The sequence below is a fragment of the Bradyrhizobium sp. CAR08 genome (assembly GCF_052871955.1).
In genome coordinates this window covers 108,557-159,650 of record NZ_JBIXJX010000004.1, presented here as the reverse complement: position 1 = coordinate 159,650, position 51,094 = coordinate 108,557, and the positions used below count along the sequence as shown (strand labels likewise).

66 protein-coding genes, 9 tRNA genes and 1 pseudogene (2 of these 76 cut by a window edge) are annotated in these 51,094 nt (G+C 61.8%); 37 read left to right on the top strand and 39 right to left on the bottom strand.

All coding sequences use genetic code 11. From position 1 onward, the window contains the following. From ACIPUD_RS10715 to ACIPUD_RS10655, 13 genes are all read left to right on the top strand, one after another. Positions 1–277, top strand: the 3' portion of a protein-coding gene (locus ACIPUD_RS10715) for a hypothetical protein (RefSeq protein WP_446480570.1). It extends 437 nt beyond the left edge of the window; the window shows 277 of its 714 coding nt (coding positions 438–714); the start codon falls outside the window, past its left edge; the stop codon is at positions 275–277. Positions 278–279: 2 nt separating this feature from the next. Continuing rightward, positions 280–3,654, top strand: coding sequence for a host specificity protein J (locus ACIPUD_RS10710; RefSeq protein ID WP_446480569.1), 3,375 nt, complete (start codon positions 280–282; stop codon positions 3,652–3,654). An 11-nt stretch (positions 3,655–3,665) separates the two neighbouring features. Next, positions 3,666–6,206: a hypothetical protein gene (locus ACIPUD_RS10705; protein WP_446480568.1), complete on the top strand. Its 2,541-nt coding sequence runs from the start codon at positions 3,666–3,668 to the stop codon at positions 6,204–6,206. Positions 6,207–6,241: 35 nt separating this feature from the next. Continuing rightward, complete coding sequence (locus tag ACIPUD_RS10700; protein WP_446480567.1) at positions 6,242–7,057, top strand: class I SAM-dependent methyltransferase; 816 nt, start codon at positions 6,242–6,244, stop codon at positions 7,055–7,057. A 662-nt stretch (positions 7,058–7,719) separates the two neighbouring features. Beyond that, positions 7,720–9,126, top strand: coding sequence for a hypothetical protein (locus tag ACIPUD_RS10695; RefSeq protein WP_446480566.1), 1,407 nt, complete (start codon positions 7,720–7,722; stop codon positions 9,124–9,126). A 24-nt stretch (positions 9,127–9,150) separates the two neighbouring features. After that, complete coding sequence (locus ACIPUD_RS10690) at positions 9,151–9,939, top strand: NlpC/P60 family protein (protein WP_446480565.1); 789 nt, start codon at positions 9,151–9,153, stop codon at positions 9,937–9,939. 74 nt (positions 9,940–10,013) lie between these two features. Next, complete coding sequence (locus ACIPUD_RS10685; RefSeq protein ID WP_446480564.1) at positions 10,014–10,703, top strand: hypothetical protein; 690 nt, start codon at positions 10,014–10,016, stop codon at positions 10,701–10,703. Between the two features lie 26 nt (positions 10,704–10,729). Then, on the top strand, positions 10,730–11,155 hold the full coding sequence (locus tag ACIPUD_RS10680; RefSeq protein ID WP_446480563.1) for a hypothetical protein: 426 nt from the start codon (positions 10,730–10,732) through the stop codon (positions 11,153–11,155). 33 nt (positions 11,156–11,188) lie between these two features. After that, entirely contained in the window at positions 11,189–11,416 is a 228-nt protein-coding gene (locus ACIPUD_RS10675) for a hypothetical protein (RefSeq protein WP_446480562.1), read from the top strand. A 9-nt stretch (positions 11,417–11,425) separates the two neighbouring features. After that, complete coding sequence (locus ACIPUD_RS10670; protein ID WP_446480561.1) at positions 11,426–11,917, top strand: hypothetical protein; 492 nt, start codon at positions 11,426–11,428, stop codon at positions 11,915–11,917. Continuing rightward, on the top strand, positions 11,914–12,195 hold the full coding sequence (locus tag ACIPUD_RS10665) for a hypothetical protein (RefSeq protein ID WP_446480560.1): 282 nt from the start codon (positions 11,914–11,916) through the stop codon (positions 12,193–12,195). Before ACIPUD_RS10670 ends, ACIPUD_RS10665 begins: the two co-directional genes overlap by 4 nt. Beyond that, positions 12,195–12,587 (top strand): hypothetical protein, encoded by a 393-nt coding sequence (locus tag ACIPUD_RS10660; protein ID WP_446480559.1) that lies wholly within the window; start codon positions 12,195–12,197, stop codon positions 12,585–12,587. Before ACIPUD_RS10665 ends, ACIPUD_RS10660 begins: the two co-directional genes overlap by 1 nt. A 107-nt stretch (positions 12,588–12,694) precedes the next feature. Next, positions 12,695–13,120: a hypothetical protein gene (locus tag ACIPUD_RS10655; RefSeq protein ID WP_446480558.1), complete on the top strand. Its 426-nt coding sequence runs from the start codon at positions 12,695–12,697 to the stop codon at positions 13,118–13,120. Positions 13,121–13,271: 151 nt separating this feature from the next. Here ACIPUD_RS10655 and ACIPUD_RS10650 read toward each other — a convergent pair whose 3' ends face one another. From ACIPUD_RS10650 to ACIPUD_RS10635, 4 genes are read right to left on the bottom strand one after another with little or no spacing between them, the layout of a single operon-like run. Next, positions 13,272–13,871, bottom strand: a complete 600-nt coding sequence (locus tag ACIPUD_RS10650; protein WP_446480557.1) for an ATP-dependent DNA ligase — start codon at positions 13,869–13,871, stop codon at positions 13,272–13,274. A 38-nt stretch (positions 13,872–13,909) separates the two neighbouring features. After that, positions 13,910–14,251 carry a hypothetical protein gene (locus ACIPUD_RS10645; RefSeq protein ID WP_446480556.1) on the bottom strand — a complete coding sequence of 114 codons (342 nt, stop codon included), beginning with the start codon at positions 14,249–14,251 and terminating at the stop codon, positions 13,910–13,912. A gap of 39 nt (positions 14,252–14,290) precedes the next feature. Continuing rightward, on the bottom strand, positions 14,291–14,557 hold the full coding sequence (locus ACIPUD_RS10640; protein WP_446480555.1) for a hypothetical protein: 267 nt from the start codon (positions 14,555–14,557) through the stop codon (positions 14,291–14,293). Then, a complete protein-coding gene (locus tag ACIPUD_RS10635; RefSeq protein WP_446480554.1) occupies positions 14,554–15,006 on the bottom strand; it encodes a hypothetical protein in 453 nt (150 codons plus the stop codon). Before ACIPUD_RS10635 ends, ACIPUD_RS10640 begins: the two co-directional genes overlap by 4 nt. Positions 15,007–15,159: 153 nt before the next feature. Between ACIPUD_RS10635 and ACIPUD_RS10630 the strand changes: the two genes are divergently transcribed. Continuing rightward, entirely contained in the window at positions 15,160–15,321 is a 162-nt protein-coding gene (locus ACIPUD_RS10630; protein ID WP_446480553.1) for a DUF3309 family protein, read from the top strand. Here ACIPUD_RS10630 and ACIPUD_RS10625 read toward each other — a convergent pair. Continuing rightward, positions 15,318–15,626: a hypothetical protein gene (locus tag ACIPUD_RS10625; RefSeq protein WP_446480552.1), complete on the bottom strand. Its 309-nt coding sequence runs from the start codon at positions 15,624–15,626 to the stop codon at positions 15,318–15,320. The two genes, ACIPUD_RS10630 and ACIPUD_RS10625, sit on opposite strands and share 4 nt — an antisense overlap. A gap of 161 nt (positions 15,627–15,787) precedes the next feature. On the opposite strand from ACIPUD_RS10625, the gene ACIPUD_RS10620 reads away from it, so the two are divergent. From ACIPUD_RS10620 to ACIPUD_RS10610, 3 genes are all read left to right on the top strand, one after another. After that, positions 15,788–15,863, top strand: a tRNA-Val gene (locus tag ACIPUD_RS10620). Positions 15,864–15,907: 44 nt separating this feature from the next. Further along, positions 15,908–16,147 carry a hypothetical protein gene (locus ACIPUD_RS10615; RefSeq protein WP_446480551.1) on the top strand — a complete coding sequence of 80 codons (240 nt, stop codon included), beginning with the start codon at positions 15,908–15,910 and terminating at the stop codon, positions 16,145–16,147. 197 nt (positions 16,148–16,344) lie between these two features. After that, positions 16,345–16,425, top strand: a tRNA-OTHER gene (locus ACIPUD_RS10610). 370 nt (positions 16,426–16,795) lie between these two features. Here ACIPUD_RS10610 and ACIPUD_RS10605 read toward each other — a convergent pair. Both ACIPUD_RS10605 and ACIPUD_RS10600 read right to left on the bottom strand, forming a co-directional pair. Further along, entirely contained in the window at positions 16,796–17,560 is a 765-nt protein-coding gene (locus ACIPUD_RS10605) for a hypothetical protein (RefSeq protein ID WP_446480550.1), read from the bottom strand. Between the two features lie 6 nt (positions 17,561–17,566). After that, positions 17,567–18,661, bottom strand: coding sequence for a hypothetical protein (locus ACIPUD_RS10600; RefSeq protein ID WP_446480549.1), 1,095 nt, complete (start codon positions 18,659–18,661; stop codon positions 17,567–17,569). A 210-nt stretch (positions 18,662–18,871) separates the two neighbouring features. Between ACIPUD_RS10600 and ACIPUD_RS10595 the strand changes: the two genes are divergently transcribed. Further along, a tRNA-Asn gene (locus ACIPUD_RS10595) sits at positions 18,872–18,951 on the top strand. Positions 18,952–18,959: 8 nt separating this feature from the next. Here the strand turns inward: ACIPUD_RS10595 and ACIPUD_RS10590 are convergent. Continuing rightward, a complete protein-coding gene (locus tag ACIPUD_RS10590; RefSeq protein ID WP_446480548.1) occupies positions 18,960–19,307 on the bottom strand; it encodes a hypothetical protein in 348 nt (115 codons plus the stop codon). Positions 19,308–19,398: 91 nt separating this feature from the next. On the opposite strand from ACIPUD_RS10590, the gene ACIPUD_RS10585 reads away from it, so the two are divergent. Next, positions 19,399–19,475, top strand: a tRNA-Pro gene (locus ACIPUD_RS10585). Between the two features lie 116 nt (positions 19,476–19,591). Next, a complete protein-coding gene (locus tag ACIPUD_RS10580; protein ID WP_446480547.1) occupies positions 19,592–21,253 on the top strand; it encodes a hypothetical protein in 1,662 nt (553 codons plus the stop codon). A gap of 93 nt (positions 21,254–21,346) precedes the next feature. On the opposite strand, the gene ACIPUD_RS10575 is transcribed toward ACIPUD_RS10580, so the two are convergent. Both ACIPUD_RS10575 and ACIPUD_RS10570 read right to left on the bottom strand, forming a co-directional pair. Further along, positions 21,347–21,559, bottom strand: a complete 213-nt coding sequence (locus ACIPUD_RS10575) for a hypothetical protein (protein ID WP_446480546.1) — start codon at positions 21,557–21,559, stop codon at positions 21,347–21,349. A gap of 71 nt (positions 21,560–21,630) precedes the next feature. Beyond that, complete coding sequence (locus ACIPUD_RS10570) at positions 21,631–22,023, bottom strand: hypothetical protein (protein ID WP_446480545.1); 393 nt, start codon at positions 22,021–22,023, stop codon at positions 21,631–21,633. 7 nt (positions 22,024–22,030) lie between these two features. On the opposite strand from ACIPUD_RS10570, the gene ACIPUD_RS10565 reads away from it, so the two are divergent. Beyond that, positions 22,031–22,124, top strand: a tRNA-Ser gene (locus ACIPUD_RS10565). Between the two features lie 342 nt (positions 22,125–22,466). On the opposite strand, the gene ACIPUD_RS10560 is transcribed toward ACIPUD_RS10565, so the two are convergent. Together ACIPUD_RS10560 and ACIPUD_RS10555 are read right to left on the bottom strand one after the other, a co-directional pair. Beyond that, positions 22,467–22,667, bottom strand: coding sequence for a hypothetical protein (locus ACIPUD_RS10560; protein WP_446480544.1), 201 nt, complete (start codon positions 22,665–22,667; stop codon positions 22,467–22,469). After that, positions 22,664–22,897, bottom strand: a complete 234-nt coding sequence (locus tag ACIPUD_RS10555; protein ID WP_446480543.1) for a hypothetical protein — start codon at positions 22,895–22,897, stop codon at positions 22,664–22,666. Before ACIPUD_RS10555 ends, ACIPUD_RS10560 begins: the two co-directional genes overlap by 4 nt. Between ACIPUD_RS10555 and ACIPUD_RS10550 the strand changes: the two genes are divergently transcribed. Together ACIPUD_RS10550 and ACIPUD_RS10545 are read left to right on the top strand one after the other, a co-directional pair. Beyond that, positions 22,883–22,957, top strand: a tRNA-Gly gene (locus tag ACIPUD_RS10550). The genes ACIPUD_RS10555 and ACIPUD_RS10550 overlap by 15 nt on opposite strands. Before the next feature lie 210 nt (positions 22,958–23,167). Beyond that, a tRNA-Gln gene (locus tag ACIPUD_RS10545) sits at positions 23,168–23,241 on the top strand. On the opposite strand, the gene ACIPUD_RS10540 is transcribed toward ACIPUD_RS10545, so the two are convergent. Continuing rightward, positions 23,242–23,538: a hypothetical protein gene (locus ACIPUD_RS10540; RefSeq protein ID WP_446480542.1), complete on the bottom strand. Its 297-nt coding sequence runs from the start codon at positions 23,536–23,538 to the stop codon at positions 23,242–23,244. It lies immediately after the preceding tRNA gene. Between the two features lie 12 nt (positions 23,539–23,550). On the opposite strand from ACIPUD_RS10540, the gene ACIPUD_RS10535 reads away from it, so the two are divergent. After that, a tRNA-Met gene (locus ACIPUD_RS10535) sits at positions 23,551–23,619 on the top strand. Between the two features lie 160 nt (positions 23,620–23,779). On the opposite strand, the gene ACIPUD_RS10530 is transcribed toward ACIPUD_RS10535, so the two are convergent. Beyond that, positions 23,780–23,971 carry a hypothetical protein gene (locus ACIPUD_RS10530; protein ID WP_446480541.1) on the bottom strand — a complete coding sequence of 64 codons (192 nt, stop codon included), beginning with the start codon at positions 23,969–23,971 and terminating at the stop codon, positions 23,780–23,782. Positions 23,972–23,981: 10 nt separating this feature from the next. Between ACIPUD_RS10530 and ACIPUD_RS10525 the strand changes: the two genes are divergently transcribed. Beyond that, positions 23,982–24,054, top strand: a tRNA-His gene (locus ACIPUD_RS10525). Between the two features lie 100 nt (positions 24,055–24,154). On the opposite strand, the gene ACIPUD_RS10520 is transcribed toward ACIPUD_RS10525, so the two are convergent. The 15 genes from ACIPUD_RS10520 to ACIPUD_RS10450 all read right to left on the bottom strand — a co-directional run bounded on the left by ACIPUD_RS10520 (position 24,155) and on the right by ACIPUD_RS10450 (position 31,937). Then, a complete protein-coding gene (locus ACIPUD_RS10520) occupies positions 24,155–24,373 on the bottom strand; it encodes a hypothetical protein (protein ID WP_446480540.1) in 219 nt (72 codons plus the stop codon). Between the two features lie 14 nt (positions 24,374–24,387). Next, positions 24,388–24,621 carry a hypothetical protein gene (locus ACIPUD_RS10515; RefSeq protein WP_446480539.1) on the bottom strand — a complete coding sequence of 78 codons (234 nt, stop codon included), beginning with the start codon at positions 24,619–24,621 and terminating at the stop codon, positions 24,388–24,390. A 25-nt stretch (positions 24,622–24,646) separates the two neighbouring features. After that, positions 24,647–24,985 carry a hypothetical protein gene (locus tag ACIPUD_RS10510; RefSeq protein WP_446480538.1) on the bottom strand — a complete coding sequence of 113 codons (339 nt, stop codon included), beginning with the start codon at positions 24,983–24,985 and terminating at the stop codon, positions 24,647–24,649. Between the two features lie 4 nt (positions 24,986–24,989). Next, on the bottom strand, positions 24,990–25,547 hold the full coding sequence (locus ACIPUD_RS10505) for an HD domain-containing protein (RefSeq protein ID WP_446480537.1): 558 nt from the start codon (positions 25,545–25,547) through the stop codon (positions 24,990–24,992). Beyond that, positions 25,544–25,864: a hypothetical protein gene (locus tag ACIPUD_RS10500; RefSeq protein ID WP_446480536.1), complete on the bottom strand. Its 321-nt coding sequence runs from the start codon at positions 25,862–25,864 to the stop codon at positions 25,544–25,546. The genes ACIPUD_RS10505 and ACIPUD_RS10500 overlap by 4 nt, the downstream gene beginning before the upstream one ends. A gap of 2 nt (positions 25,865–25,866) precedes the next feature. Continuing rightward, on the bottom strand, positions 25,867–26,070 hold the full coding sequence (locus ACIPUD_RS10495; RefSeq protein WP_446480535.1) for a hypothetical protein: 204 nt from the start codon (positions 26,068–26,070) through the stop codon (positions 25,867–25,869). Positions 26,071–26,353: 283 nt separating this feature from the next. Then, entirely contained in the window at positions 26,354–26,701 is a 348-nt protein-coding gene (locus ACIPUD_RS10490; protein ID WP_446480534.1) for a hypothetical protein, read from the bottom strand. Further along, positions 26,698–27,996, bottom strand: coding sequence for a hypothetical protein (locus ACIPUD_RS10485; protein WP_446480533.1), 1,299 nt, complete (start codon positions 27,994–27,996; stop codon positions 26,698–26,700). The genes ACIPUD_RS10490 and ACIPUD_RS10485 overlap by 4 nt, the downstream gene beginning before the upstream one ends. A 151-nt stretch (positions 27,997–28,147) precedes the next feature. Beyond that, on the bottom strand, positions 28,148–28,279 hold the full coding sequence (locus ACIPUD_RS10480; protein WP_446480532.1) for a hypothetical protein: 132 nt from the start codon (positions 28,277–28,279) through the stop codon (positions 28,148–28,150). Further along, complete coding sequence (locus ACIPUD_RS10475; RefSeq protein WP_446480531.1) at positions 28,276–28,461, bottom strand: hypothetical protein; 186 nt, start codon at positions 28,459–28,461, stop codon at positions 28,276–28,278. The genes ACIPUD_RS10480 and ACIPUD_RS10475 overlap by 4 nt, the downstream gene beginning before the upstream one ends. Then, positions 28,458–28,769, bottom strand: a complete 312-nt coding sequence (locus ACIPUD_RS10470) for a hypothetical protein (protein WP_446480530.1) — start codon at positions 28,767–28,769, stop codon at positions 28,458–28,460. Before ACIPUD_RS10470 ends, ACIPUD_RS10475 begins: the two co-directional genes overlap by 4 nt. Continuing rightward, complete coding sequence (locus ACIPUD_RS10465; protein WP_446480529.1) at positions 28,766–29,698, bottom strand: hypothetical protein; 933 nt, start codon at positions 29,696–29,698, stop codon at positions 28,766–28,768. Before ACIPUD_RS10465 ends, ACIPUD_RS10470 begins: the two co-directional genes overlap by 4 nt. Before the next feature lie 253 nt (positions 29,699–29,951). Continuing rightward, a complete protein-coding gene (locus tag ACIPUD_RS10460; protein WP_018455284.1) occupies positions 29,952–30,104 on the bottom strand; it encodes a hypothetical protein in 153 nt (50 codons plus the stop codon). Positions 30,105–30,260: 156 nt separating this feature from the next. Continuing rightward, on the bottom strand, positions 30,261–31,226 hold the full coding sequence (locus ACIPUD_RS10455) for a helix-turn-helix domain-containing protein (RefSeq protein ID WP_446480528.1): 966 nt from the start codon (positions 31,224–31,226) through the stop codon (positions 30,261–30,263). A 438-nt stretch (positions 31,227–31,664) separates the two neighbouring features. Next, positions 31,665–31,937 (bottom strand): hypothetical protein, encoded by a 273-nt coding sequence (locus ACIPUD_RS10450; RefSeq protein WP_085351316.1) that lies wholly within the window; start codon positions 31,935–31,937, stop codon positions 31,665–31,667. Positions 31,938–32,249: 312 nt separating this feature from the next. On the opposite strand from ACIPUD_RS10450, the pseudogene ACIPUD_RS10445 reads away from it, so the two are divergent. Continuing rightward, a pseudogene (locus ACIPUD_RS10445) lies at positions 32,250–32,690 on the top strand (host attachment protein); the annotation flags it as partial. A gap of 50 nt (positions 32,691–32,740) precedes the next feature. Here ACIPUD_RS10445 and ACIPUD_RS10440 read toward each other — a convergent pair. Beyond that, entirely contained in the window at positions 32,741–33,004 is a 264-nt protein-coding gene (locus tag ACIPUD_RS10440) for a hypothetical protein (protein ID WP_018455280.1), read from the bottom strand. Between the two features lie 289 nt (positions 33,005–33,293). Between ACIPUD_RS10440 and ACIPUD_RS10435 the strand changes: the two genes are divergently transcribed. From ACIPUD_RS10435 to ACIPUD_RS10425, 3 genes are all read left to right on the top strand, one after another. Then, positions 33,294–33,740, top strand: a complete 447-nt coding sequence (locus tag ACIPUD_RS10435) for a hypothetical protein (protein WP_007603109.1) — start codon at positions 33,294–33,296, stop codon at positions 33,738–33,740. Between the two features lie 102 nt (positions 33,741–33,842). Further along, the gene (locus tag ACIPUD_RS10430) at positions 33,843–34,715 is read left to right on the top strand and encodes a DMT family transporter (RefSeq protein WP_377830103.1); all 873 of its coding nucleotides are present in this window, start codon (positions 33,843–33,845) and stop codon (positions 34,713–34,715) included. A gap of 98 nt (positions 34,716–34,813) precedes the next feature. Continuing rightward, positions 34,814–35,554 carry a hypothetical protein gene (locus ACIPUD_RS10425; RefSeq protein ID WP_085351318.1) on the top strand — a complete coding sequence of 247 codons (741 nt, stop codon included), beginning with the start codon at positions 34,814–34,816 and terminating at the stop codon, positions 35,552–35,554. A gap of 62 nt (positions 35,555–35,616) precedes the next feature. On the opposite strand, the gene ACIPUD_RS10420 is transcribed toward ACIPUD_RS10425, so the two are convergent. Together ACIPUD_RS10420 and ACIPUD_RS10415 are read right to left on the bottom strand one after the other, a co-directional pair. Beyond that, entirely contained in the window at positions 35,617–35,931 is a 315-nt protein-coding gene (locus ACIPUD_RS10420; RefSeq protein WP_018455277.1) for a hypothetical protein, read from the bottom strand. Between the two features lie 66 nt (positions 35,932–35,997). Beyond that, positions 35,998–37,401, bottom strand: a complete 1,404-nt coding sequence (locus ACIPUD_RS10415; protein ID WP_446480742.1) for a cryptochrome/photolyase family protein — start codon at positions 37,399–37,401, stop codon at positions 35,998–36,000. 191 nt (positions 37,402–37,592) lie between these two features. Between ACIPUD_RS10415 and ACIPUD_RS10410 the strand changes: the two genes are divergently transcribed. Next, positions 37,593–39,323, top strand: coding sequence for a methyl-accepting chemotaxis protein (locus ACIPUD_RS10410; protein ID WP_247336117.1), 1,731 nt, complete (start codon positions 37,593–37,595; stop codon positions 39,321–39,323). A 56-nt stretch (positions 39,324–39,379) separates the two neighbouring features. Here the strand turns inward: ACIPUD_RS10410 and ACIPUD_RS10405 are convergent, their stop codons facing one another. Continuing rightward, complete coding sequence (locus ACIPUD_RS10405; RefSeq protein WP_018455274.1) at positions 39,380–40,039, bottom strand: peroxiredoxin; 660 nt, start codon at positions 40,037–40,039, stop codon at positions 39,380–39,382. Between the two features lie 392 nt (positions 40,040–40,431). Between ACIPUD_RS10405 and ACIPUD_RS10400 the strand changes: the two genes are divergently transcribed. Then, positions 40,432–41,004: a hypothetical protein gene (locus ACIPUD_RS10400; RefSeq protein WP_446480527.1), complete on the top strand. Its 573-nt coding sequence runs from the start codon at positions 40,432–40,434 to the stop codon at positions 41,002–41,004. A gap of 57 nt (positions 41,005–41,061) precedes the next feature. On the opposite strand, the gene ACIPUD_RS10395 is transcribed toward ACIPUD_RS10400, so the two are convergent. The 6 genes from ACIPUD_RS10395 to ACIPUD_RS10370 all read right to left on the bottom strand — a co-directional run bounded on the left by ACIPUD_RS10395 (position 41,062) and on the right by ACIPUD_RS10370 (position 47,580). Next, positions 41,062–42,927 (bottom strand): alkaline phosphatase family protein, encoded by a 1,866-nt coding sequence (locus ACIPUD_RS10395; RefSeq protein ID WP_446480526.1) that lies wholly within the window; start codon positions 42,925–42,927, stop codon positions 41,062–41,064. Between the two features lie 509 nt (positions 42,928–43,436). Beyond that, entirely contained in the window at positions 43,437–43,826 is a 390-nt protein-coding gene (locus ACIPUD_RS10390) for a hypothetical protein (protein ID WP_446480525.1), read from the bottom strand. Between the two features lie 18 nt (positions 43,827–43,844). Beyond that, positions 43,845–44,162 (bottom strand): response regulator transcription factor, encoded by a 318-nt coding sequence (locus ACIPUD_RS10385; RefSeq protein ID WP_204511440.1) that lies wholly within the window; start codon positions 44,160–44,162, stop codon positions 43,845–43,847. A 48-nt stretch (positions 44,163–44,210) separates the two neighbouring features. After that, positions 44,211–45,434: an ABC transporter permease gene (locus ACIPUD_RS10380; RefSeq protein WP_018455269.1), complete on the bottom strand. Its 1,224-nt coding sequence runs from the start codon at positions 45,432–45,434 to the stop codon at positions 44,211–44,213. Then, complete coding sequence (locus tag ACIPUD_RS10375; protein WP_085351324.1) at positions 45,431–46,156, bottom strand: ABC transporter ATP-binding protein; 726 nt, start codon at positions 46,154–46,156, stop codon at positions 45,431–45,433. The genes ACIPUD_RS10380 and ACIPUD_RS10375 overlap by 4 nt, the downstream gene beginning before the upstream one ends. After that, complete coding sequence (locus tag ACIPUD_RS10370) at positions 46,153–47,580, bottom strand: efflux RND transporter periplasmic adaptor subunit (protein ID WP_446480524.1); 1,428 nt, start codon at positions 47,578–47,580, stop codon at positions 46,153–46,155. Before ACIPUD_RS10370 ends, ACIPUD_RS10375 begins: the two co-directional genes overlap by 4 nt. A 643-nt stretch (positions 47,581–48,223) precedes the next feature. Here ACIPUD_RS10370 and ACIPUD_RS10365 point away from each other — a divergent pair. The 6 genes from ACIPUD_RS10365 to ACIPUD_RS10340 form a co-directional block, all read left to right on the top strand. After that, positions 48,224–48,877 carry a response regulator transcription factor gene (locus ACIPUD_RS10365; RefSeq protein ID WP_446480523.1) on the top strand — a complete coding sequence of 218 codons (654 nt, stop codon included), beginning with the start codon at positions 48,224–48,226 and terminating at the stop codon, positions 48,875–48,877. A 165-nt stretch (positions 48,878–49,042) separates the two neighbouring features. Further along, positions 49,043–49,444, top strand: a complete 402-nt coding sequence (locus tag ACIPUD_RS10360; protein WP_018455265.1) for a hypothetical protein — start codon at positions 49,043–49,045, stop codon at positions 49,442–49,444. 119 nt (positions 49,445–49,563) lie between these two features. Beyond that, entirely contained in the window at positions 49,564–49,956 is a 393-nt protein-coding gene (locus tag ACIPUD_RS10355; protein ID WP_247443480.1) for a curlin, read from the top strand. A 32-nt stretch (positions 49,957–49,988) separates the two neighbouring features. Continuing rightward, a complete protein-coding gene (locus ACIPUD_RS10350; RefSeq protein WP_446480522.1) occupies positions 49,989–50,366 on the top strand; it encodes a curlin in 378 nt (125 codons plus the stop codon). A gap of 83 nt (positions 50,367–50,449) precedes the next feature. Then, positions 50,450–50,863, top strand: a complete 414-nt coding sequence (locus ACIPUD_RS10345) for a curlin (protein ID WP_274535547.1) — start codon at positions 50,450–50,452, stop codon at positions 50,861–50,863. A 19-nt stretch (positions 50,864–50,882) separates the two neighbouring features. Then, on the top strand, positions 50,883–51,094 hold the 5' portion of the coding sequence (locus ACIPUD_RS10340) for a hypothetical protein (RefSeq protein ID WP_085384470.1). Its footprint extends 79 nt past the window's final position; the window shows 212 of its 291 coding nt (coding positions 1–212); the start codon lies at positions 50,883–50,885; the stop codon falls past the right edge of the window.

The window sequence follows — 51,094 nt, the reverse complement described above, 5'->3', positions numbered from 1 at the left end:
CGTAGCTCTCGGGGGCGTTGCTCAGATGCTGTCTCCAACTCCGAAACTCTCCGGCGGCAGCGCTTCGACGGACCGCAAGGAGTCGTTCTTGTTCGGGAGCGCTGAAAACGTCACGGCCCAAGGCGTGCCGGTCCCCATCGGTTTCGGTGAATTCGTGTCCGGATCGGTCGTGATCTCGGCCGGCCTCAGTACAGAGGAGCTCGGAACTTACACGCTCAATACTGTCGAAATTATCCTCGCCGCTCGCCCGCTCTTCGACAAGCTTTTCGGACGTTGATCATGGGCATCGAGATCCGAGGATCTGGCGGCGGCAAGTCGGGATCGGGCGGTGCCAGCACGCCTACCGAGGCGCCGAACACGCTTCAGTCTCGGGCGACTGCCAGGATCATAGATCTGGTTTCCGAAGGCGAGATCGAAGGCATCGTCGGGGGGCTGCAAGGCATCTATCTGGACGATACCCCGCTGCAAAATGCAGATGGATCCTACAACTTTACGAATGTCATCATCGACGCTCGAGCTGGGACGCCTGATCAGACATCGATCCCTGGGTTTCCGGCCGTCGAGTCGGTCTTCGGGGTAGGCGTCGAAGTCAAGAACACCGCGCCTGTCGTGCGGGCCATATCGAATGAAGAAGCGACCGCCGCGCTGGTAACTGTTCGTCTCGACGGGCTGCAGTCGATCGATACGAAGACAGGAAATATCAATCCAACCTCAGTTCAGATCGCGATCGATGTCCAACTTGACGGCGGAGGATGGACGGACGTCTCTCCAGCCAACACTGTTTTTAGTGGCAAGACCAGCAGCGCGTATCAGCGCAGCTTTCGGATTGCCCGGCCTGGTGCTGGCGAATGGGCGATAAGAGTTAGGCGCGTAACAGCCGACAACTCGTCATCGACGCTGACGAACAAGACCTATTGGGACAGCGTCACGGAGATTGAGGACTACCGGCTTCAGTATCCGAACTCTGCGTTGATCGCCTATCAGGTCGATGCACAATCCTTCGGCGGGAAGGTCCCGAAGCGATTAGTGCGCGGACGCTGGTTGAAAACACGCATCCCGACCAACTACGACCCGATAGCTAGAACGTACACCGGCGTGTGGGACGGCACGTTCAAGACGGCATGGCACAGTAATCCGGCGTGGGTGCTGTTCGAGTGCATCGCGAACGATCGCTGGGGGATCGGTGAGTATGTGCCGGATGCGTTTCGGGACAAGTGGACGCTCTACTCGATCGGGCAATACTGCGACGAGAGCGTTGCCAACGGCAGCGGAGGCTTCGAGCCTCGATACACCTTCAACTTTGTCTTCGCGACTGCCGATGAGGCGTTGAAGGTCCTGATGTCGATCGCCTCAGTTTTCCGAGGCATGATCTATTGGGGCGCAGCCGGTGTCACGGCAAGTGCCGATCGCAATTTGGATCCGGTCAAGCTCGTGACGCCGGCGAACGTCATCGGAGGCCTGATCAGCTGGGGCGGCGGCAGCCTCAAGGCGCGGCATACCGCGGTGATTGTGACCTGGTATGATCCAGACGATTTCTGTCGTCCGGCATGGGAGGTGGTGGAGGCCTCGCCGGAGGACATTGCGAGATTCGGCTATCGGACGATGGAAGTCGTTGCGGTCGGCTGCACCAGTCGCGGCCAAGCCCATCGCGTGGGAAAGTGGGCGATCGAGACCGAAAGGAGCGAGGCCGAGTCCTGCACATGGCAAGCTGCATGGGATCATGCAGATGTCTATCCAGGCGAGATCGTTCAGATCCAAGACCCCGCATATGCAGGTGTCGAATTCGGCGGCCGTATCAGAAGCGTCATCACTACAGTTGGCGTCACGGGTGTCGTTCTCGATCGGCCCATCACCCTCGAGGCTGACAAGAGTTACAGCATCAGCGTTGTGCTCTCGGATGGCAAGGTAGCTGAGCGAGAAGTCACGACCGTAATATCAACAACGGATACGATCTCGTTCTCAAGCGTGATGGATCCGGAGCCGATTCCGGGTGCGATCTGGATTATGACGGCATCCGATCTATCCCCGCGCATGGTGAAGGTCATCAAGCGGGTGGAGAATCCAGGTGGGACGTTCGATCTCACCGGGATCTTGCACGATCCCACCAAATTCGATCGCATCGAAAAGAATCTGCGGATCGAGGCCCCGAGTTATACGGCCCTTCCAACTGGCCCAATTCTGCCGCCTAGCGACCTTGCGGCCGACGAAAACTTCAAATTGGTCAGCGGCTCTGCGCATCCGGCTACGACATTATCATGGGTCCTCTCAAAGGACCCGCGTGTCGTCAACTACGAAATCCAGGTGAGGCCGCCTAGCTTGAACTGGCAAGCCGCAAATCCTCAGTTCACGTCGGCGTCGTCAGTCGACTTGCTGGATCTCGATGCTGGGGACTGGGGCTTCCGCGTCAGAGCACTGGATGGGTTCGGCCGGACGTCGGGTTGGACAACGATCGAAAGCTTCCATCTCGATGGGACTAACCATCCGCCAGAGGACGTCGTCAACATTCGGGCTGCCGCGTATGTCGATAACACAACTTCGATTTCCTGGGACGAGATCGCCGATGTTCGCGCCATCCGGTTTGCGGTGCGAAAGGGGGACGCCTGGGAATCGGCGCTTGAGCTTGGCACGGTCGCGCATCCGCCGTTCTCGACGCACGGCAACGGCACCTATCTCGTCAAGGCGTACACCGGGCCGGACAGTGCGCGCATCTACAGCGTCAACGCAGCGCAGGTCGAGATTGAAGGCGCTTCGCTGGTCAAAAACGTACTGGCGACTCGAGATGAGGCCGCCGACGGATGGAATGGTGTTTTTGGCGGCACCGTAGGAAAGTCCGGATCGTTCATCCGAACTGGTGGCGCTGGCGCCATTTTGTCCGTGCCAGACTTTCTCAATACGCCAGACATCCTGAACATGGGAGGGCAGGGCGACGGCACATATACCATAGACAAGAGCCGCTATATTGATGCCGGTCGAGTCGCGCCATGCCGCGTCACAATCACCTGGAAAGGTACAGGACAGACCGCAACGGCCGACTTCCTGGCGAACTCTGACATTCTCAATAACCCCGACGTCCTGGCTTCCGGGAACACCGATCTCGTCGAGGTGTACCCTGAGATCGCGGTCTCTCAGAATGAGGTCGTCGGCGACGTCTTCGCTCTTCATCCGACGGAAAATCCAGCGAACGACGTCTTCGCAGAAGCTGACATCTTCTCGCCAGATATATCGTTCGGTCCCTGGGTAAAATACGAACCAGGCATCTACGTCGGCCAGTACTTTCGAGCGCGGCTCGTCTTGAAGTCGCATGATCCTCAGACTGTTGCGATCGCGCTCGCCTTCAGTTTTACCGTCGACGTCCCCGATCGGCTCGACACATGGGCGCTGATCAGCGGTATTGGGACGTCGCTCAATCAGGTCGCTGTTCCAGATACCGGCTTAGTTCTGGTGTTTGCCTCGAATGGCAAGACGTTCGCCGAACCATTCAACGGTGGTCCTAACACCGATGCGGTACCGCTGATCCAGATCACGAACACCTCAAGTCAGGCGTTCGATTTCGAAGTGCAAAGCCTGACGAAGTCGGGCTGCACGATCATCCCACGGCTCGCCGGCACCCCGACGAACGCGCCAAAGACCAACATCACCATTCAAGGTTGGTAAGGAGAAATCATATGCGTCGCTTAGTGCGAGCGCTCGCGCTCGCCTGCACACTTTTTGCCACGCCCGTCTCAGCAGAGCAGGCGAGCACCGTGCTGCCAATAGTAGGTCCGCACACCATGGCGGAATACTCCGGCCTGCTGAACGATGCCTTGCTTGCCTTGCAGACGTGCCATTCCGGCACGACGGCGCCGGCGAATAGCATTGGCGGCTTGCCGGCACACTATCAGTGCTGGCTCGACACTTCGTCGAGTCCATACGTCATGAAGATATATGACAGTGCCCAGTGGGTTGCTGTCGGCAAGGTGAACGCGTCTGCGCATACCTGGACGCCTGTCTTCCAAGGTTCGGATACCGGGACGGCGTCGACCGCAAATACTGGGACAATCGGCCATACTCTCGGATTCCTCGATACCGCTAACACCTGGTCAGGAGGCCAATCGTTCAACAGTGGTAGGCTGTCCCTAGTAGGCGCGACGTCCGGGTCTACCGCTCTCAATGCTTCGGCGATGGCCTCAGGAACCCTCACGCTTCCTTCCGCGACGGATATCCTCGTCGCGCGTGGCACGACCGACACGCTTACGAACAAGACGATCAACTGCACCAACAACGTCTGCACGGTTCGGCTCGGCTCAGACGTCTCCGGCCAGCTTCCTGTTGCAAATGGTGGCACCGGCGCCTCCACGGCTCAAGGGGCGCGTGCATCGTCTGGACTTAACGTCGATAGCTTCACCGGACACGGCGACAGCAATTACTCGATCCAACCAACCGACCGCGTCGTCGGAACAAATGCGGCTTTCACGGCGTCGCGGACATGGACAGTGCCGGCGGCGAGCGCCGTCAATTCGGGCCAAGCTATGATCGTGGCAGACTTCGCTGGCACCGTCACCGGCAGCAACACCCTGATCGTCGCGCGCGCTGGCAGCGACACTATCAACGGCGGCACCAGCGTCACCATCAACTCGGCCAACGGTGCCTATCTGCTGTGGTCGGACGGGTCATCGAAATGGACCGCGCAGGCGATTGGCTCTTCGGCTGCATCAGGCGTCAGTTCGCTCGACGGCGCAACCGGGGCGATCTCGACACAGTCTGGCAGCCTCGAGGTCATCGGATCGACGCTATCAAGCAATGTGTTGTCGTCTCGTGCATTTGCGGCCACACAGGATCTGTCGGCGTTCAACGTTGCCCGGACTCTGGGATATGCCACGGCGGGAGACCGGGGAGATGCAATCTTTGTTAAGGTCGCAACAAATCAGCGCGACGTATTTGTGACGGCTGGCACGATCTCGCAGGCAAGTTCTGGCTGCACCAATGGCACATATCGCGGGCTTTATTTTACGGGCGGGACAGGCGCAAACTTCCGCGCCAATGTCACCGTCTCTGGCAACGTCGTCAGTTCGGTGCAGATCGTGGAGCATGGCGGAAACGGTTATACTGTCGGAGATGTTCTTTCCCCTGTTGGCGGTAATTCCTCAGTAGGTAGTTGCTCTGGGTCTGCATTCACTTGGACGGTATCAACCGTCTCGAGCCCGCTCGCGAGCTTCACGGATTCGGGTGGGAATAAATGGCAGTACACTGTCGGCAGCGAAAATGCGGTCAATACATTCGCTTTCGGCTGCAAATGGAACTGGAACAAGACGACTGGCGATGCAGGCGCGACTAACGATACGAACTGCATCAAAGCGGCCTATGGGTACGCCAATTATGCCAGCCCGAACGCGCTCTTCAGCGCATTCGGAGCTGCACAATCTGGCACAAGGGTTATTTGGCCTGCCGGAACGGCCCTGATATGTGACACAATCACCCAATATTCGAGCGTAGTCGTTGAAGGCCAAGGACCGCAGAACAGCATTCTAAAGGTATGTGATGCGGGGCTTGCGTCAGGCGCCAGCGCCAATGTCTACAATATCTGTGATCCAAACATTCAATTGGCTTGCTTCGGCCCGATGCTTCATAACGTGCGGATTGATGCGAACTCATCAACCCCGGCCAACGCTGGCACATACATCGTCTTCAGCAACGCCGCTCAGCAAAACCGCATTCTTGACAACGTGACGATTTATGCAGGCTTGCGGGGTTGCTTGAGCTATGTGCAGGGCTACGGCGGCGCTGCCAACGCAAATTTCTATGATGTCTTCTGTACCGTCAGCACGGGGGCGGGATCAAATGGCATCAACGTCAGCAATACGGGAACGACGCTGATCAACTTCAAGAACGTGATCGTAGAATCCGGAGGCTCTGGGTTCAGCGGGAATGGCTTCAACATCGCCTCTGGGCAGGTCATAATCGAAGGCTATCACACCGAAGGCGTGACGACCGGCATCAATGTGAACATGACCACTTCGACGCATTCTCTTGTGGTCAAGAATGCATCCGGCGGGGCCCTCTGCACCGAATTGGTATTGTTGCAATCCGCCAACACGGTTGGAAACTTCTCAATCGAGAACGCTGTCAAGAACGGATGCACGCGGCTTGTGACTGACGGCCAGCCGTCTGGAACCAACCGAACGGCCGATGTGACGCCAGCAAACGGCGTTGTTGCGTTCAATCCATAGTTGCCTTTCCCGCTTTCGGCGGTTAATTGTCGCCCATGGATTGGCGGGCTAAAGCGTTGGCGTTCCGGGTGCTGGACCTCCCTGGCGGGGATCGGGCGCATTATCTCTTACAGCGTCATGTCACCAGGAATTGGCCTAGAAAGGCCAACACGCTGGACGCCTTGGCAGACATCGGGCGTCGTGTGATGAGGGACTACGCTAAGCATGTGGGGGGAACCCCGAGTTCTGTCATGGAAGTCGGAGCAGGGCGAGATTTAGCCGTTCCGCTGGCGCTGCGGCGGCTCGGCGTGGCGAAGGTCATAACCTGCGATGTTAAGCGGCTTGGCAAACTGGATCTAATTCAGCACGCGGCCAATCGCATTCTGGCCCGGCAGGTCGAACTATCTAGCTGGGATGATTTGGAGAAATTCGGGGTGGAGTACCGAGCCCCGCATTACGTGAGTCCGGAGGATGAGCAGGTTGACTGCTCTTGCTCGAATGAAGTCATGGAGCATATCCCGGTCGATCAACTCGCTGAGCTTCTGAAGGCCTTGCGAGCTGTGACAAAGGGAATAACCACGCATTCGATCGACTACAGTGATCATTATGCACGGTCGGACAAGTCGGTTTCGCGCCTGAATTTTCTGCGGTACTCGGACGCTGAGTGGCGCCCATTCAATAGCGCCCATCAGTACGTGAACAGGCTTCGTCATAGCGATTATCTGCGGATGTTTCGCGAATCCGGGTTTACGATCTTGGAAGAGAGTTCGGTGGCTGGCGAGCCATCTGCGGATCTCAAGATAGCCAAGCAATTCGAGCAATACGAGCCTTCCGATCTCTTTGCTATCAAGGGGCGGATCATTGCAGCGTGAAGTCTTCGGTGCCCCTCTGATACTGTGGACTTGGTTCGCGATTTCGCTCGGACTGACGGTTTTCGTTGAGTTGAGGCGCATCGGCGTTATCTGATTCAATAACTCGGCGTATAGTTTCGCATTCAGCCGCCTTTCTGGCGGCTTTTTCTTTGGACATCACATGGTAGACATCAACGCCCTAACTGCGGCGAACGCGAAGCGCTGGCAGAACGCGAAGCTGACCCGTGAAGCGGAATTTACGCGCCGGCAAAGGTGGCCGTCGCCAACAAAGGCCGATACCTGGCGATTGCCCGCGCGGCCGGCATGCCTGACATCGCGTGGGGGTTCATCGCGGTCAGCCACTACCGGGAATCCTCGCAAGACTTTTCCCGGTCCAGTGGGGATGGGTTTACCACCCAGAACCAGCCCGAGCAACCATGGTAGCCCGTCAGTGCTTCGCTCAGTGTAGGGGCAGGGATTTCCTACACGTGCTGCGCGAACCCGTCCAGATGCATGACGCAACTAACTGAAATCGTTCAACATGTTTTGTGGAAACCTGGGGTTCTGGTGCCAGAGACCCCTCGGCGCCTTCGCAACTCCAGCTAGCCCTTTTGGGCTTCTCCCCGCCCGTAGCGATCCTGCGGCTCGTTAGCAACTCGGCTCACCACAAGGAAAATGAATCGATGTGTCATCGACTGATCGCGCTCGCCTATGCGGGCGCACTCTGGCTTGCCGCCGCGACGGTTGCGATCGCGGCACAAGGCTCCGGCTGTATGCCTACCACTGGCATAGTTTCTGGATTGACATTCGCGCAGGATGTCAACGCCGGCCTAGCCGCACTCATCTCGAGCAACTCCGGGAATTCCGCGCCGGCAACGGATTGCTCCGCCGCGCCGGTGAAGGGGCAGTTCTGGCTCGACACATCGGTAACGCCAAGCGTCTTGAAGCAATATGACGGCACTTCCTGGTCGACCCTGGGAGCGCTTGATGCGACCAACCATCTCTGGGCTCCTCCAGTCGGAGGCGGTACCGCCGCTGTTACGGCGGCCGCGACTACCGACATCTGCGCTGCGCCGGCAGCCGTGCAGACGGTGACCGGCCTCGCGACTATTACAAGCTTCGGATCGAGTTGCGCGGCCATCGGGATCCGGAAAACCCTGATCTTCAATTCCGCGACATCACTGACTTACAACGCGACGTCGCTGATTATCCCGGGGCAGCTGAGCTACACGACCTCGCCAGGTGATCTAGCTGACGCGATCTATCTCGGCGCCGGCAACTGGCGTATTGCTAGCATCACCAAGATCGATGGCAGCAGCGTAACGAACCCGGCCATCCCGCTCGGCACGGTCATCTATGGGATCTATGGAACGCCCCCCGCAAAGACAATCTATGGTGCTGGCCAGGCGGTGTCGAGGGCGTCGTATCCAGCCTATTTCGCGGCGGTAACCCGCACTCAAACCGCAACACTAACGGCTGGGAACAACACCATCACCTCCGTCGGTTTCACTGGCGGCATCGGCGCCGGCATGCCCATTGAGGGCACCGGAATCCAAGCTGGTACAGTGGTCTCGAGTGTTGCTGCCAACTCAATCGTGATGTCAAAGACTGCCACGGCGAACGGCACGCAGTCCATTTCGGTTGTTCTCCCCGGCTACGGCAGCGGCGGGGACAGCACTACCGTCGGCGTCCTGGATTGCCGCGGCCGTACGCTTGCCGGACGTGACGACATGAATGGATCGGCGGCGAACCGGCTGACGCCCACTTACTTCGGCGTCAGCGGCGGCGTCCTCAACAGTGCCGGTGGTGCGGAGAGTAAATCGCTGGTGACCGCAAATCTTCCGCCCTATACCCCGTCTGGTTCTGTCACTGGAACGGCCACGTCGAACCTGACGATTATTCAGGTCAATACCTCGAACTTCACGCCACCTGGCGGCGGTTCAATCACGGCGCCTGCGTCAAACCCGCAGCAGATCATATCAACGCTCAGCGCGACATTCACAGGCGCGGCGCAGGGTGGCACGAGCACACCCTTTGCCACCGTCCAGCCGACGGCGATCGCGGAATGCGCCGTTGTCGTCCTGCCGTAAATCATAATCAAATCGGAGATCGTCATGAGCATCGAAGCCCTTGTGGCGTCGAAACCCTTGCGCATGGGCGCATCGGGCGACGTCGTTCGCCAAGTCCAGCTAGCTTTGAAGGCTGCCGGATATTCGCTCACAGGCACCGGCTGGTTTGGTCCAGCAACCGACACGGCGGTGGAGACCTTCCAGGCGCGCGCAGGGCTTATCAAAGATGGAGAAGTCGGACCCAAGACAGGGCGCGCGCTGGATCTCGTTGTCGCTGGCAAGGCGCCACCGGTGCAGGCGCTCCCCCAGGAGATCGCCCGTCCGTTATGGCTCGAGGCCGGGATCAAGTTGATAGGCACGAAGGAGGGGGCCGGCGCGAAGGATAACGCCAATATCATCCAGTGGGCGCGGGATGAAGGCGGCGACATCGCGAAGGAATACACCCACGACTCTATCCCGTGGTGCGCGCTATTTGCCAACCACTGCTTAACCAAAGTCGGGCTGAAGGGTACCGGCACGCTCTGGGCACTTGATTTCGCCGGCAACTGGTCGGCTGTGAAGGTTGCCGGGCCAGCCGTCGGCGCCTTTGCGCCCATGCTCCGCAATGGTGGCGGGCACATCATCCAGATCGTCGGCAAGGATCAGCACGGCAATTTGATGGGCCTCGGCGGCAACCAGTCTGACGCCGTCAATATCGAGCCGTTCGCGGTCTCTCGCCTCAACAAGGGATTCTGGTGGCCGAAGTCGGTGGCCACGCCGCCGGCTAGCCAGATCGGCATCAGCCATCTCCCGATCGTCCAAAGCAACGGCAAGGTCTCGATTAACGAGGCCTGACACCAATTCCCAGGCCTCGGCCCGGAATCGCCGCGCGACGGATCGCGCAAATCCCAAACCGAAGGAACACACCTATGAACCGCGTCCTCAGCGTGGCATTCGCCGCGCCGATGCTGCTTGCCGCCTCCGTGGCGCATGCGGCCGCTACTACGGCGGCGTTCGCGCCGCCTATCGCTTTCAGTCCGATCGGCTACTTGCTCGCGTCGATCGCCGTTCTGGCCCTGATTTTCCGTATGGTTCCGCGCTCGCGCGGCATCGTGTCGGTCTTCTTGGTGCTGGTCGCCTGCTCCTTGGCGGTCGATGTCGCCTTTGCTGCTGACGCCGCGGCTCCGGAGACAGTTGCGCAGGCGAGCAGCGAGGCCACGAAGGTCACCTGGGCCTATGGCGCCGTGGTGTCTCAGTGGGCGAACGCGGCCGGGACGGTGCTCCTTGCCGTTGCGCTCTACTTGCTGCGGCTTTTGCCGGGGCAGATCTCCGGCATCCTGCTCTCCATGCGGGCCGATCAGGTCGTCCAGAAGGCGATCGACTACGCCATCAACATGGTCAAGGACGCCACGGCGGGCAAGGCGCTGACCGCCGACGTGCACAACGAGGTACTGGCGCAGGCACTGCAGTACGTTCTCGATCATGCACCTGGCTGGCTGCAGTCCTGGATGGGTGGGCCGGACGCCATCGCGCAGAAGATCGTCGCCAGGCTGAACTTGGCGCCCGACGCCGTCCCTGACGTCCCCGCGGCAGTCGCTGCATCAACGCCATCGATCTGATCCGATCTCAGAAGGGGAGCATGTCTATGACCAAATTGATCCGCGCCGTCGCAACCGCGACGGCGCTTTTGGCGTTTGCGGTCGCCTTGAGCGGCTGCGCGGGGCTCAACAACACGATCGCGGCGATCCAGGGGTACAGCATAACCCAGGGGCAACTCGACGCCGCCCGCACGACCTACGACGGCACCGTCCTGGCGCCGTTGCACCGTTACGCGGTTCTTCCGCGCTGCGGTCCGGGCAAGTCGTTCTCTATCTCGGCGCCGTGCCACGGCAAGGCGATGCTGAAGAAGCTCAGCGATGCCGACATCGTCGCCGGCAAGGCCTTCAGCGACACGCAGGACATGATCACCTCGGGCAACAGCTCGGGATCGGTCGCGGCGTGGAAATCGCTGCAAATCGCGATCGACGCCGTCAAGGGGCTGCTCGCCGCCTCTGGCGCCTCGATGCTCTGAGCTGCAACCTCAAACAGAAGATCGGAAACAAAAATGGATCCAGCCACCATCCTGGCAGATGTCCAGATCGCGTTACAGGTCGGCAAAATGGCGTACGACCTCGGCAAGGAGTCGGCGCCTTTCCTCATCAAGGCTTATCAGATCGCCTTCGAGAACAAGGTGCTGACGGCCGAAGAGCGGGCCGCGCTGAAGGCCCAGGAGGATACCTACCGCGCCGAGATCGCAGCAGCAGTGGCAGCTGACGCCGCGGCTGCTGACTGATCTCCGCAAATGGCCGCTGACGTAGTCACATCGACGCTCGCCGGCATGGGGCCGGCCGGCGCCGCTATCACGGTTCTCATGGCCGTGGTCTCGGTGCTGGCCGGCGTCATCGTCTACCTCTTCAAGCAGAACACAAAACTGCATCTCGAGCGGCGCGCGGAGAGTGCGGCCGTCATCAAGCTGATCGAGAGCAACAACACCGCGCTCATCAAGGTCGCCGACTCGACGGACGAGAGGAACAGGGTGACGCAGGAGCTCGCAGAAGCGATCAAGGCCCAGGCGCAGGCCTTCGAAATGGTGAACCAGCGGATCGAGTTCTATCACGACGGAAACATCGAGAAACTGAAGGATCTTGCGACTGCGTTTGCGTCGCACGCCGACGCGGTTCGCGTGAACACCGGCGTCGTGACCGAGGCTAGGAACGCGAGCCAGGCGGCTGTCGCTTCAATCGCAGACGTCAAAGTATCGATTGGGGTTCTGTCTGCACGGAGGTCTCGATGAACCTTCGATCAATCCTGCGCAAGATGCGTGTCCTTGATCCGTTCGACATTGAGGATGTCGACCAGGCTGAGGCAGAGAACGTGCTTCGTGATCATAGTGCCGCGATGGATCGTATCCGGACGATGCCGGCATCTGTGCGCGCGGCGCAAGGCTTGCTCAGAGAGTCGATCGCGTACTCGCGATCATCAAGCGCTGTTGCAACAAATCCAGATGTCTTGGCCGGGCTCGTCCACGACATGAAATCAGCAGAGCCAGAACATCGGAAGGGGCGGCGGTAATGCTCACGGCGCGGTTTCTCGAGGGGATGAACGGCACGTTGTTTATGTTGCTGCTTTTCGGGTGCTTCATGTTCGGCCTTTATATCGCTCGGCAGATCAAGGAGAGCGGCTTCACCCGCATGCGGTTGCAAGCTGCGATCTCAATTTTCGTTTTGATCTTGGGCGAAGCGATCGCGCGCGGCTGGGTCTGGTACTGGCGGCATCTCCAGAATGGAGGCCAATCAGCCGAGTGGATGATCAACAACCCTGTCCTGATGCTCGGTGCCTTCATCGAGATACTCGGCATCATCTGCGTCATCAGGGTCTTCGCTCCAGACCACTGGGGTCGAAACGTGTGGATCGGCTCGGCCATGTTCGCCGTCGTGATGACGGTCATGTTCTTCTACATCTGATGGGGGATTTCATGCCGCCGTTTTGGGGCTGGATGGCGATGGCCGTCGTCCTAGCGTTTGTGCTGCTCTTTCTCGTCCTACGGCTTTTCGTCGTCCAAGAAATTACTGTGAAGTGGTTCTTGCTCTTTGCCGGCGTCGGCTGTCTGCTCGTTCTGGCGGTTCTACTTGCGATTTCTACGATCAGCGTGGCGCGCGATGCCCGCGGACGATATGCCGGCTCCGATCTGAAATCGTGGTTCGACGGGCTCCGCAGCGGCAACGGGCCGTGCTGTTCCGATGCGGACGGCTACGCGCTGTCCGACGTCGATTGGGAAACCCGCGCCGGCCGCTACCGCGTGCGGATCCCGCGCTGGCGGTTCGAGCCGAGCGCGGCGGCGCCGGCACCGCCGGATGGCACCGAGATGGTTTGGATCGAGGTCGACGACGAGTCCGTCATCACGGAGCCCAACCGCGCCGGCCGCACCATGGTGTGGCCGATCTGGGGCCATCAGGGTCCGTCGATCCGCTGCTTCATGCCGGGCTCAATGACGTGATGATCTAATGCGGCGCATGCCCGCGCCGTAAAAGAACTGTCGAGCCTCCTTCGGGCCCGGCAGACCCGGGGCGATGCGCAGGCATCACTCCTCCCTAGCCTCCACCCCGCAGCCCCATAAGGGTTGCGGGGCTTTTTTTTGTGCCCGGATTTCAGCCGAATTGATCCGCTACGCGCGAGAACGCCGGATGAGATCGGTTCTTCACCTTGAACCAATCACAGACCAGCGGCCGGTAGCCCCGCTCGCGATGCTTGGAGACGATCCCCTCGAGCCCCATGTCGCAGGCGGCCTTGAACAGCTTCGGCCCCCAGTCGCCGGTCTCGAATGGTGCCACGAAGATCCCCTCCGGCCGGCGTTCCAAGATCTTGGCAAGCTTCTGCTTACGGTCATCGAGCTTGAGGTTCCGCAGGTCGTCGCCGCCGAGCGCCACGATGTCGAAGGCGTACAACTGGGCGTCTTCGTTGTAACGGCCGGAGTGCAGCCAGTCGAACTGGGAGATGCCGCGGAGGTCGAGCACCACGATCTCGCCGTCGATGATGAATTGCTTCTGCTTCATCCGCCGCGCCGCTTCGGCGATCTGCGGGTATCGCCAGGTCCAGTCGAGGCCGGCCTTGGACGAGATTTTCACCTCGTCACCATTGCGGATCACGCGCCCGCGGTAGCCGTCGTATTTGATCTCGTGGATCCAGTCGGGGCCATGGGGCACGACTTTTCGGGCCGTTGGCCTGCAAAATTCAAATGGTTTGGACATGGCCGGCATCTATGCACGATCGGCAGAGAGTCGAGTCCTCAGACCAATGGCAGCGGCAACTGTACGCCGATCCGGCGGCCGATATGGGCCTCGATGAAGTCTCTAAGCGCGTCGGAAATCTCACTCGTCCCGGCCGCGATCCGACGCTCCAGTTCCAGGGCAATATCCTCGGAGGCGTCCCGCGACCAGCCCTCGACCGGATTGAAGGCGACCACGCGCAGCACCTGGCCGTATTCGCCACTGAGCAGATCATTGATCAGGGTGGGGTGATCGATGCCTTCGTCGGTCTCGCGGAACGCGGCGCCGCTCCGGAAATCCTCCAGCACCAGGTAGAAATCCTTGTCCAACCGATCGTTCGGGATAATCGAGGGCGAGGCCATACGCTGAACTCCACTGACCTGTCTCCAAGGTAATCGCGGTCAGCCCAAAAGCGAGTCATCAGGTTGGAGGATCTGGACGTAGGTTCCGCTCTCATGGAGCAGCAGGAGATTCCGCTTGATCAGAAGGTCGAGGCCCGCTCGATATTCGGCCGTGGTTCCATGATCCCGGAACAGGAAGGGGTAATTGATCTTCTCGATATGGATCCGGCCGTCCTGTACCGGCAGGACCTGCTTGCAGATCTCGAGCAGACGTTTTGCGGCGGCTTCTGGCTGCGCGTACGGCCGCGCCTCGACGAACTTGCTCATTTCGCTCCTATCCCGCGGTGCGCGGTGCGGACATGGTCCGGAATACTTGTGGTGGTGATCTCGGTACCGCAGAAGCAGCGAGATCGGCCGGCACGGGTCTGTGTCGGCAACAGCAACTTCTCGGACCACATTCTCTTCTTCCATGCTGTGCCGTCGCGCTGATCGCGCCAGCGCTCGTAATCTGCTTCCGTGATTTTTGGCTTCAGATTTTGCCATGCGCGCTCGAAAGCCATTCGGCATTCTTCGAAACTGACGCCAATGCCTCCTTTGTCCTGGCCCGCGCCGGCGCCGGGGTAGAAGCTGAGCGACCAATCCCATTGTTGGTCGATGTCCTTCGGCACGCCGGCGCGCTCGCCGATGTGGCCGATGTGGACGTCGCCAAAATAGACGTCCCACCCCGGGCGCTGGGGATCTTGGTGTGGCTTGCGGGTGAGGGCGGGCTCAGTCATGGGACGATTTATGCCGGCGCCGCAGCTGGAGTCGAATCCTCAATATCTGGTGGCGGTTAGCTGGTCGCAGCCCCGCATCGCGTGGGTCACGCGCCGAGGTCGACGAAACTTTTCGGTTCGCCGACGATTCACCCCGTAGCCAAGGAGGTTGCCATGCTCGGCACGATCTTAATCGTCATCCTGATCATTGCGTTGCTCGGAGGCTTTTCCGGAGCCGGCGGCGGCAATTTCTATGGTGGCGGGCCGTATCTCGGCGGCGGCCTGGGATTGGTGCTGGTCATCGTTCTGATCTTGGTGTTGCTCGGCCACATCTAAGCCGAGCCCGGGTACACGCCGGTAGCACGCTCGATGCGCAGCTTCAGCAGTCGCTTCTGGCGGTCGCGCAGGTATCCGGTGAACAGTTCAACGCACCATCCTTGCCGGATTGATCGGCGCCAGGCCATGCAGCCATCAAGTGCGCTGCGCCGGCTGCTCCGATACTGCTGGAGCGGTGTCAGACTGTCCCACCATCGATTGTACGCGGCCATCTCGCGCTCGAGTTCGGCCTCGACTTCAGTCTCGCTCATGGCGCAGAACTCCTCGAACCGCTCCTCGAAATCGTCGTCGTCGACATCGGCCATGGTGGCACCTCCTATGGGGTAATCGCGCCAGGACGGCCGAACCGGAAAGGCTCGAGCAGAAATTTTTTCGTCCCCGCCGCTGCTGTGTGATCCCGCCAGATTGCCGGGCCGAAACCGTCTCCTGAAAGGAAAGCGTCGCGAGGACAGAAAAAGCGGAGGTCGCTCCCGTCGCCAAGCGGTTAAGGCATCGGCCCTACACGCCGACATGCGCTCGTTCGATCCGAGCCGGGAGCGCCAAATAGGGGATTCACAGCGGGCCGGCGCACGGCTACACTCGCGCCATGCACACCGGCGGCACATTTCGGTTCGAGCCCCCGAAGGCCTGCGAGAAGCACGGCCTGCCGCTGATGCGAACCATGTGCGGCGTCACGGAGATCTGGACCTGCGCGGCCTGCAACACCGAGATCATTGATCGCTGGGCCAATGAGCCAGGAACGATCAACATCCAGGCGGGCCAGCCTATCTCACGTCCGTACGGCGGCGGCTGTGCCAGTTTCGAAGCGGGTGCCAAATCGTCGTGACGGGGATCCGGTTGATGCTGGTGACTTCCCACGTCCCGCCGTGCTGGCGCAGCGCTGAATATGCTCTCGAGGCGGACCCGAGCGATCGGTGGGTCTCAGGCGGCTGCCGCCCGTAACGAGACGAGAAGTCGCTGGGGAAACCGGTGGCAAGGCACGCAATTCGATAAGGCGAGCAGCACCATGCTCGTCGATGTGAAGCGGGAGTAGCTCCGCGGATCCTAGGTAGAGCACCGGGCGACAGTCCGGAGGTTGACCGGTTCAACTCCGGTCCTCCCGCGGTCACTCGCACAATGCCGGGAAAACCAGCACAGTGCCGTACTCTACCGTTGAGTCAGTTGCGGCCCAGGAGCCAGTGCTTATAGTATCAACTCCTGCTGCGGTCGCGCGCGAGCGTGGACATTGGGCGGAACCCCTACAGTCGATACGGGGATGGCGCGAGCGGGGAATGTTTCGCGGCGGCGTGGAAGGACACGCTCGCGCCTGGCTAGCCGATTGCAGCGGCCATGATGCCGGGATGCGCTGAGGCCCGCCTGCATGGGCGAGCCAAAGTCGAATATCAAGCTTCGGCCCGCGAACATTCCGCCCATCGGCTGAAGCCGCGAGCGCGGTGGTTCGATCCCATCTTCATGCACCAAGTTGAGAAACGTCCTACTTCTTTTTTGTCGCCTTAGTGGCGCCTTTCTTGTCCTTTGCCAGGAATGTCTCGCACGAGAGAATGAGCTGTCGCGCGTAAATCCGTGAGGCGTCGACGACGCTATCTTTGCTCACAGCAAAGGTCATGTAGAGGGAATGAATGACCGCCAGTGCCAGAACAACCAACAGCCGAAGAGCCGTATCGTTGTCCGTGTCGAGCGGGGCCATTTTGTAAAGGAAGACACAAGATAGGAGGACGATGGCAAGGTTTAAAACCAGCGATGGCCATTTGAGCCCAAGGAGGTTGCGCCTAAACCCGTATGTGATGTTCTCTGCAAACAAGATCGAGAACTTCCTCACATCGCGCGTATTTTCGCGCAGCCATGCTCCACCGCGCTCGTAGAATGGATCTCCGGCCTTCAGGTTTTGCTCTTCCTGTTGCTTGGTCGGGACGGGCTGATCGATTTTGGGCCCCAAGAAGGCGCGGTACTGATCTTTGGATGCCGCGTCAAAGGTGTTGTCCGAATAGCGGAGCATAGTCACCGATGGTTTGCCGCCGGACTGCTCATAAATTCGCTCCTCGATGCGCTTGCCCAATCGGCGAGCTATGTCGGCGGATGCAAACACGAGCACCGGCATCGCGGCGGACGCGATGATTGTCGTGAGCGCGAACCTGCTCCACGAGATGAGAATCGCCAATGCGGCCAGGCTGGGAATCGTCGCGAGGAGGGCCGGATAGTAGCGGGCCTTGACGCTATACGGATCGAGCGCTTTGAGCATATGAACTCAATTGTCTTCAACGTCGTAAGAAAATGGTTCAGCTACAAGCGGCACGCCGCGTGCGTTGAAGTTGCCCCAGCGCTTTCGCATCCAGCCAGTTCGCCCCACTGACACCGGATACCCACGGCGGATAAATGCATTCTTGACCTTCTTGCGCGGGTGATCGGGCTTCTTGGCTCCTATCATCACGAAGGCAACGCCACGCTCTTCTGCTCCTCCGTTTGGTGCGCCTAGCCAGGCATTCAACACCGCCGGGCTGACGTTTCTACGACTCCCTTGATGTGGAATTTGCACCAACTCGGGCGGACTCAGCAGGCCAAGGCCTGCCGCAAAAATTGCAGCCTCACCGAGGGCTTCAGGGCCGGCATCGGCAGTGAGTAAGGCGGTGTGGTTTTCGTGAGACACTAGTTGAACCACACTAGTTTCATTCGAGGCTGACGTCGCCGGCGGATCAGCATCCAACGTTTCGATTTGAAGAGTTTCTCTCAGCCGGTCGAGCGCGCCTTTTGCGAGCTCAAAGAGCCCACGGGCGCCTACGGTGGTATCGCTCTTGTATGGCGGTGGTGTTTTATCGAGATCTGGAATCAGCTTCAGATATCGCTCGCGCGACGGCGCGAGCACAGTGCTGGGCCCAATCTGCGCGCCCTGGAAGACCTCGCGAGGCTCAATACCGCGTGATCGAGCCAGAGTTTCCAACTCTACGAGGTACTCGTGTTCATGACGGACATATTCAATCCACCCGGGGATGGACCAATTGCCGTGGAATTCATCGATCACCTCATGCGCATACAGCCAAGGACGGTTCATCCACAGTGCTTCGACCTTGAATCGTTCGAAGATCGGAATGAGGCCGGCTGCATGGTCATTGTCGGCATGCGACACGATCATGTTGTGGATCGTGATGTCCTTTCCGTAATGCTCCTCTATGTGCTTGATCACGCTTTCCCCGACTGAGGCATAGCCGCCATCGGTGAGATTCAGCCAGTAGCCGTTCTCCTCGCCCCATTGGACAATGATCGAATCTCCGTCGCTGTCGCCCACCGGTAGCAGCTCTATTGCCAAAGACATTGCGCGCCCCAACAATCCAAGAATAATCGCCATTCATAATCGACGAATTCTAACTGCAACCGGCGCGCGAGTCCTCTGGGATGTTGGATCTATCCCCAGAAGTTAAATCCGGGGGGCGCGCAAGGGCGCAGCGGATGTTTGCACCATCGGCGCGGTCGGGACGGTACCGACGCTCTCCACCATCTCCAACTGCCGCAAAGCTGCTCAAAAAGCAGATTCGGGACGGCTCGCATAAGAAAGGTTTGCTCGGTGGGGGAATTGGTAGACCCTCGCGACTGTTAATCGCGAAGGCATTGCAGGTTCGAAGCCTGCCCGAGCAGCCAATATGTACTCAGGTGGGGAGCGGGAGAACCAATTCTGGAAACTTTCGACTTACGTGACAGCAAAGCCTGAGGAAATGCTCTTCGTGCAAGCGCTCACCGGTCGGCTCACTCCCCTTGAAAAGTTCTGCCGTGCCCATGTGAAGTTTCAGCCCTACCCAGCGCTTTCTCCCATCGACACAATGGGCATGGGGCGATGAAGGGAATGGGTCAGCGTCGTACTTGTGAACGCGCCACACTTCGCCACCAACCCTGTAGTCCTTCTGAATAAGCTCGCGACCGTCCGCATTAACAATTCGGATATACCCGAGGTCGACGGATATGTGATCGTCAGACTCGTCGACAATATCGTCGGACATTTCGGCCTCCCAAAGTCGCAAAACGTAGCCAGGAATGCTGACGTCGTCTAGCGGCCAAGACGTGAGTCCCTCCAGGTCATCCAAGTTTCAACAGGACGTAGGGTAGCGGCCATCCCGCCGGTTTTGGGTACCGGATTGTCGTGTGTTCGAGTCCCACCGCCCCGCCCAACTTTCCCGGTGATGACTGGGGCGGCTGCCCGCGTACGCAGCCGCTCACCGGTGCCGCTGTGATCCATTCCAGATGCCGTGCGCCTCGACGGATCTCAGGGGCGGAGGACTATCCCATGGCTGCTAACCATCCGAACCGGAGCAAGAACAGAACTGCGGTAGCCGCAAGCACGGCACCGAGCCGGCGCCAGCCGCCGCGCACGCAGCGCGACGCCGACTATGATGCCCTGCTGCCGCATCTGAGCGCGTCGTTCGCCAGCATGGTCGGAGGCGAGAAGCGCCTCTTCACAACCGATGCCGATCCCCAGGGCCTCTGGGACGCCTATCTCGGTGCTTTCCGGACCGGGGCTGAGCGCCAGCACCATGATTGCAACTGCTGCCGTCGCTTCATTCAGCGCTTCGGCGGGCTGGTCGCAGTCGACGAAGCCGGCAACAACCGGCCGGTGATGTGGTGGAACGCCAAAAACACCCCGGGAATCTACGCCGATGCCTTCACCGAGATGAGCATCTTGGTGAGCTCGGCGAAGGTCACCGGTGTCTTCTTGACCCGCGACGAGACCTGGGGCTGGCCGCAGACCGGCGAATGGCAGCATCTCGCCGTCGTGCCGCCGGCGGCGCTGGTGCACCGGGGCCGCGTGCTGGATCCGTACCAGGCCGCTGCGGCGGTCCGGGAGAACGTGAAGACGGTATCAACCGCACTGGCCGAGTATGGTCCGAAGGTGCTCGACGAGGCGCTTAGGCTCCTCGAGGCCGATGCCTTCACCCGCAGCGAGAAGTTCGTCGGGCCGGTGAGGTGGCTTCGTGCGTTGCATGACCTGCCGAAGGGCAGGGTGCGCAACAACCTGTTGTGGCGATCTGTGGCCATGGCCCCGGAGGGATTCTGTCACATTAAGTCTTCGGTGCGCGGTCCGCTGCTCGACGACATCGTCGCCGGTGTGCCTTTTGCCGAGATCAAGGCGAAGCATGCCGCGAAGCTGCATCCGCTGCAGTACCAGCGGCCGCAAGCGGCGCCGGCAGCCGGCAACATCAAGGCTGCGGAAGCTCTGGTCGCGAAGCTCGGCATCGCGCCGGCGCTGGAGAGGCGCTTTGCTCGTCTCGACGAACTGCCGTTGCAGCACGCGATATGGGTGCCGCTGGCCACGGAAGCCCAGGCGGCACGGGAGGGTGTCTTCGGTCACCTCAAGGCCAAGCAGGGCGCCGGTGTTACGCCGGTCGACCTGCCGGCAATGACGATGACCTGGGACAAGTTCGCCCGTACCGTCATTCCGGAAGCCGAGCAGATCGAGTTGGCGGTGCCGGCGCAGGGTTCGTTCTATGCGCTGGTTACCGCAACCCACGCCGATGCGCCGCCGATCCTGAAATGGGACCGCGACGAGGAGCGCAATCCTGTCTCCTGGTACACCTACCACCGAGGCTCGAGCGCTCAGCAGTGGGGTCTGGCTGGCGGCCGCTACGCCAAGGTCAACGCTATCATGCCGTTCCCCAGCATGTGGGGATCGCGCCCGATGCCGTACCTGAAGCCTAGCGCATTCCTCGTCCTCGAGGGCTGCGCCGATACGCGCAGCGGCCAGGGCAACGCGCTCTTCCCGGAGATGCTGAAGGATGATCTCCACGGGATCCGCTCGACCGTCGAGGCCTACTCAAGGTCGGCTGAGCTAAGCGGTCGGGCCGAGGCATCGGCATGCGGAATCGGGCTTCAGAACGATGCCGCAAACTGCGAGCTGCGCGCCCTGATCCGCGGCGCGTGGAACCGCTACAGCATTGATCGCTGGGATTGATCGAGATCCGGCGGGGCGTACGCGCCCCGGCGATCGGCTAGGCACCGGACTCTGACTCCGCCCAGACAGGTTCGACTCCTGGCCGCGCAGCCATCATTTTCTCGGCCATTTCGCACGGGCGAAAGTCATGGCGCGACGGAAGTCCGCCATGTCGACCCAACCCTTTTCCTCCATCTGGTCTTCCCAAGTCCACTTGCCGCCTTCATCCTCGTGAACGCGCGATTTCTCGATGAAGTATTTGTTTTCGAGGGTGTCGACGCCGCTGCTCGTCACCTTCCATTGTGATCCAGACCAAAGCGTAGCCACGTTTCAAGCTCCTCAACCGATTGTCCGCAGGTAGCATATAGCGGCCGAGATGCGGGATGCGCGATGAATCTTCAGGCGGGCCCGAATTTCGACGCGTTCTCTGCAGCAACCGCTAGTGCGCGAGAAAGTTTGAGTGCCTGATCCGCAGTTACTTGAAAATTTATGCTGACAATGCTCGCGACAGCGACCGTAATCTCGTCATCGATCTGCTCAACTATAATCGCTGCGGACTCATGGATTTCGATCTCTTCGATAACTCCGGTGTGATCAGATTCATTTGCCATCGCCGCGCTCCATGTGCCATCGGCGTTCGTATATCGGAGATCCTGTTTCAGGTCACCGATATTTGCTGGGCCTGGGGATCTCCGATTGGGCCGCTCGATCGGGGTTCCGTCGCGTAGGCAGAACCAGGGCTCGATCTCAGATTGTTCGACGCTGGCCGATCCAGCGATACCAATGGCCATCAACCTTGGCTTCGAATGTGTAGCTGGCGCCGGCATCGAATTCGCCGGGCGGCCAGTTTCTACCTGGCGGGTCGGGAGTTCGAGTCTCTCCGAAGGCGCCACACCAACACGGCCGATCGTGCGCGCCGAACGCCTCGAAGAAGCGCTTGAGCGCCGAGAGGACGTGCTCCTCTCCGGAACCATACCCGAAGCCAAAGGCCGTCGATTCCCAATCGGCAAAGTTCTGCTCGACCGTCTTGGTGGGCTCGCCGAGACGAGCACCGGCTTTCGCCGACGCGGCGCGAAAGTTGACCATCATTCCCTCACTTGCGATGTTTTGCCGATCGGCAGATGGAAAGCGCGGCGCAGTCTATGCCGTACCACGTTAGGCGCGGCCTCAAGGATCGATCTAAGAACCAGCAACCGTGCTAGCCGTCGATTCCTAAGCCGATAGATCAGCCATCTCATTTCAGTCCCTCAATGTTTGCCCACGACACTGCCATGAAACGCCCGATCGCCGTGTCGGTGCGAGTTGCAAGTTCGGCCGCAAGATTCTGCTGTTCGTGCAGCCATGCCCACAACTCGGCATCCTGGAAGTAGACGTCGAGTTTCCCCTCGACGACCATCTCATCGGTTCGCCGGACGTATTCCTTGATGCTAGTCATGGCGTCGCCTCAGTTCTTGAGCCCGCGAGCGACGAGCCATTTGCGATCATCTCGCGGCCGGCCGGCGCCAGCACCTCGACGACCTTGCCGCCCGCGTCGCGGCAGCGCCGCATCGTGTACGCCATCGAGCCGCCGCCTAGCGTCGGGACATTGACGGTCGACGCCTTCGGGCGCTCGATCGTTTCGCCGTCGGCAGGGCCGCCGACCAATTCTATGCGGGTGTGGATCATTGGCGGATCACCAGCCTTCCAAGCTGCCCAGGACCGGTTCGATTCCGGCTGCCCGCTCCATCACATCCGGACAACGCAGTTGGGACAGAAGTCTGGTCTGCCTTCGACCGGCACGCTCCAGCCGGCTGCATCCATGGCCAAGATAAAGTCGCTCGGCTGCTCGATCGCGAAGGACGCCTCGGTCTGGCACCTGTCACATCGTACGGCCACTTGCCGAACTGAGGCCGGATCGCTGAGATCGGTTAAGATTGTCATCGTTCTCTCCTTCGTGGGCGCGTAGCCAAGCGGTAAGGCACGGGATTTTGATTCCCGCACCCCTGGTTCGACCCCAGGCGCGCTCGCCATCACGGCTTCTCGAAGAGTTTCGCCATTTCCGGCGACATCTCTACCATCCTTCCGTTCTTGCCATCCTGATAGTCGAAGACAGCGAGATCGCCGCGGCGCTCCGCCCTTGCGCCGGTCCAGCGGTACAGGCGTCCGTTATCCTCGACTTCGAACGTGTAGGTCCGATTGAAGTCGATCTCGACTGACTCCGTGTTGAGCTCGATGTAACCGACGATTTTGACGTCGGCGACAATGCTCCTCGTGCGAGTCGCGCGCGCCTCGATCGCGGCAGCCTTGCGGCGTTCTTCTCGGTTCATCTGCTTTCCTTCGCGGGGCCTCGGTAGGGAGGGGCCGGCTCTCATAAGGCTGGAGTGGCGGGTTCAACCCCCGTACCCGCGACCGCTTCACGGCTGGCATCGATCGCGTGTGCCAGCGCGACCAAGTCGACATGGCCGTCCACGATCGAATGGCAGAGGTCACTGTCATCGAAATACGGTGTCCCCGCCTGATTGAGATCGCTCTGTCGGCGCAGCTCCGCGCGAATGATGTCGAGCGTGCTCATGACGGCAGCACCATTTCCCGGGTCTCGATCTTGTCGACATAGTAGGCGCCGTTGCGGCCGCCGCTCTCCGGATTGTGCTTGAGCTCGACGAAGAGATCGACGCGGTGCGCCTCGGTCAATGCATTGTTCAGGGCCGTGACCGCCTTCATGATCTCCCCGGAAGCTCCGCGCTGTTCTTTCGTTGCCATCTTCAATTTCTCCGCCTTCGTCTAATGGTCGAGACACTGAGTTGTGGACTCGGGGACGCTCGGTTCGATTCCGACAGGCGGGACTATCAGTGAAGCTCAATTGGACGAGCACCGGTCTCCGAACCGTGAGGCTGCAGGTTCGAACCCTGCCACTCCTGCCACTCCTGCCACTCCTGCCACTATTCATTCGGCCTCGCGGTAAAGCTGGCGGTCCGAGAGATGACCGACCCGGCGCACCTCGCAGATGAATCTGAGCATGAACTCGTCAGCATGCGAGCCGTCGCGATCGGGGCCGGCGCCGATTATCCCCGGCTTGTTGCGGTCCCACCAGCTTTCCCGGTTTTTCTCGTACCACCGGCGGACCAAATCCGCCTCTAAGTCACCGCGTGACGTAGCGTCCATATGGCGTTCCTCCATCATGCACGCGCGGCGGCGCGGACCTCTTCGACCTGATCGGCCGTGATGCCGCCATTGGCGACGAACCAATCCCACGAGTGGGGCTTCAGCAGGCCCAGCCGCTCGCAGCGAAGCACCAGTTGGCGCGGCGTCGACCCGTCCATGTCGGCCAAGACGATTGGCATGCGCCTGGTGAACTTGGTCGAGCCCTCGGTGTGGCTGCGGAAGGCGGCGGCGATCGTGTCGGCATCCATTAGGCCCATCGTGGCGCTTCTCCGTTCAGAACGGGACCTCGTCGTCCGTCAGCACCACCAGAGCCCTCCGCGGCCAGACGCGCTCCAGCAGCCGGAAGATCGGCCAGCGGATGGGATAGGTCAGCTTGCGCCAGAACTCTCGTCGCCGACGGCGACGCTCCTCGCGCTCGATCGCGTCCTGGTAGTTGGCTTGCCGGTCGAGCTCGGCGTCGACCTCTTCCGAGGTGAGATACCAAGATTTCGAGCAGGATTCGCACTCGGCTCGCCCGGTGCAGACATCGATGTCGTAATGCTCGTGCTCGCAGTCGCGCTCGGCATCGTAATCGTCGTCATGGCCATAATCGTAGTCGTCGTCGTACGGCATCCGCTCACCCCTCCTGGGTCAGCTTGACGATTGGGATTCGGCCGAGCACTAGATCCCGCTCCGCCGTGTGCAGAGACGCCCAAGCCTGCTCACGAAGCGGCTCCGGTGCGCGCGTTAAAATCTCGAGGATGGCGCGCTTCTCGCCCAAATAGCGCTCGGCGAAGCCGGGATCGTATTTAACGATCGTCGAGGTGTTGCTGATGAGGTCGGCGCACTTGATGCCCTGGGTTTCCGCGTCAGTCCGGCTGAGGCGGTCGCGATCAATCTTCTTGCGCATGTCTCGGTTGAGTGCCGGAGTCGGCGGCGTGTCGGTCAGGGCCATGACCTTGACTGAAACCTTTTGGCCGAAACGGAGCGCGAGATCGCTCTCCAGAACGTCCTGATCCTCCACGACGTCGTGCAACCAAGCCCCGGCGATCGCGTCCTCGGACAGGCCAGCGCGCTCGACCAGCCCGGCGACTTCCTCGAGGTGGGTGAAGTAGGGCAGGCCAGTGTACCTGCGCAGCTGCGCGGCGTGCTTCTCGCGGGCGAATTCGCGAGCTCGGAGAACCAGGTCGCTCATGACGTCCGGCTCGCGATCTCGGCGGCAGTCACAACCGAAAGCGTCTCCTCGCTCGCGCGCGGCAGGTTAAGGGCGTCGGTCGCGATATCGCAAATCTCGGCGACAGAGTCGTAGCCGAGGCGGCAGCGGCGGTCGGTGCTATAGGTTCGTGCGACAATTGAGCGGAGTGCTTGGCGCAGGCGTTCGGTTTCGTCCCGGGCGGGGCCTTCGACGGCCGCCTTGCTCTCGTCTTCCCAAACCATAGTTCGGAGAACATGCATGAAGGCGCGCAGCGACATCTGCGGTCCCTTGATGTGTCGCGCGGAAAACCGGCCCATGGTCATCTCCGCGTCCGGAGATAATCCATTTCGGTCGGATGGCAGGGCAGCGGGTGCCGGTCACCATCGAACAGCACCTGGACGTAATGCGAGGCGCTCGGATCCTCTTTCGTGATCGTCCCGCCCTTCGTGACGACGTGATGCTTGATGCGCTCGCCGACGATCGGCGTCACGCCGTAGGTTCGCTGGATGTAGTCGTATGGCATTTGGTCTCCTTTCTCTTCGTTGTCCCCGGGTGGACCGGGCTTTCCCCTGGCGCTCTCCCTCGATGGCGGTCCCGCGGAGCCCCGCGGCGTGCCCGTGATCCATCTCCTGAGCTACCGGCTCGCGCCGCGCGGGACTTGAACCCGCGACCTCCAGGGTACTCGCCCGTTTCGTCTGCCCCTCGGACTGGCTTGTCCGTACGCTCCGAGAATCTACGTGCCGGCCAGCTTGTCGGAAGCGCCTGTACCGGAAGTCCAACCCCGAGCGTCCAGGGGGCTGAAGTCGTCAAAGCAATCCGCGGAATCCTGTCGCCAGCGGGTTGCCCATAAACGCGCGTTCGAGATCGCTGTCGATCCGCTTCGCTATGCGCTTGTTGAGCTCGGCCTCAACCGCCGGATGCACGTACATCGTATCGCCAATCTGGATGATGCACGGCACCTTCCGAAACTCGCCGCCGAATTTCTTCACCAGCTTTTTATGTATCCGGCGCGATCGGTTGCGGGAGACCGGGAATAACCGTTGCTCAGTGTCCTTGACCGCGTTCGGAGTGATGATGAACCGCGGCATGGCCGCCACCGGCTTTACCAGTTTGGCCGCGTCCAGCAGTTTCTGGATTGTCAATCCTTCGGTCATCGGCTGGTCTCCGGTGCGCGGTTCGGGCGCGTCAGCGAGGAAGGCGGAATGGCCCCCGGCAGGAAGCCCGCATGTGGACATGTGCTGCACCACGGCCATGAAAGCTTGCCGCACTTCCCTTGATCAGAACTGCAATGGTCAGGAAGATATTCAACGGCGACCGGCACCGGCTTCCAACCGTCTTTCGGGTGCCGATCCATAAGGTCTTGCGCTTGTACAAAAGATGCGCGCACCGTCGTAACGGCAATGCCGTGTTCCGGATGCATCATCGCCCATCCGATCGCGGGTTTTGATGCCGCTTGCTGCACTGGCGCTGGCTGCGGTGCTGGGTGCGTCAGCGAGGCAGTGAGCGCGCGTGACAGCCAGCGGATGCGCTCTTTCGCGGCGGTGATGATGCCGATGTCGTAGTTCTTGAGGAATAGGGCGTTCGCGATCTCGTCGTCCGTCATGTCGCCATGGGCAAGACCGGCGCGCTCGCAGTCGTACTGGTTGCCGTGCGGATCGGCCTCACCATTGGCTCGCCACCTCGCGGCAGGCGTCACTTTCGCCGATTGGGCATCATCGCCAGTGACAAGTTTCTGAGCCAGCGCCAGCGCCGTTTCGTAGCTCTGCCCGACCGTGGCGTGTTCGTTGTGGAAGAACTCGGCGACGTCGTTGCGATCATCGTCGCTTATGAGGATCGCACCGGACTCACGCGGTTCTGGTTCTGAAATATAGAGTTTCATTCCACCCTTGCTTGGGGCAGATGAGCCGTTATCAGGCGCCACGATCTTCTCTTGCTCCTGAAGCCACGACGGAGGTTGCCCCAGCGGCGGCCTCTCGTAGTCCGTGAGCCCCCGGTTGCGGCGCTCTAGCACCTCTGGCGGTATGACCGGAGCCGCCGGCGGCTGGGCGGCCAGGGCACAAAGATTATCCAGCGGAGTCGAGTGGCAACCTTCTTTCGTCGCGTACTCCGCCATCTTGGCGCTAGCCTTGCGGATAAAAATGCCGCGCTTGATCGGATTTCGATCGGAGGCCGCCATATTCTCGACGGGGTCGCCAAATTTCAACACGCCGTTGCTCCCAACCTGGCGGGCAACATCGCTGGACTGAATTGCGGACTTCACCTCGCGGTGCAGGTTGTCGAGCGCGATCTCCGGCGCGCTGATCAGGTCTTTCGACAGCGGCTTGCCGATCTGGAGGTGCAGGTAGTGGCGGACGCCGTCGACGTGCAGATCCAGCACCTCGGTCAGGTGAGTACAACGGGATGAAGATGATGCGGTCACGGGCTCGGCAGATCGTTCGGATTCTGACATTTGGTGCACTCCATGAAATGAGGGTCGTGGTGGCCGGTCCCGTACATCTCCCAGCCGCCGTCTTCGCAAACCGTGCATGTCGGAGACGCCGGCGTCTCGCCATTGTGCTCGCGGAGCCGGCTGCCGATCGAAGCGAAGTCTGAAACGATGCTCATGATCGGTAAGCAGCCGCGCCGCAGACAAGGAAGATGACGAGCGCCGGCATGCCGTAGGTATAAAAATCGCTGATGCATTTGAGGAGCAGTTCTGGAACGGCGGGGCCGAACGAAGCCAGGATGATCATGACAGCGCCATCCCCACCACGATCACGATCGGCATCAGCACCCAGGTCCAAGCCGCAACGCCGGTCGATGGCTTCCCGCTGGTGCAACTGGAATTGATCACATCGGCCTTGATGTCGAGACGACGGCCGAGCCAGGTGCTGCCGCATAGCAGGGCGACGGTTATCGCGGCGGTGACGATCATTGCGTGGCCTCTTTCCGATGAGCGGCTTCGAAATGCCGGCCGCTGATGACGCGAAAGAGCGCGATCGCGATGCGGCCGCGCTCCGTGATCTCGAACTGGATTGGCCGGCAGCCGGCCTTGAAGGCGAGGCGGTGATCGAGCAGCGGGCGGACCAGCCAGCGGCCGAGTTCGGCCCAAGTCTGGCGTGTGCCGCGAGGCCGGAGCCCGGATTGGCGGCCGAGCTCCATCGCCGTTACGGGGCCGTCGGCGGCTACCATGTGCGCCAGGACCGCGGCGGATTGGGGCTGGAGGTAGGTTGGCTTGTTCATGCCGCCTCTCCATCAAAGAGGTCGCCATCGCTGCGCCGCGCCGCCGCCCGCTTGGTCTTGAAGCCGGCGCGATATTCCGAGAACGGGACGAGCCGGTGGATGCCCAAGACGGCCCAGCGCTGGAAGCGCTTGAGATCCCGGTTGGTTTGGTCGAAAGGCATCGGATACGGCTTGATGCCGCGCTCGACCATGCGGTCAAACCGGTGATGGATGCGGTCCCATGTCTCCCGCTTGTCAAACCCGATGAGCATGAATGCCATGAGATGCCGGGCCGGGACGCCGGCGGCTTCGAGCATGTCGACGCCTCGGAAGAAGGTGTCCTCGTCCTTGAGGTTGTCCCAAGCCGTATAGAGGCGGCGGCGCCGAAATTCGTTGCAGCGATACTCGACGCCGGCCAGCGCCTCGGCGACCGCGGGCGTCACCGCGCGGACGTTGATGCCCTGCGTGAAGCTCACCTTGAAGCCGCCGGCGCGGATCTCGTCGATGCGCGCTTGCCAATCGGCTTGGCCGAAGAAGTCGTTGTCGAGGAGGTGGAGGTTCTTGGGCCAGGGCGGTCCGCGCCAAATCTCGGCTGCGGTCGCAACGGCGCGCGGCCGGCCTTCCTTTGCCGGCACCACACAAAACTTGCAGCTTAGACGGCAGCCCCGCTGGGTGAAGCCGATGCTCGAGTCGAAGGCCGGGTAGAGGCTGTAGTCGAGCTCGACGGCATCACCAATCAGTTCCTCGACTGTCGCGTCACTCCCCGAACCGGTACCGCCAACGATCGCCCCGGGAAATTCGTGCCGGAATCGTTCGACCCGGTCGGCGGAGAACCTGAAGATGGCACTGCCGTAGACGAGGTCGTAGGCCGGCTCGAAGAGCTCGCGCCGAACACGCCTTGTGAAGTGCACCTGGTCGCCGCGCGCGCGGTGGTGCGCAGCCAGCCGCATCAGCGCCAGATTGGGCAGAGTGCCGTCGATCTGGGTGATCCGGATGTTCACCGAGACGACCCGCATTCCGAACGCGCGGAATTCCCCAATGCCCTCAATGAGGGAACGGACCGCGAAAGTTCGGACCCGCCGTTGAAATTATTGGGGTATCCGGCTGATTTCGATTCCGAGGGTCGGGAGTTCGAATCTCTCCGAGCGCGCCACTTGCAGGGCCAGAGTTTTCTCGGATCTGGCGCGAGGCCGTGAGCCGCCTCTATTTGCCTTGGATCTTCAGCCCGTTGGGACCGACATTGATTTGCAGGCCATCGGGCTGCTTCTTCGTCTGGTAGAGATTGTAGCCGAGCACGGCCGCCGTGACGACCAGAGCACCGATGATCAGAAACAATACGTTGCGGCTGATAGACATTTTTTTCCTGAACCACTTGGTTGACGGCGAGAAAAAACCCGCGTGTGGGGCGCGGGGTGCTTCAGTGCGCCGCCGGCGCACTGCTTGGATAATGCGGTTCGAAGGAACTGGTTCCCTTGAGGCGCGCGCCGCGTCGGAAGGCCGGAGCCTATCTGGTCAGCGTGCCGTCGGACCGGCTTGCCGGCCCCGTGCCAGCGTGTCGGACGGCGCTTCGTGGAAGGTCGCGCGGTAAGCTGCGGCAAACTCCCCCAAATGGTGAAAGCCTTGGGCGCGCGCGCATGTGGCGACGTTGGCACCCCCGCCTTTGAGAAGGCGAGACCGCGTCGCCCACAATTTTTTCAGGCGAATGTATTGATGCAGGCTCATGCCACGCACCTTGCTGACGGCGCCGCCGAGCGTCCGGATCGAGACGCCAAACTCGCCGGCGAGATCGGCGGTATAGATCGGAGCAGTCGGATGTGCTGCGACGTAATCGTCGATCCGCTGCACGAGTTTGATCGACCGCTCGCCCTGGACGGAGGCACTCCGGTCCGAGAGCGAATCAATGCGAAACAGATCGTCGAGCGCGAGCAGCAGGCCTTCCTGGAGATGGGCGGCGACCTCGGTCGTTTCGAACAGGGCCGGCTGCACCGACGCGGTTCGCAGAATGTCGAGCAGGAGCTGCCGAATGTGGAGCAAAGCGGGGCGGTTCGCGACATAGGCCCGCAAGTCGTCCGCCTGATCGAACCAGCCCCGGTCGCTCATGCCGGGTGAGAAGATGATCATCGCATGATGATTGGTCCGGCGCTCGACGAAATGGCATTCATCGCTGCCGCGGAGCGCGATGAAGAAGCGCGTGTCCAGATCCATGCCCTTGGAATTGACCTGAAGGTCGTCCGTCATGGGCAGGATCACCATCCCCCCGGGCATCCGATAGGCGGCGTCGAGGATGCGCGCGAACGAGCGCATCATGACGATGCCGCAGCCGGGCAGGGAGACGACAGCACGAGCCGCCGCGAAATTCCGGACGTCGAGCGGAATGCTTCTCGCATCCTCCATCGACTCGATCGGCCGAAACGCATCGACGTCGGCAAAGCCGATCAATTGAAGCGCCGAGGATGGGGCGAGGGCGTCGAACAACATGCGTGCGACCGGCTGCTGCAATATGACAATCAAATGAACGTCGGAACATCGCCATCAATGGCGAAACATCGCGCTTCAGTAAACCGGATTCCGGGCCGTAGTATTGCGGACATCATGGCATGAAGCTTGGCGGATCGGTGTCGTCGTCAACGATCTCGAGTCATCGGCTGGCCGGAGGCGAGGTCGATGAAATGCAGCCGCGTGCAGGCGGGACAGGCGAAGGAGGCGAAGCTCTGTGCCTCCTGTCTCAGTTGCTTCTCCAGATGTGTCTGCACATTCATGCCCGTCTGGGGACATCGAAAAACGATCAAATCGACCATCGTCGGAGAATGACGGCGTGGCGGATTGCGTCTTTGATCTAGATCAGTTTTGGAATGACTCCAGACCAACATCCTTGATCTCGCAAAAGCGAAGGGGCCCCGAAGGGCCCCTTTAGAATCACCAGCGGCGATAGCGTGGTCCGTAATAGCGAGGGCCACCGTAAAAGCGCGGTGCATATCGGGGACCGTAATAGGGCCGCGGGGCGTAGTATCCATAGTAGTTCGGGCGCCAGAAGCAGCGTCCCCAGGCGTCACAGACCATGCGGACCTGCTCGACGTCGGAGACCTGCGGCATCGCAGGAGCAGGCGCGATGGGCATGGCAGACGCCGCCGATGATGCGACCAACGCACCCAACAGGGACGCGGCGACGAGGCCAATTCTAAGCTTCATGATGTCTTTCTCCGCTTACGCAATACAGGGATATCGAAGTTTGTTCTGATCAAATTGTGGCGGGACCGAAATGTAATGCTGATGAACAGGTCTTCAGCCCAGCCCGCCGCAGGCCTGACCTTTAGCTCCGCCAGACTATCCCAGGTTCGCGCTCTTGACCAATGCAACGCTTGCGTTGCGCTCCGCAGGACATCGCCGCCATCCTTGATCCCGCGCAATTCGTCGGTGCAGCTTCGTCCCTAAGCTTGGCGTCGTGGCCAGCTTTCGAGCATTTCGATGAGCTGGCTAGCGAGGTGGCTTTGGAGCTGTGCAATGGACCAAATGAGAATCGACAAGGGTGACTGGCTGGTCGTGTGCGACGGGCGCAAGGCGCTTATTCGGAAAACCTCGGCGACGAGATGTTTCCGAACCTCCACACCAGGGAGGTGCACGAACAGCCCAATCCCTCGACCGGTGCGCAAGGGACCGACGCGCCGGGCAGGCTCCACGGCGCGGCCGGTAGCACGCGCAGCTCGGTGGAGCAGACTGATTGGCACGACGAGGCCGAGCGCGCCTTCCTGCGCGGCCTGGCCGGACGGCTCGATGCCGCCGTCAGCTCAGGCGAGAACCTCGGCGTTGACCATGGTGGCCTCGCCGCGTGCGCTTGGGATGATTCGCGCCGATTGTTCGGATGTGGTGCGCAAGGCACTCCAGGGCGAGGTCGGCAAGGACCTCGTCAAACTGCCGGTCTACGAGATCCAGAAGCAATTACTGCTGTCCGCGCCGCCAAATAGCGGCCCCCGCAGAGGACCCGCCTGCACCCCTCAGAAGCAGGGGTGCCGACGGCGGTCCTGGCCGACATAGGCGGCTGCGCTCTGGTAGCAATGGTTGGTCGACGGGCCGTCGTAAAAGGCGAACGTCCCGGGCGTAATGCCGGGCCCGTAATTGTGCAGATAGCTGATCGGGTAGGGCAGCGGGTTCGTGTAGTGGCGATGGTACCGGTGGTATCCCCGCGCCTCTGCGAGGCCAGGGGCAAGGATTGCGGCCGACAGGACAGCAACCGCGGCTACAAGCTTCAACTTGCTCATCTCGAATCTCCGGAACCCGCACGAATAGGTCAGCCGTTTATAGCCAGTTCGGGCGGCCGGAACACCCGTCTGCAGCCCGGAAATCGACGCCAATCCCGCAGATTCCGGGGTGGGTGTGACAGAATTGCCGGTTCTGTGGTCCGGACTTGCCCATTTTTGGCCTTTTCGAGATGCTTAACGAATTCCCCACACAAGTATGACCAAAGAGAATTAGCTCAAGACTCCTGTTGCCGGCTTCTCGGGGTTCATAGACCGGTCCATTCCTGAAGGCTTTCGCCGTCACCTCGCCATGCGCATCACGCTTCTGAGCCTGCTGTTGCTCTCGGTCGTCGCCGCCACGCCGGCGCGGGCCGAGCTGCATATTACCCGCGACCACGGCGGCTATGTCGAGGAGTACAAGGCCAAGTACAAGCGCGTCCGCGAGAAGGGCGAACGCGTCATCATCGACGGCATCTGCAACTCGGCCTGCACCCTGGTGCTCGGCATCGTGCCGATGAACAAGATCTGCGTGACGCCGCGCGCCAGCCTCGGCTTCCACCAGGCTTACTACGACAAGGCCTTCACTTTCGGCATCAAGGTCACCAGCGCGGAGGGGACGTCCGACCTGATGGCCTACTACCCCGACACGGTGAAGGACTGGATTCGCCGCAATGGCGGGCTCACCACCGACATGAAAAAGATCAAGAACGGCGTCGAGCTCTGGAAGATCATCGATCCGTGTCCGGACGAATGGTGAGCCGCTGAGCCGTCCGGTCCGTCGCAGCGCAGCATCGCCCAGACGAAATTGGCCGAAATTCGCATTGCCGCATCGGCCCCCTGTGAGGCAATGAGGGCGGCAATGAACCACAATCAAGAAGCCCTGGCCGCCCGCGCCGCGCCGATCATGTTCGTCCTGCTCTGGAGCACGGGCTTCATCGGCACCAAATACGTCGTCAACAATGCCGATCCCTTGACCTACCTCGCCATCCGCATGGCGTTCGTGGTCGGTCTGATGGCGATCATCGTCGCGATTGCGCGACCGAAATGGCCGGATCGTATCGGCATCGCGCACAGCGCAGTCGCGGGCATTCTCGTCCATGGCTTCTATCTCGGCGGCACCGCAATCGCGATCGCTCACTCGATTCCGGCCGGGCTCTCCGCGCTCATTCCGGGCCTTCAGCCGATCCTGACCTCGACCATCGCCAACCGCTGGCTCGGGGAGAAGGTGACGCCGGTGCAATGGGCGGGGCTCGTGCTTGGCCTCGGCGGCGTGGTGCTGATCCTGCACGGCCGTCCCATGACCGGCGAAGCCGGGCTCGGCTGGCTCGCCTCGGTGGTCTCGCTGATCAGCATCACGCTTGGCACGCTCTATCAGCGCCGCTACTGCAACCACATCGACTGGCGCGCCGGCAATCTCGTGCAGTACGTGTCCGTCACGATCTTCTTCGCGATCGGCGCGTTCCTGTTCGAGGACCGCGTGGTGCACTGGACGCGCGAGTTCATGCTCGCGCTGGCCTGGCTCGCCGTGGCGCTCTCGATCGGGTCGATCGGGCTGCTGTACTGGCTGATCCGCCACGCCGCCGCCACGTCTGTTGCAAGCCTGTTCTATCTGGTGCCCGCCGTGACGGCGCTGATGGCTTATCTGCTGTTCGGAGAAAAGCTCGATGCGCTGGCGGTCGCGGGCATGGTGATGTGCGCGGCCGCGGTGTTCGTGGTCAACCGACGCTTCTAGGGCCGGCGGGCCAAGCCGCTCGAATACATCCCTGACGTGCGCGGCGCGTCCGTGCTAGGGTCGGCGCATTTCAGTGCCCCTTTCACAGGTGATTTTCCATGAAGAAGGCGAGACGCGCATTGCTTGGCAGGTCCCTGAAGCCAGTCCGGATTGCCTGCATTAATTATGCAGAGGAGATGATGAGCGAGCAGGTGATGGCGCGGCTCACGGCCGCGCTGCAGAAATGCTATGACGAGCACTTCCTGCCGGTCTGGGGCTACCCCGTCGATCTCGACGTTACCCGCAAGCCGAAGCCCACTGACTGGCAGTTGGTCTATTTCGACGATGCGACCCACAAGAATTTCCTCGGGCGGCATGAATTGACGCATCGGGGACAGCCGATCTCGAAGATCTTCCTCAAGGCGCTGTCCAAGGACGATCCGGTCAGTCTGGCAGCCTCGCATGAGCTGTTCGAGATGGTGCTCGACCCTATGGCCAATCTGTGGGCCGACAAGACCCGGCACACCCAATACGCCTACGAGGTCTGCGACGCAGTGGAAGAGGACGCCTTCGTCGTCAACGATCTCCCGATGTCGAACTTCGTTTATCCGTCCTGGTTCGAACCCTTCAAGCATCCCCGCGGCACGAAGTTCGACCACATGGGATTGCTCAAGGAGCCGTTCTCGATGACCGAGGGCGGCTACGTCATCAAAAAGGTGAACGGCAGGAGATTGATCAAGCAGTTCGGCTCGCCCGAGAAGCGCCGGCGCTTCAACGCCGAGGACCGGCGCGGCCATCGCAGCGAATTTCGCGATCCGCAAGGCGAGCATCACCCGGGCCGGCGCGCAGCCAAGCGGTGAGGGTAGGGTATCGCTGGAGCCGTCTCCGGGCGCGTCCGCCCCCGGAGACTTGAGCGTTGCGATCAGCGCTTGGCCTTCGTGGCCTTCTTTTTCGACTTGGCAGCTTTCTTGGTGGCCTTCTTTGCTGTTTTCTTGGCCGCCTTCTTCGACGACTTCTTTGCAGCTTTCTTCGAAGTCTTCTTGGTGGCCTTCGAAGTTTTCTTCGGAGCCTTCTTGGCTTTCTTCTTGGACGCCTTCTTCGGCGCTACCTTCTTCGCAGCCTTCTTGGCGGCTTTCCTGACCTGCTTCACCGCAGTGACAGCGGCGTCCTTGGTCGCTTCCACGGCGGTGGTGATCGTGTCCATCGCCTGTTCGGTGATCGGCTTGTCGTCGTCCATATCGTCCCCCACGGTTTGCATGGAGCGGTGACGATAGCGCGTTTCATAATTGTGTCAAAGCAACGCTCAACCTTTGCGGATCTTTGCGTAGGCGGTGAGCGCGCGCTCTCGTCCCTTGGCATGATCGACGATCGGATGCGGATAGCTCTTGCCGAGCGTGACGCCGGCGCTCGCAAGCTCGATCGGTGTCGCCTGCCAGGGCTGATGGATCAGCTCGGGTGGCACATCCTTCAACTCGGGCACCCAGCGTCGCACATAGGCTCCATCCGGGTCGAACCTCTCGCCCTGGAGCACCGGATTGAACACGCGGAAATAAGGCGCCGCGTCGGCGCCGCAGCCGGCGACCCACTGCCAGTTGGCGGGATTGCTGCCGGCATCCGCATCGACCAGCGTGTCCCAGAACCAGCTTTCGCCGTCGCGCCAGTCGATCAGGAGGTGCTTGACCAGGAACGAGGCGACGACCATTCGCACCCGGTTGTGCATCACGCCAGTGTGCCAGAGCTCGCGCAGGCCGGCGTCGACGATGGGATAGCCGGTGCGGCCGCGCTGCCAGGCGGAGAGCGCCTTGGCGTCGGGCTTCCATGGGAAGCCGTCGAAATTCGCTTGCAGGTTTTCGGTTGCAAGATTGGGGTGGTCGTGCAGCAGGTGCCGGCAGAACTCACGCCAGCCGAGCTCGCTCAGGAACTTGTCGACGCCGGGTCCGATCGCGGGATTTTCCGCCGCGGCGAACCGCGCGGCGTGCCAGACCTGGCGCGGGCTGAGCTCGCCGAACCTCAAATGCGGTGACAGGCGTGAGGTGCCCTCTCGGTCCGGGCGGTCGCGATCGCCGACATAGCCTTGTGCGGTGTGCTTGAGGAAGTCGCGCAGGCGAGCGCGGGCGGAAGCTTCGCCCGGGGTCCATGTCTCGCGCAGGCCGCCGGCCCAATCTGGCTTGCCAGGCTCGAGCTTCCAGGTCTCCAGCGTGTCACTGGCGACCGTCGGCGCAGGACGCAGGTCCTTCGGCGCCGGCAGGGGCTTTGGCGGATCGCCGAGCGCCAGCACGCGCCGCCAGAATGGCGTGAACACGCGCAAGCCGCGGCCTTCCTTGTTGCGGATTACCGCGGGCGGAACGAGCAGGTCGCCGGGGAAACATTGCGAGTCCACGCCGATCTTTGCCAGCGCGGATTCGAGCTGCCGCTCAATCGCCTGATGCGGCGCCTGTGCGATCCCGTTCCAGTGGACCGTGCGGGCTCCGCTCTCACGCGCCACCTGCGCGATCACCCTGGCTGCCGGCCCCTTGCGCAGGATCAGCGATCCGCCGCGCGTGGCAATGTCCGCGCCGAGCGCCCGCAGCGACTGCGCCAGCCACCAGCGCGCCGCGGCGCCCGGCGCTCGCCCGGCCGAATCGTCCAGCACATAGAGGCAGATCACCGGCGCGCCGGTCTTCGCAGCCGCCTTGGCGGCAGCGTGGAGGGCGGGGTGGTCGGACAGGCGGAGGTCGTCGCGAAGCCAGACGATGATAGGCGGAGCGCTTGGCGTAGTGCTTAGCGTAGTTCTGGGCGTGGTCAGGGTGGCCTCGTTAACGATTTGGAAAGCATGTCGCGTGCTGCGATGGAACCGTCATTAATGCGACCGTAAGCCGATTGCACGAGTATGCAGGAATTACGGAGGTGATTTCATTCATGTACGGACGAGCAACGGCGAAGTTTCTGCCGCAATTCAAACTTGGCACCAAGGCGCTCCTGTGCGCGGTGTTGCTGATCGCCATGAATACGGCGCTCGTGGTTGGCGCCGGCTATTGGTCGCTCAGCTCCGCTTTCAACGATCGTGCGCTCCGCGACATCGAGGTTAGCCTGCGGACGCTGGCCCTGGCCTTTGCCGAAATCGTTCCCGATGCGAAGATCACGATGCGGGATGGCGCGGTGGCGCGCGCCGAGATTCCCAAGATGCCGGACTTCAGGGATCACGCCATCGTCGATCGCGCGGTGTCCTATGTCGGCGGCAACGCGACCCTGTTCGTGTTCGACGATGCGAGCGGGCAGTTCGTGCGGCGGTCGACCAACGTGAAGAAGGAAAATGGCGACCGCGCCGTCGGGACCCAGCTTGCCGCCGATCATCCGGCGCAGGCGCTGCTGCGTCGTGGGGAGGCCTACAAGGGCCCGGCCACCCTGTTCGGCAAGTCCTTCATGACCGCCTATTTCCCGATCGCCGACGCCAGCGGCAAGGTCGCCGGCATCCTCTATGTCGGCATCCCGATGGCCCAATTCGAGAGCATGCTGGCCCACACCATCGAAAGCATGGCGATCGCCGCCGGGCTCGCGGCGCTGCTGGTGCTGGTTCTGACCTTGCTGGTCGTCCGCCGCGTCACCAAGCCGCTCACCTCAGTGACGCGCTCGCTGACCGCGCTCGCCGAAGGCCAGAGCGACGTCGAGATCGATTGCGAGAATCGCGCCGACGAGATCGGCGAGATCGCCCGCACGGTCGGGGTGTTCAGGAGCAATTCGCAGGAGCGGGCGCGGATGCGCAGCGAGCAGGCGGCCGCTTCGGCTGCGGCCGCCGAGCAGCGCAAATCCGAGCTGCGCAATTTCGTCGAGGAGTTCCGGGGCGGTGTCGGCGGCATTCTCGACAAGGTGCTGACATCGTCAGGCGAATTCGAGCGGACGGCGCGGCAGCTCACCGACACTGCGCGCTCCACCGCCGATCTGTCGGCGCGGTCGGCCGGAGCTTCCGAAAGCGCCTCCGAGCACGTGCGTTCGGCGGCGTCCGCCTCGGACGAGCTGTCTCAATCGATCTCCGAAATCACCCGGCGGGTGCAGGAATCGAACGTCATTTCCGCTGAGGCCGTGCGGCAGGCCGAGGCGACCGATCAGCGCATCGCGCAGCTCTCCGAGGCGGGCGCGCGCATCGGCGATGTCGTCAAGCTGATCACCTCGATCGCCGAGCAGACCAACCTGCTGGCGCTGAACGCGACCATCGAAGCCGCGCGCGCGGGCGATGCCGGCCGCGGTTTTGCGGTGGTGGCCCAGGAGGTCAAGACGCTCGCCGGCCAGACTGCCAAGGCAACCGACGAGATCTCGAACCAGATCGCCAGCATGCAGCTTGCGACCGAGGAATCGGTTGTCGCCATCAAGGCGATCAGCCAGACCATCGAGCGCATCAGCGGCATCGCGGGCTCGATCTCGGCGGCGGTCGAGCAGCAGAAGAGCGCGACCCAAAACATCGTCGCCAGCGTTCGCGCGGCGGTATCGGGCACGGCCGATGTCGCCGTCAACGTCCGTCAGGCCGCCGAGGGTGCGAACGAGACCGGTGAGACGTCCAGCCGGATGTTTGCTTCCGCTCAGGCGTTGTCGGGCGAGAGCCTGCATCTGAAGGCCGAGGTCGAGGGCTTCCTCGAACGCGTGCGCGCGGCGTAAGAGCTAACATCGTCGTCCCGGGCGGCGCTGACGCATCGCCCGGAATGACAGTTCCGTTATTTCGGCTGCGGCACGATCCGGATGTAGGGCTTCGGCTCCTTCCAGCCTTGCGGGTAGATCGTCTTGGCCTCGTCGTTGGAGACCGAGCCCGCGATGATGACGTCGTCACCCTGCGACCAGTCGGCCGGGGTCGCGACGCGGTGCTTGGCGGTGAGCTGGAGCGAGTCGATCACGCGGAGGATCTCCTGGAAGTTCCGACCCGTCGTCATCGGATAGACCAGCACCAGCTTGATCTTCTTGTCCGGCCCGATGATGAAGACGTTGCGGACCGTCTGGTTGTCGGCGGCCGTGCGGGTGAGGGGATCGCCCGAAATCGCGGCCGGCAGCATGCCGTAGAGCTTGGAGACGTTGTAATCGGTGTCGCCGATCATCGGATAGTTCGGGGCCGCGCCTTGCGTCTCCTTGATGTCCTCCGACCATTTGGAATGGCGGTCGACCGGATCAACCGAGAGGCCCATCAGCTTGACGCCGCGCTTGTCGAATTCCGGCTTCAGCTTGGCCAGCGCGCCGAGCTCGGTCGTGCAAACCGGTGTGAAGTCCTTCGGGTGCGAGAACAGCAGCGCCCAGCTATTGCCGATCCAGTCGTGGAACTTGATCTTCCCTTCGGTGGTCTCGGCTTCGAAGTCGGGGGCGGTGGTGCCAATCGGAAGTGTCATGGTTCTACCTCATGTTATTGAATTTACTTGCGAATTCATCTTTGACCGTCGCGGCCATTATAGGGTCTCCGCGATCCCAAGTGAACGCTAACTGAACCGCTTCAAGTAAAATGTGAATTCCTTCTTTGAAGGCCTGATTTCCTAGCACCTTTTTGTTACAGCCGCGCCCGCGGCGAAACATCTCCACCGGGGCTATACGGGCGTGATTGCCCCGAGAAAGCCTTTTATGACTTCCATCACGCTCGCCCGGCGCTCGCCAGAACCAAAATGGTCCTGACAGCGACCAATTGGCAACTATCTCAAAGAGTCGCGATCCCGGTGCCGAATCATTAACCACCCCTTTACGCCGGCATGAAAATGCTGGCCGATCAGAAGAAATCTGGAAGTGAACTATGTCTGCCGCTGCGCATAAGTCTGTTGAGTCACCGTCCCTCGAACCATCCTGCCGCGATACCTCGACCCATGCACTGACCATCGTGCGCGACGGCGTGATCACGGGCGAAGGCCCGACCACCAAGGGAAGGGTGCACTTCTCCCGCTCGCTCGATGCCGATGACACCGCCTGGTGCGCCCGCATCCTCACCGCCACGGCCGTCAACGACCAGCCGGTCAGCCGCACTGAGGCCGAAGTGCTGTTCGAGATCAACGAAGCCGCCACCGAGCGCACCGATGGCGGCCGGTTCGACGACCTGCTCGCCAAGGCGGTAGCTCATTATGCGGCGAGCGCCTCCGGCCTGAAGGTGCCGCCGCGCAGCGTGGCGCTGTCGGCCGAGTCCGACATCGAGAGCTGGGCGCCGTCCTATGCCTCCAAGGTCAACAGCGAAATGCTGGAGTGGATCGCCGGCCAGATGCGCGGCAAGCGCCACAACAACCGTCGCCTGATGGCGATGGTGGCGACCTTCCTGGGCGCCACCGCGCTGCCCCTGGCGGGCCAATTGCCGAACGTGTTCGACATCGGCATGTAAGATTTTGGGCATGTAAAATTCTGCGCCCGTCACGAAGGACGCATTTGAACGGCGGGGTTACTTCCCCGCCGTTTTTTGTTTGCCGGCGTCCGGCTCCAGCCCGAGGGTGCGACCCGGGAAACCGGCGGCGTCGAAATAGCGTTGGCTGCCGACGCGCTGGAAGTTCAGCACGGTCTGCAGGCCGTTCTCGGACTTCTTCGACTTCTCGACCCCCTTGTACGCCTTCGGCACGACGCCGTTGGGCAGGGCCTCCGACATCACGCGGCCGACTAGGCCGCCGTTCTGCGAAGCGCGCAGTCCGAGGAGCTGGGCTGCCGTCATGCCGACGTCGGCATTGCTGACCGGGATCTCGCTGACATAGCCGGCTTTGAAGTCCGGACCGATCGCGGCCATGAAGTTCATGGTGTCGCCGCGGCTGAAGCTGCCATGCATGCCCTGACCCTGGCGCAGCACGGTGTCGGCGACCTGCACCGAGCAGTTGGTCGGCGCCTCGCCGCAATCGCTGGCATAGGAGCGGAAGTTGACAACGATCGCCGGCGTCGGCGTCGCCGCCTTGCCGCGCAGGTTGACGCTCGACAGCGGCAGCGTACCGGGGAGGCGGCCGAGCGAGTCGTCGACGAACAGGCCGGAGACGTAGTCCTGCTCGAGCAGCACCTTGACGGTCCTGGCCGCCAGCTTCTTGTCCTTGTTCGGCAAATAGATCAGGTCGGAGCCGCCATTCGTCGCGACGATGAGATCGGGTTTTTCCGGATCCTTGCCGAGCACGCCGTTGCCGGCCTTCGGGTGCTTGTTGCCCTCGACCCTGGCGTTCTTGTCGTTGGGATCGAACAGCGGCAGGTCGAGCGCCTTGGCAAGGTCGAGCGCCAGAAAGCCCATCGGCAAAAAGTCCTTCGGCGTGTCGTCATAGCTGACCTTGGCCGAGGGGCTGGTCTTGCTTTCCTTGGAGATGGTCGAGAAGCCGTGGTCGGCCTGGACCATGATGTTGGTGGTGGTAGCAAGGCCGAGCTCGTCCAGCGCCTTGCGGAGCTGGGCGAGGTTGTTGTCGGCATTCTTGATGCCGGCCATCGAGGTCGGCCCGTTGATGCCGGGCATGATCTGGTTGAGGCTGTCGCCGGTGTTGTGCTGACTGCCGTCGGGGTCGCGCGACCAGAACACCAGCACGAACGGCTTGTTGCGCGCCTTGAACATCGGCAGCACGACCTTGGCCGCGACGTCGGCGAAATAGGCCTGCTGCGCGACGTTGGCCGCCGTGGTGCCGGGCGTCTTGGCATCGCCCGCCTTGGAGTTGTCGCCGCGCGGCGGCGTGGCGAGGGGCAGGCCAGCCTTGGTGAGAGCGGCCTTGACTTCGTCCGACAGCGCCACGCCGTTCTTGCCGCCGGTCGCGTCGTCGAACACGACCGAATGCAGGCCGGCCCTTTCGGGCTTGTCGGTGTGGTCGAACTGATAGGTCGGACCATGCTTGCCGAGCGCGGCGGTGCTGTAGCCCTTGTCGCGGGCCAATTTCAGGATCGTGTCCTCGTTGAGGTAGTCGCCCTTGAAATGCTCGTCGATGTCGCCAAGCACGGCGTCGTTCTCAATGAAAGGGACCACGGTGTCGCCGGCGGGCACCGAGGTGTAGTTGGTCCAGATCGTATTGGAGAACACGCCGGTATCGCCGAGATAATGGCCGGTCGACATCGCCGAGCCGTTGGCCATGGTGAAGGTCGGGAACAGCGAATGCGAATTCTTGAAGTTGACGCCCTTGTCGCGGATTTCGGCCATTGCGGGGGCGGTCTCAGGCGTGACCTTCAGCGCCCGCAGACCGTCCGGAATGAACAGGATCAGGTTACGGGGCGTGTTGTTCTCGGCGGAGGCAGATCCGGTCGAAAATCCGGCGGACAACACTGTCAGTCCGGCTGACAGCAACACCAGTGAACGGCGCATCAAAATCTCTCCCTGCGAGGCGGCTTGGCCGCCAAACCGCGGCCCCCGCCTTCGTTTAGTTTCGCTGCATGACGGTTTTGTTACAAGAGCGGAGCGCCATGTAAAGAAGGACAGGGGCCCCGCTCTGCGCGGCGTCCGGCGGCACGAGATCGCGGTGTCGGCACGCGCTGCTTCAGCATCGTTATTGCGAGCGCAGCGAAGCAATCCAGAATCTTTCCGCGGCGGCAGACTGGATTGCTTCGCTGCGCTCGCAATGACGGAGTGAGTGGCTGGCAGCGTTGCGCTTCGATTCGCATTCCGAGTGGCAGACACACCTTCGCCCTCTCGCGGCGCATTTCGCCCGAGCTTTGCTTGGTCGCCTCACCCTCAAAATGAAAGAGGGCGCAGGGAAGACCGGGTGCCGGCTGGCACCCGCGGTCCACTGTGCGAGATTGTCGTGAACAAAATTGCACAGCAGCATACAGGTGAAGCCAAAACATCCGGCCTTCCCTGCGCAGTGGCTTTACGGCTTATGTCGTGCTCTCCCCGGGGAGCGATGCACTATTGCCCCCGTCGCCTTGCGGATGGCTGATGCGTGTGCCCGGTTGGGCAACCCACATCACCGCAACGCTTGACGCACAGACCCCGGGCGTCAGGACCACACGATTTTGCCGTACGCCGATCGCACCGGTCGTGTGCGCGAGGCCTTCACTCACGGTTGCCCGCCCTGCGAAGCCGATCGCGCCGATGTGACCAACGTCCACCGCCGTCCGGCCCGCGTTCGTGACGATCGCGATACGCCCCTCTTCCTTGGGCCGGGTTGAGAAAATATCTAACAAAAATCCGAATTCTAATAAGAGAAATATTTTGTCGCCGTTGCGTTGACCCCGGACTTGGGTGTTTCGCTCGAAATGACGCAAGGGATTGTGGCCGAGCGGTCAATCCGGTGCCGTCGGCACCGGCGTATTCTGAGCGACCGCCTTGGCCGGCGCGGCCGTCGTGGAATTGCGGCCGCCATTGGCCAGGTTGCGGCGAAGCGATGGCGGCGCCGCCTGCAGGGCAAAGATGATCGCGATCTGGGTCCGGTTCTGGAGACGGTATTTGCGCATGATATTGCCGATATGCGCCCGCACCGTGTTCTCCGAGATCTTGAGCTCGTACGCGATGTTCTTGTTCTGCATTCCGCGGGCGATCAGCGTCATCAGGTCCCGCTCGCGTGGCGTTGGTGTGATCGAATATTTCGGATCCGGACTCATAACTGCTCCTCCGTGGCCATTGGTCGATGCGAACACTCCAGCATATTCTCACTCCGTCTTGAGTGCCTCGATCGGGCTGAGCTTGGATGCCTTGTGGGCGGGATAAAAGCCGAAGATCAGGCCGGTCGCGATCGAGAAGGCGAGGGCAAGGCCGATCGCCTGACCGTCGATCGAGGTGATCCATCCTGCCATGCGAGCGACCGTCATCGAGAGCGTGACGCCGGCACCGACGCCGATCGCGCCGCCGAGCAGGCAGAGCACGAGGGCCTCGCAGAGAAACTGAAGACGGATGTCCCGCATCCGCCCGCCAAGCGCGCGGCGGATTCCGATCTCGCGCGTGCGCTCGGTGACCGAAACGATCATGACGTTCATGATGCTGATGCCGCCAACGAGCAGCGAGACCGAGGCGATGGCGACGAGCAGGAGCGCGACGGTGCGGATCGCTCCCTGCTGCGCTTCCATGGCGGCGGCCGGATCCTGGACCTTGAAGTCGTCCTCCTGGCCAGCGGGAATACGGTGGCGCTGCCGCAGCAGGTTTTCGATCTCCGTTCGCGCCCCCGCCATCTGTCCGTCCGCGGCCACCTTGGCGATGATATAGGCGACCGAATCCCGGTTGATGTTGCTTGCGCTGCCGAGGAAGCGCAGCTTGGCCGTGGTGAGCGGCACGAAGGCGACGTCGTCCTGCGCCGGTCCCTTGCGATCGAGAACGCCGACCACTTCGAGCGGCACCTTCATGATCCTGATCTGTGCGCCGATCGGGTCTTCGCCGGGCGCGAACAGCTCATGCGCCACCGTGCTGCCGAGGATCACGACCTTGCCGGCTGCTGCCTCCTCGCTGCCGGAAAAATAGCGGCCGGTCGCAAGCTGCCAGTCGCGCACCATGAAGTGCCCGGTCGTCGTCCCGTTGATGGTCGTGTTCCAGTTCTTGCTCTCGTGAATGACCTGGGCCGTTCCTGCAATCGAACCGGCCGCTGCCTGGATCTCGGGGATCTGCTCGAGGATCGCCTGCACGTCGCTCTCGGTCATGGTCAGCTTGCTGCCATCCTTGAGACGCACGCCGCCCTGGTAGACCGCGCCGGGGTTGATCATCAGCACGTTGGCTCCGATTGACCGGATCTGCTCCTGCAGGCGAAGCTGCGCGCCGGATCCGATCGCAAACACCGTCACGATCGAGGCGACGCCGATCACGATGCCGAGCATGGTGAGGATGCTGCGCAACGGATTCAGGCGCAAGGCGTGCAAAGCGATCTGAAAGCCCTGGAGCATGGTCATGGCGCAGCGTTCCGTTTCGGCAGGATCGGGACCAGCGTTTCGTCCGCGACGAGCTCGCCGTCGTGCAGGCGGATCGTGCGCCGGCACTGGGTCGCGATGCCGGGGTCATGCGTGATCATCACGATGGTCTGGCCGGTCCGGTTCAGCGCGGCGAACAGGGCCAGTATCTCGGCGCCGGTACGGCTATCGAGCGCGCCAGTCGGCTCGTCGGCGAGCACGATCAGCGGGGAGGCGATCAGGGCGCGCGCGATCGCGACGCGCTGCTGCTCACCGCCCGAAAGCTGTCGCGGGAAGTGGTGGGCCCGGTGCACCATGCCGACGGCCTCCAGGCTCTGCTCGGCGCGGGCCAGACGCTCCTTGCGGCTGATGCCGCAATAGACCAGCGGCAGCGCGACGTTCTCAATCGCATTGTGGCGAGCGAGCAGATTGTAGGACTGGAACACGAAGCCGATGCTGCGGGCGCGCAGGGACGACCGGTGGTTTTCCGAGAGATCGGCGACGTCGGCTCCCTCGAGATAGAGCGCGCCCTCGCTCGGCAGGTCGAGCAGCCCGATCATGTTCATCAGCGTCGATTTTCCGGAGCCCGAGGGTCCCATCACGGCGACGATCTCGCCTCGTTCGATGTCGAAGCTGACATTGCGCACCGCAGTCACCGCTACTCCGTCGGCGCGATAGGTCCTGGAGACCGACTGCAGGCTGATGAGGGGCGGGAGGGCCGTCATGATCCGAACCTGATGCCGAGAAAGTCCATGCCCGCCGGCCGGATGGCCTGACCCACGGCGACCTGGCTGCCCTCGACGAGGTCTCCGCTCCTGAGTGCGACCTGTTCGGTGCCGGACGCGCCGACAGTCACGGGAATACGCCGGAGCGAGCCGCTTGCGGTGCGTGCCCACACGGCGCTGCGCGCCGCGGCGTCCGGCCGCGTGCCGGAGGGCTGGAAGCGCAACGCGGCAAGCGGCACTTTCAGCACGTCGTCCTGCCGCTCGATCACGATTTTCACCAGCGCCGTCATGCCGGGCAGCAACGCGCCGTCGAGATTGGAGGTGGCCAGGACGACGGTGTAGGTCACGACGTGCTGCTGGTTCTGCGGTGCCTTGCGCACCTGCCGCACCACCGCCTCGAAGCGACGGTCCGGGTAGGCATCCACCGTGAAATGCGCGCGCTGGTCGGGGGCGATGCGCCCGATATCGGCTTCGTCGACCTGCGCGTGGATTTCCATGTCCTCCAGTCGATGCGCGACCACAAACGTGGTGCGCGATTCCAGTCCGACCGCGAGGGTCTGGCCCTCGTTGACGAACCTGCCGACGACGACGCCATCGATCGGCGAGCGGATCACGGTGCGGTCGAGATCGGCCTGGGCCGCAGCGAGAACGGCCGCCTTTTCCGGCACGGCCATGCGTGCCTGCTGCAATTCCGCCTCGATCCGGCGGACGTCGGCCTGCGCCCCATCCACCGCATAGGAGTTGAGGGACATCAGAACCTCGGCCTCGCGTTCCTGGGCCAGACGTGCGGTGAACTCCGTCTGCGCGTCGTCGACCGTCGTCGTGGCCACCACGTTTTGCGACTGGAGTGCCTGCTTCCGCTGCAAGGTCTTTTGCGCCGAGCTCTTGACCGCCTGGGCGCTCTCGAGCTTGGCAGCGAGCACGTCCCGGCTACCCCTTGCGTTTTGCAGATCGATCCTGCTGCGATCGAGCTTGGCCCGTGCGACGTCGACCAGAGAATTGGCAACGGCCAGAGAGGCCCGGGCTTCGTCGACCTTGGCCGCAAAGCTGCGCGGATCGATCAGGGCGAGCGGCTGATCCTTGCTGACCGTGTCGTTGAAATCGACATAGACCCGGGCGAGCTGCCCGGACAGCTGGGAACCCACCTCGATCGTCTTGACCGGCTGCAGGGCTCCGGTGACGGTGATGGTCTGCTCGATGCTGCCGCGCTGGATTGAGGCAAAGCGGAATACGGGGGCGTCCGATCCGAAGCTCCGTGCTTCCAGCCCCACGGGTCTGAGCAGCCGTTGGCTCGATGCGTAGGCGAGGGCCGCCTTCTGCGCCGCGGCCCCGGCCGCGTCGGTGATGACGGCCGGCCCCGCGGCGTAGACCGCGGCGAGGCCACATGCAGTTCCGAGCAAGGCAATAACTGGCACAAATCGCATATCAAAAACCCGCCTCTTGAAATGGCATCGTTGGCGGCAAAGGCAAAGATCGCGCTATGGTTGTAAACCCGCTATGGTTGTAAATCTTGAAAAACGCAGGCGATCGTCAGTGTGTCGCCGCTGCCGGGGCGACGGTCGGGTGCGCTTGATGATCCAGAAGTAAAGTCCGCGGGTGCTATTTTTCACGACTTGCCCGAAATGCATACGGAGCGTATCGATATGACGCGCGCGGTATCGAACTCGACAAGCTGACTGAACGTCTCGTCTGCTCTGGCCGGAGCGGCCAGCGCCCGGCGTTCAAGTCGGCACGTGGGTGGCGACGCCATGACGCACTCGGCGATACCGAAGTTCCCACGCCAGATCGTCGCGTTTCCGGTCGTCGCATTCCCAATCGCAGCATTGCCGATATCGCGCCTCGCCATGATGCCGCAGGTCGCGAGGGCGCATCCCCGCAATCACGAAACCCGATGTGTGAACACCTTCACTCGTCTTGAACGGGTGTTGGGCCTAAGACGTCGAAGCGGCGGATCGGAGCGACTCGCTCGATCCCCGCGAATTCATCCAAGCACCTTGATCTCGCTTGCAAGAAGAATGGATGGCTCGTTGCTTGTTCATCGAGCCCCAATCCGGGGAGCCCGTTTCCATGAGTTCAGGTCAAGCCACAGTTTATGTCATTGACGACGAGATCCAGATTCGAACCGCGATAGGAAGTCTCTGCGAGGAGACCGGGCATCAGGTGAAATTGTTTGCGTCGACCGACGAGTTTCTCGGGGAGACTATTTCCGGCGGGCCTTCATGCCTTGTGCTCGACGTCCGCTTTCCCGGCACGGCGCCGACCGGCCTCGAGCTTCAGCGCCGGCTCGCCGAGACGGGCGTGCTTATCCCGATCGTCTTCATCAGCGGCCATTCCGACGTCCGCGTCTCGGTCGAGGCCATGAAGCGCGGCGCAGTCGAGTTTCTTCCAAAACCCTTTCGCGAACAGGAGATCCTCGACGCGATCAGGCACGGCATCGAGCGCGACCGCAGGCGGCTCGAACGCGAAGATAGCGTGCGCGAAGCGCGCCAGCGCGTCGAGACGCTGACGGCGAGGGAGCGGGAGATCATGCTGTTGATGGCCGAAGGTCTCGTCGCCAAGCAGATCGCGGCGAGGCTCGGGGTGAGCGAAGTGACGGCCAAGGTCCATCGCACCAGGATGATGCGAAAGCTGGAGCTTCGCTCGCCGATCGAGGTGGTGCGGTTGGTCGACAGCATGGGACGCGAAGAAGAGACGACACGAACCGGCACGGGCTACAGCTAGTGCCGCAGGCACCAAGGCGCCGCGCAACGTCTAGTCCGTACCGATTAGCATGAACTGCAGTCTGTCGCACGCAGCACGATCGGTTCAAAGTCGGTCCTGCGATGTCGGCCTCCTCCAAGACGGCATCCGAACCCAGTCAGAGATCTTAGCCAGAAAGGATATTCCATGCGCAAATTGTTTTTTGCTTCCGTTGCCGTGCTCGCCCTCTCCTCCGCCGCGCAGGCCGCCAACACTGCGACCACGGTGCAAGTGGGCGTCGTGAATGGTTCCAGCGTCTCGCAGCAGGGCCTCACCAACGACAGCTCGTCAACCAGCCAGCTCGGCATCATCAACAGCGCGACCACGATGCAGGGCACCAGCGCGGCCTCCCTCAACAACGGCAGCACGGTCAACCAGGTCGGCGTGCAGAACTCGGCGACGACCGGCCAGGTGGCGTTCGGCAACAACGGCAGCGCGATTACCCAGAACTCGTTCGGGCCTGCCGCGCTTCAGAACAACGCCGCCGCCGTCGGACAACTCAGCGTGTTCGGCGTCAACAGCAGCACCGTCTCGCAGACGGCGCACTAAGCCAGCCCCGTTTGGCCGGACGCGTCATCTGCGGCGCGTCCGCGCCATCCTTGAAAGCACCGCCTCGGGCGGGACGACTCGGTGAGAGCTTGTCCGCCGACTTTCGCGGAGGAAATGTCATGCATCAAAAATATCTCGTTGCCACGATCGTCGCGTTCGGCTTGCTGACCGCTGTCGATGCCCAGGCCGGCAACTCGGCCACCGTGCTGCAATTCGGCACCACCAACAACTCCTTCATCTCGCAGAGTGGCGGCACCAACAACAGCGCCACCACGATGCAGTTCGGCGCCACCAATACTGCGACCACCCTGCAGACGGGCTCGCTCCTGACCGTCAACACCTCAGTGATCGGGCAGGGCGGCACCACCGCGACGGCGTCCAACACCGCGTTACTCGGCCAGGCCGGTGGCTCCAATTCGAGCCTGATCGGCCAGCTCGGCGCGAACAACGCGGCGGCCGTCGGACAGCTCGGAATCCTGAACGGCTCGACGATTTTGCAGCAGACTCCTTGATCGCAAATCCATTTTCAGTCGCGAGGCATGTCATGAGACATTTTTCCGGCGCCGCCTGCGGCGCGTTTCTCACCTTGTGTTGCATAGGCGCCGGATCGGCCGGTGCCCAGACCGCCGACATCAAGACCATCGTGTCGCTCGGCGGCCCGCCGGTCGTGCTGAACCAGAACAGTCAGCTCAACATGGCCGGCGTGTTCATGATAGGCGGCAGCACCAGCGCGACCGTCAGTCAAAACGGCACGAACAACGCGACCGGAATCCTGCAATTCGGCGGGACGACGTTGGCATCGGTCGGGCAGGCGGGCGTGAACAATGTCGCGTTTGTCGGCCAGGCCGGCCAGTCGACCAGCAGTTTCCTGTCCCAGTTCGGCGCGTTCAACTCGGCGACTGTTGTCCAGAATAGCCATTGAGCCGGGCGCGACCTCAGCGTCGTCAGAAATGTAATGGGGGCAAGGCAATGATATCCGGTAGACTGCTCCTGGCATTGGCGGCATTGCTCGCCGCCGTCAGCGTCGCGTCCGAGGCATCCGCCGGATCCGTCCAGCGCGGCGTGACGAACCGGAACGTGAGCATCGAAACGATCGTGCAATTCGGCAACGACGTCCAGCCGGTCACGATCGAGGAGAACAGCAGCATCAATATTGCGCGTGTCATCCAGATCGGTGGCACGGGAACGGTCGATGCGACGATCATCCAGAACGGCACGCGAAACTATGTCGATGTGATCCAGGTGGGTGGCACCACCAATTTGGCGATCGGTCAGTCGGGTGTGAGCAACATCGCCGATATCACTCAGGTCGGCAATTCCACCAATGCCCTCCTGCTCCAGATCGGCGATATGAACACGGGAACGGTGCGACAATTCGGGCGCTTCAACTGGCTGTCGATATTTCAGTTCAGCCGGTGATCAGAAGGTGAGGTGCAATATGAGGTTCATCGTACTTGCAGCAGGAATGAGCATCATGACGGCGATGACAGCCGGGCCGGCCGGAGCTGGCGAGTCAGGTGACGGCCATACCACAATGGTTCAGGACGAGAATGGCACATCCGTCATCACCCAGAGCGGCGATCCGGCGCAGGCTGAGGTCAAGATCGAGAAGGAGCCTGGGCGCACGACGGTCTATCGTCGCAGCGGCGG

What these genes read in the sequence shown, in the direction of transcription:
- ACIPUD_RS10710 (WP_446480569.1), top strand. Translation starts at nt 280, where the DNA reads ATGGGCATCGAGATCCGAGGATCTGGCGGCGGCAAGTCGGGATCGGGC.
- ACIPUD_RS10705 (WP_446480568.1), top strand. Translation starts at nt 3,666, where the DNA reads ATGCGTCGCTTAGTGCGAGCGCTCGCGCTCGCCTGCACACTTTTTGCC.
- ACIPUD_RS10700 (WP_446480567.1), top strand. Translation starts at nt 6,242, where the DNA reads ATGGATTGGCGGGCTAAAGCGTTGGCGTTCCGGGTGCTGGACCTCCCT.
- ACIPUD_RS10695 (WP_446480566.1), top strand. Translation starts at nt 7,720, where the DNA reads ATGTGTCATCGACTGATCGCGCTCGCCTATGCGGGCGCACTCTGGCTT.
- ACIPUD_RS10690 (WP_446480565.1), top strand. Translation starts at nt 9,151, where the DNA reads ATGAGCATCGAAGCCCTTGTGGCGTCGAAACCCTTGCGCATGGGCGCA.
- ACIPUD_RS10685 (WP_446480564.1), top strand. Translation starts at nt 10,014, where the DNA reads ATGAACCGCGTCCTCAGCGTGGCATTCGCCGCGCCGATGCTGCTTGCC.
- ACIPUD_RS10680 (WP_446480563.1), top strand. Translation starts at nt 10,730, where the DNA reads ATGACCAAATTGATCCGCGCCGTCGCAACCGCGACGGCGCTTTTGGCG.
- ACIPUD_RS10675 (WP_446480562.1), top strand. Translation starts at nt 11,189, where the DNA reads ATGGATCCAGCCACCATCCTGGCAGATGTCCAGATCGCGTTACAGGTC.
- ACIPUD_RS10670 (WP_446480561.1), top strand. Translation starts at nt 11,426, where the DNA reads ATGGCCGCTGACGTAGTCACATCGACGCTCGCCGGCATGGGGCCGGCC.
- ACIPUD_RS10665 (WP_446480560.1), top strand. Translation starts at nt 11,914, where the DNA reads ATGAACCTTCGATCAATCCTGCGCAAGATGCGTGTCCTTGATCCGTTC.
- ACIPUD_RS10660 (WP_446480559.1), top strand. Translation starts at nt 12,195, where the DNA reads ATGCTCACGGCGCGGTTTCTCGAGGGGATGAACGGCACGTTGTTTATG.
- ACIPUD_RS10650 (WP_446480557.1), bottom strand. Translation starts at nt 13,871, where the DNA reads ATGTCCAAACCATTTGAATTTTGCAGGCCAACGGCCCGAAAAGTCGTG.
- ACIPUD_RS10645 (WP_446480556.1), bottom strand. Translation starts at nt 14,251, where the DNA reads ATGGCCTCGCCCTCGATTATCCCGAACGATCGGTTGGACAAGGATTTC.
- ACIPUD_RS10640 (WP_446480555.1), bottom strand. Translation starts at nt 14,557, where the DNA reads ATGAGCAAGTTCGTCGAGGCGCGGCCGTACGCGCAGCCAGAAGCCGCC.
- ACIPUD_RS10635 (WP_446480554.1), bottom strand. Translation starts at nt 15,006, where the DNA reads ATGACTGAGCCCGCCCTCACCCGCAAGCCACACCAAGATCCCCAGCGC.
- ACIPUD_RS10630 (WP_446480553.1), top strand. Translation starts at nt 15,160, where the DNA reads ATGCTCGGCACGATCTTAATCGTCATCCTGATCATTGCGTTGCTCGGA.
- ACIPUD_RS10625 (WP_446480552.1), bottom strand. Translation starts at nt 15,626, where the DNA reads ATGGCCGATGTCGACGACGACGATTTCGAGGAGCGGTTCGAGGAGTTC.
- ACIPUD_RS10615 (WP_446480551.1), top strand. Translation starts at nt 15,908, where the DNA reads ATGCACACCGGCGGCACATTTCGGTTCGAGCCCCCGAAGGCCTGCGAG.
- ACIPUD_RS10605 (WP_446480550.1), bottom strand. Translation starts at nt 17,560, where the DNA reads ATGCTCAAAGCGCTCGATCCGTATAGCGTCAAGGCCCGCTACTATCCG.
- ACIPUD_RS10600 (WP_446480549.1), bottom strand. Translation starts at nt 18,661, where the DNA reads ATGGCGATTATTCTTGGATTGTTGGGGCGCGCAATGTCTTTGGCAATA.
- ACIPUD_RS10590 (WP_446480548.1), bottom strand. Translation starts at nt 19,307, where the DNA reads ATGTCCGACGATATTGTCGACGAGTCTGACGATCACATATCCGTCGAC.
- ACIPUD_RS10580 (WP_446480547.1), top strand. Translation starts at nt 19,592, where the DNA reads ATGGCTGCTAACCATCCGAACCGGAGCAAGAACAGAACTGCGGTAGCC.
- ACIPUD_RS10570 (WP_446480545.1), bottom strand. Translation starts at nt 22,023, where the DNA reads ATGGCCATTGGTATCGCTGGATCGGCCAGCGTCGAACAATCTGAGATC.
- ACIPUD_RS10560 (WP_446480544.1), bottom strand. Translation starts at nt 22,667, where the DNA reads ATGACTAGCATCAAGGAATACGTCCGGCGAACCGATGAGATGGTCGTC.
- ACIPUD_RS10555 (WP_446480543.1), bottom strand. Translation starts at nt 22,897, where the DNA reads ATGATCCACACCCGCATAGAATTGGTCGGCGGCCCTGCCGACGGCGAA.
- ACIPUD_RS10540 (WP_446480542.1), bottom strand. Translation starts at nt 23,538, where the DNA reads ATGAACCGAGAAGAACGCCGCAAGGCTGCCGCGATCGAGGCGCGCGCG.
- ACIPUD_RS10530 (WP_446480541.1), bottom strand. Translation starts at nt 23,971, where the DNA reads ATGGCAACGAAAGAACAGCGCGGAGCTTCCGGGGAGATCATGAAGGCG.
- ACIPUD_RS10520 (WP_446480540.1), bottom strand. Translation starts at nt 24,373, where the DNA reads ATGGACGCTACGTCACGCGGTGACTTAGAGGCGGATTTGGTCCGCCGG.
- ACIPUD_RS10515 (WP_446480539.1), bottom strand. Translation starts at nt 24,621, where the DNA reads ATGGATGCCGACACGATCGCCGCCGCCTTCCGCAGCCACACCGAGGGC.
- ACIPUD_RS10510 (WP_446480538.1), bottom strand. Translation starts at nt 24,985, where the DNA reads ATGCCGTACGACGACGACTACGATTATGGCCATGACGACGATTACGAT.
- ACIPUD_RS10505 (WP_446480537.1), bottom strand. Translation starts at nt 25,547, where the DNA reads ATGAGCGACCTGGTTCTCCGAGCTCGCGAATTCGCCCGCGAGAAGCAC.
- ACIPUD_RS10500 (WP_446480536.1), bottom strand. Translation starts at nt 25,864, where the DNA reads ATGGGCCGGTTTTCCGCGCGACACATCAAGGGACCGCAGATGTCGCTG.
- ACIPUD_RS10495 (WP_446480535.1), bottom strand. Translation starts at nt 26,070, where the DNA reads ATGCCATACGACTACATCCAGCGAACCTACGGCGTGACGCCGATCGTC.
- ACIPUD_RS10490 (WP_446480534.1), bottom strand. Translation starts at nt 26,701, where the DNA reads ATGACCGAAGGATTGACAATCCAGAAACTGCTGGACGCGGCCAAACTG.
- ACIPUD_RS10485 (WP_446480533.1), bottom strand. Translation starts at nt 27,996, where the DNA reads ATGTCAGAATCCGAACGATCTGCCGAGCCCGTGACCGCATCATCTTCA.
- ACIPUD_RS10480 (WP_446480532.1), bottom strand. Translation starts at nt 28,279, where the DNA reads ATGATCATCCTGGCTTCGTTCGGCCCCGCCGTTCCAGAACTGCTCCTC.
- ACIPUD_RS10475 (WP_446480531.1), bottom strand. Translation starts at nt 28,461, where the DNA reads ATGATCGTCACCGCCGCGATAACCGTCGCCCTGCTATGCGGCAGCACC.
- ACIPUD_RS10470 (WP_446480530.1), bottom strand. Translation starts at nt 28,769, where the DNA reads ATGAACAAGCCAACCTACCTCCAGCCCCAATCCGCCGCGGTCCTGGCG.
- ACIPUD_RS10465 (WP_446480529.1), bottom strand. Translation starts at nt 29,698, where the DNA reads ATGCGGCTGGCTGCGCACCACCGCGCGCGCGGCGACCAGGTGCACTTC.
- ACIPUD_RS10460 (WP_018455284.1), bottom strand. Translation starts at nt 30,104, where the DNA reads ATGTCTATCAGCCGCAACGTATTGTTTCTGATCATCGGTGCTCTGGTC.
- ACIPUD_RS10455 (WP_446480528.1), bottom strand. Translation starts at nt 31,226, where the DNA reads ATGTTGTTCGACGCCCTCGCCCCATCCTCGGCGCTTCAATTGATCGGC.
- ACIPUD_RS10450 (WP_085351316.1), bottom strand. Translation starts at nt 31,937, where the DNA reads ATGAAGCTTAGAATTGGCCTCGTCGCCGCGTCCCTGTTGGGTGCGTTG.
- ACIPUD_RS10440 (WP_018455280.1), bottom strand. Translation starts at nt 33,004, where the DNA reads ATGAGCAAGTTGAAGCTTGTAGCCGCGGTTGCTGTCCTGTCGGCCGCA.
- ACIPUD_RS10435 (WP_007603109.1), top strand. Translation starts at nt 33,294, where the DNA reads ATGCGCATCACGCTTCTGAGCCTGCTGTTGCTCTCGGTCGTCGCCGCC.
- ACIPUD_RS10430 (WP_377830103.1), top strand. Translation starts at nt 33,843, where the DNA reads ATGAACCACAATCAAGAAGCCCTGGCCGCCCGCGCCGCGCCGATCATG.
- ACIPUD_RS10425 (WP_085351318.1), top strand. Translation starts at nt 34,814, where the DNA reads ATGAAGAAGGCGAGACGCGCATTGCTTGGCAGGTCCCTGAAGCCAGTC.
- ACIPUD_RS10420 (WP_018455277.1), bottom strand. Translation starts at nt 35,931, where the DNA reads ATGGACGACGACAAGCCGATCACCGAACAGGCGATGGACACGATCACC.
- ACIPUD_RS10410 (WP_247336117.1), top strand. Translation starts at nt 37,593, where the DNA reads ATGTACGGACGAGCAACGGCGAAGTTTCTGCCGCAATTCAAACTTGGC.
- ACIPUD_RS10405 (WP_018455274.1), bottom strand. Translation starts at nt 40,039, where the DNA reads ATGACACTTCCGATTGGCACCACCGCCCCCGACTTCGAAGCCGAGACC.
- ACIPUD_RS10400 (WP_446480527.1), top strand. Translation starts at nt 40,432, where the DNA reads ATGTCTGCCGCTGCGCATAAGTCTGTTGAGTCACCGTCCCTCGAACCA.
- ACIPUD_RS10395 (WP_446480526.1), bottom strand. Translation starts at nt 42,927, where the DNA reads ATGCGCCGTTCACTGGTGTTGCTGTCAGCCGGACTGACAGTGTTGTCC.
- ACIPUD_RS10385 (WP_204511440.1), bottom strand. Translation starts at nt 44,162, where the DNA reads ATGAGTCCGGATCCGAAATATTCGATCACACCAACGCCACGCGAGCGG.
- ACIPUD_RS10380 (WP_018455269.1), bottom strand. Translation starts at nt 45,434, where the DNA reads ATGACCATGCTCCAGGGCTTTCAGATCGCTTTGCACGCCTTGCGCCTG.
- ACIPUD_RS10375 (WP_085351324.1), bottom strand. Translation starts at nt 46,156, where the DNA reads ATGACGGCCCTCCCGCCCCTCATCAGCCTGCAGTCGGTCTCCAGGACC.
- ACIPUD_RS10370 (WP_446480524.1), bottom strand. Translation starts at nt 47,580, where the DNA reads ATGCGATTTGTGCCAGTTATTGCCTTGCTCGGAACTGCATGTGGCCTC.
- ACIPUD_RS10365 (WP_446480523.1), top strand. Translation starts at nt 48,224, where the DNA reads ATGAGTTCAGGTCAAGCCACAGTTTATGTCATTGACGACGAGATCCAG.
- ACIPUD_RS10360 (WP_018455265.1), top strand. Translation starts at nt 49,043, where the DNA reads ATGCGCAAATTGTTTTTTGCTTCCGTTGCCGTGCTCGCCCTCTCCTCC.
- ACIPUD_RS10355 (WP_247443480.1), top strand. Translation starts at nt 49,564, where the DNA reads ATGCATCAAAAATATCTCGTTGCCACGATCGTCGCGTTCGGCTTGCTG.
- ACIPUD_RS10350 (WP_446480522.1), top strand. Translation starts at nt 49,989, where the DNA reads ATGAGACATTTTTCCGGCGCCGCCTGCGGCGCGTTTCTCACCTTGTGT.